This window comes from Streptomyces endophyticus, from assembly GCF_035798155.1.
Taxonomy (GTDB): domain Bacteria; phylum Actinomycetota; class Actinomycetes; order Streptomycetales; family Streptomycetaceae; genus Streptomyces; species Streptomyces endophyticus.
Window position 1 is genome coordinate 1 of record NZ_JAOZYC010000158.1, and the last position, 56,048, is coordinate 56,048.

Here is a 56,048-nt window from a genome sequence, read left to right on the forward strand (position 1 = left end):
CGAACGCGTTCTGATCGACGGCCTCTCCCGCGTCCAGAACCTTCAGCCCCTGCGGCTCGGCCAGCTTGCGCAGCGCGTACATCGTCTACCTGCGCACCCAGGAACGACGCCGCTTCGCCTACGTCATGGACCGCCGCCGCGCCGAGGTCGCCGCGCAGCGACTCCGGGAGCGCCAGCCGCGCAGGCGGCAGCAGGCCGCGGCACGCGCCGCGGCCGAGGACCAGGAGGAAGGACCATCGGTGGACGAGACGGCCACCGACCCCGGCCTCGAAGCCCTCGCCGCCGACCGACGCGCCCTCGTCGAGCAGACCGACCATCAGGAGTGGGTCGACCAGCAGCGCGAACGACAGCGCCACCCCGGCCCCGGCGACAGCTGGGACCCGGTCCCCGTGCCCCTGCCCACCTACGTCACCGCCCCCGTCGCCCCCCGCGCCACCGGCGGCATCGACTACAACGCACCCGAGACGTGGAGCTCCGCCCGCTCCTCCGCCGCCGAACAGGCCGCGCAGCGGGAGGAGTACACCCCGGAGTCCGCCGCGGAATCCGTGGAGTCCGCCGAGCCGGTGGCCGACGACGGCCGCAGTGACGCCCGCCGCGCCGCCTCCGCACGCCGCTCCCGCGAGCGCGGTCGTACGCCGCTCTTCGACCAGTTCGACGACGGCGCCGACGGCCGGCCCCGCGCCGCCAACGAGTGAGCCGGGCCACTTCGGAGTCCGCCCGGCTGACCAGCCAGGGAACGGATTTCCAAGCACCCGGATCGGAGTGCTAGAGTTTCACTCGTTGCAAGGGCGTGTGGCGCAGTCCGGTAGCGCACCTCGTTCGCATCGAGGGGGCCAGGGGTTCGAATCCCCTCACGTCCACTGCAATGAAAGCCCCCGACGGGAAACCGTCGGGGGCTTTCGCGTATCTCCGTCCCGTACTCACAGGGGCTTCGCGAAGCACCGGCTCAACTCGTCGAACCGGTAGTGGCCGAACCGGGCGCACGGCTCGTAACCGCTCGACGTGTACAGGGCTATCGCCTCCGGCTGCTTGAGGCCCGTCTCCAGAACCATGCGGGTGCGCCCCGCCGCCCGGGCGTCCTCCTCAAGAGCCGCGAGAATCTGCCTGGCCAGGCCGAGGCCGCGCGCCTCCGGAGTGACGTACATGCGCTTCAGCTCGGCGTCGCCGTCCGCGTACCCCTCCTCGTTCGCCTCCTGGCCGCGCCAGCCGCCGGTCGCGAGCGGCGTGCCCGAGGCGTCGTACGCGATCAGGTAGAGGCCGCGCGGCGGCTCGAACATCGTCGGGTCCAGCGGCGTGACATCGCCCTCGTCGCCGTAGCGCTCCGCGTACTCGAGCTGGACGCGGTCGTTCAGCGCGATCGCGTCGCGGTGGCCGAAGGAGGTGGGGCGCAGGGCCGGGGCCCCGACTCCGGGAAGCTGAATAGTCATACGACTCATCGTAACTCTATGCGGGTGCTTGCGGTCTTCCCGTCCAGTCTGCCGGTATCGTGCCGGGGTGCTGACTGTGACCTCTGTGAATGTGAACGGGCTCCGGGCCGCCGCCAAGAAGGGCTTCGTGGAGTGGCTCGCCGAGACCTCCGCCGACGCCGTCTGCCTCCAGGAAGTGCGCGCCGAGCCGCACCAGCTGCCCGAGCACGTGCGTGAGCCCGAGGGCTGGCACGTCGTGCACGCCCCGGCCGCCGCCAAGGGCCGGGCCGGTGTCTCCCTCTATACCCGGCGCGAGCCGGAGCGGGTGCGGATCGGCTTCGGCTCCGCCGAGTTCGCGGACAGCGGCCGCTACGTCGAGGTGGACCTGCCGGGCGTCACCGTCGCCAGCCTCTACCTGCCCTCCGGTGAGGTCGGCACGGAGCGCCAGGACGAGAAGATCCGGTTCATGGGGGAGTTCCTGCCCTACCTGAAGTCCCTGCGCGAGCGGGCCGCCGCCGACGGCCGCGAGGTCGTGGTCTGCGGCGACTGGAACATCGCCCACCAGGAGGCCGACCTCAAGAACTGGAAGGGCAACAAGAAGAACTCCGGCTTCCTGCCGGAGGAGCGCGAGTGGCTGTCGTCCGTCTTCGAGCCTTCGGACGGCGGGTACGTCGACGTGGTGCGGTCACTGCATCCGGACGTCGAGGGACCGTACTCGTGGTGGTCGTACCGGGGGCGGGCTTTCGACAATGACAGCGGATGGAGAATTGACCTGATCGTGTCAACTCCTGGATTGGCCGACCGCGCCCTGAAGGCATACGTCGAGCGCGCCGCCACGCACGACGAGCGGTGGTCGGATCACGCGCCCGTCACGGTGGTCTTCGACCGCTAGTGGGAAGGTGCGGGGCGCCCGGGAGTGCGCCCCGCGTGGATTCCGGCGTCACGCGGCGGTGTGCGGCGTCTCTCCCATCATGAACGTCGTCGCGACGTGTCCGGACCGACGAGCCGCTCGGCGCCGCCTCCACAGCGGCCCTTGGAGACGATGACGCGGGTGCCGGCGGCCAGTAGGTCCGTGCGGCTCACCGGCCCGCACACGCCTGTCGCCGCGCGATAGCGACTGAGTACGTAGTCCTCCAGCCAGTCCGACCGCATGGCGGCCGCTGCGGGGCACCTCAGCCCGCTCGCTGGGGCGGCGCAGACGTAGTCGCCGTACGGGTAGGGCTTGCGGACGCGGTAGTACATGCGGCCACCGCAGGCGGCGCAGTGTGCGATGCGGGTGAGGAGGGCGAACGTCGGGCGGCGCCGCCCCCTTGTTCCGTTGGACCGGGCCTCCAGGTGGTTCTGAAGGGCCTGGAACTCGATCGCCTTCGCTCAGTACGGGTTCACCGATGAGGACCGGGTGGCCGTCCTCGCTGAGAACCGTTTGGCCGCGGTGGATGCGGTGCCCCATCAAGGAGGGTGAACGCAGCACCTTCGACAGCGTTCCCGACGTCCAGCGGAATCTGTCGAACGAGTGCCCGTGCCGAACGCCGCCGGTGGCGCGCCCCTGAAGCTGTGCGTGTCGATCGCGGGGGACGAGCACGCTCTCGTCGTTGAGTCGTCGGGCGATCGCGGACAGGGACTGTCCGGCCCGGACCTGATCCACGATGGTGCGCACGAGTGCGGCGGCCTCCGAGTCGGGCATCAGGCACCAGCCCGTGCCGGAGGCGTGCGGCGCCTTGCGGTATCCGAAGGGGACGAGGCCGCCGCCGTACCGACCCGCTGCGCGCAGAGCGTCGTGGGCGCCGGTGAGACGGGAGGAGATCGTGCGGGACTCCTGTTCGGCGGCGTACGCCAGATCCATGGCCCGGCGGACCGTGTCGCCGTCCGCCTGTGGCGTGATGGTCAGCGGCAGTGACTCCTCGGGTACCCCGAAGACGAGGGTGATGGCGTGCTCGCATCCCCAGGCGATCAACTGGGACATGTGACCCACGGATCGGACGGCCCGGTCGACATGCGCCCAGATGACGGCGTCGAAGCTCTCGGGGTGTCGGAGCCACGGCCCGAGCACGGGGCGTTCAAAGGGGGAGGTGCCGCGCGCGGAGACGCCGAGGTCGGCGGCCTCGCCGACCAGGGTGAACCCCAGTTGATCGGCGTGGTGTTGGACGGTCGCGCGCTGCCTGGCGGGGGATGTGGTCACCTTGGTGACGTAACTGAGCCGTACAGCACCGAGTGCCCGTCCTGGCTCGACTGTCAGTGCGGGCAGGGGCGGTTGATGGCTAGGGTTGGACATGTTGGCACTCCCAGAAGTGTCGGCCACGCCCCGGGGCTGGTAGGACAGCCGCCGGGGTCTTTTCGGCTCAACTCTCGGGCGCCGAACGGGGATTCGCTCCGGATCGAAGGGAAGCCCCTCGAAGGTGTGAAGGTGAGCGAAAGGCGGGACGCGGTCGGAAGTGCTCGCATGACGGGGCCCCGTCCGGAGATCCGGACGGGGCCCCGTCACATGTGTTCAGGCGGCGTCACTGCTGAAAGCGGTCCTTGGCCTCCTGGGCGGCGTCCTGCGCCTTCTCCTTGGCCTGGTCCGTGCCTTCCTTCACGCGGTCCTGGCCTTCCTCGGCCTTGCCCTCGGAGCCGCCCATGGCTTCCTTGGCCTTGTCCTGCAGCTGCTCGGCCTTGTCCTTGAACTGGTCAGAGATACCCATTTGATGCACTCCATGAAGGATGGGGGGTGGGCCTCGATCAGACTGACACGGCAGCCGATATGCCGCATTTCGATCAATGACGGACCGTGTGCGGGCAGGAAAGTCGCAGCTCAGCGGCTCCGTGCGGCCTCGTCGGCGGCCCCGCCGGCTCCCACGAGGCCCTTGGAGACGGTGCCGAGGCGGCCCTCGAAGCGGCGGACCCGCTGCTGGCCCACGACGCCTATCGCCGAGGGCAGGTATCCGCGTATGCCCTGCATGCCGCGCAGCCACCACTGCGCGTACACGTGGGGCGAGCGCCGCTCGATGCCCGCCACGAGCCGGTCGACCGCCGGGCCCAGCGGGTACGTCTTGTTCGACGGCCACGGCAGCTGCTGGCGCAGCTCGCGCATCACGTCGTCCTGGTCGGCGCCGCGCACCATGTCGGTGTCCGTCCACGACAGGTAGCCGACGCCGACGCGTACGCCCTTGTGGCCGACCTCGGCGCGCAGGCTGTGCGCGTACGCCTCCACGCCCGACTTCGACGCGCAGTAGGCGGTCATCATCGGGGCGGGGGTGATCGCGGCGAGTGAGGCGATCTGCAGGAGGTAGCCGCGGGACTCCGTCAGGACGGGGAGGAAGGCGCGGGCCGTCACGGCGGAGCCGATGAGGTTGACCTCGATGACGCGTCGCCACGCCACCGGGTCGGATTCGGCGAAGGGGCCGCCGGTCGCGACGCCCGCGTTGGCGACGACGATGTCGACCTTCCCGAAGCGGTCCTTGACCTCCTGTGCGACCTGCGCCATCGCCACGTGGTCCGTGACGTCCGCGTGCCACCAGTCGGCGTCGGAGTGCAGCCGCGCGGCGACCTGCTTCAGTTCGTCCGGCTCCAGGCCGACCAGCGCGATCTTCGCGCCGCGTGCCGACAGCTTGCGTGCGAGCAGTTCGCCCACGCCGCGCGCGGCTCCTGTGACGACCGCGACCTGACCTTCGAGACTGACCCTGCTCATGCGGCATCCGCCCCCTTCTGCGAGTTCGACTTCGACTGCGGCTGTATGTGCGACCGGGACAGTTCACGGATCTTCGCCGTGATGGCCTCGGGGGCCTCGACGGGTGTCATGTGGCCGAGGCCCGCCAGTTCGGTCAGGCCCGCGGAGTTGGGCAGCGCGGCGGCGATCCGCCGGGCGTGCGCGACGGGGGTGAGTCGGTCGGCGGTTCCCGCGACGACGGCGACCGGCATCGTCAACTGGCCGACACCGGCGTCGAGTTGCAGCTGTTCGAGCACGTGCGACCAGCCGTACCGCACCTTGCGCGGGCAGGCGTGCACGATCCGCGCGCAGGCCTCGACCTTGTCGGGGGCCGAACCTGGCCCCATCGTCGCGTACTTGAGGACCCGCTTGCCGATCGGTGTGACGGGTCCGAGGGGTGCCTTCGAGCCGAGGATGGCGCGGGTGATCCGGGTCCGCAGGGTGCTCGCCCGCATCAGCGGCACCACGGTGGCCTCGGCGACGAGCGCCGAGCTGCCCGTGCTGCACAGGAGGACGGCGGCGGCGTGCTCCTGGAACTTCGGGCGTCCGGCGGCGGCCATCATCGTCATGCCGCCCATGGAGTGCCCGGCGAGCACCGCCTGCTCTCCCGGCTCCAGTGTCGCGCCGAGCACGGCCTCCAGGTCGTCGGCCAGCATGTCGGTGGTGTACGGGAGTTGGGCGGCGGCCGGGCTGCGGCCGTGGCCCCGCTGGTCGTACACGATCACCCGGTGGTCGGTGGCGAGGGCCCGCGTCTGCGCGGCCCAGAACGCCGTCGAGCAGGTCCAGCCGTGCGAGAGCACGACGGCCGGGGCGCCCGTGTCCTCGGAGGGGCCGTGCACCTCGACGTGCAGTCGTGCCCCGTCCGCGGAGGTGACGGTCAGTTCGCGGGCGGCGACGGGCGGCGCGTACGGTCCCGTCGTCACATGGCGCATCAGGCGGCTCATGCGGCGTTCACCTCGGCCTTCTTCTTGGTACGTGTGGTGGGCGCGGCCGGCTTCGCGGGCGCGCGCACCACCTCGTACTCGCCTACGTCGACATGCCGGGTGGCGTGCCGGAATTCGGTGGTCGTGCCCGGCCACACCGTCGTGTTGACCCCGTTGTCGTCGAGGTACCAGCTGTTGCAGCCGCCGGTGTTCCACACGGTGCGCTTCATGCGGTCCTGTACGCGGTTGTTCCAGCCGTTGACGGCGCTCTCGCGTGGGTTCAGGGCGACACGGCCGCCGAGGACGTGCAGTTGCCGCATGTAGTCGGCCAGGTAGTTCAGTTGGGCCTCGATCATCAGGATCATCGAGGAGTTCCCGAGGCCGGTGTTCGGCCCGATGACGGTCATGAAGTTCGGGAATCCGGCGGCCGTGGCGCCGCGCAGCGCCTTCATTCCGCCCTTCCACGACTGCATGAGCGTGTCGCCTTCGGCGCCGGTGACCCGGTCCGCGATCGGCATGTCGGTGACGTGGAAGCCGGTGCCGAAGATGATCGCGTCGACCTCGGTCTCGGTGCCGTCCGAGGCGACGAGGGTGTTTCCGCGGATCTCGCTCAGTCCTGAGGCGACGACGTCGACGTTGGGCTGTGCGAGCGCCGGATAGTACGTGTTGGAGAGCAGGATCCGCTTGCAGCCGATGCGGTAATCGGGCGTGAGCTTCGCGCGCAGTGCCGGGTCCTTGACGGCCCGGTGCATGTTCCGCTTGGCGAGCTGCTCGACCATGCCCAGTTCGTTCGGGTGCTTGGTGAATGCCTGGACCTGCAGCTCCCGGATGCCCCACAGGAGTCCGCGGCGCGCCTGGGTGGTGAAGGGCAGCTGTCGGTGCAGCCAGCGCTCGGCCTTCGTGATGGCCCGGTCGGCGCGCGGCATCACCCACGGGGGCGTGCGCTGGAAGAGGGTGAGGCGCCCGGCCTCCTTCTGGATGGCCGGCACGATCTGGATGGCCGACGCGCCCGTCCCGATCATGGCGACGCGCTTGCCCCGCAGGTCGTACTCGTGGTCCCAGCGCGCGGAGTGGAAGACCTTGCCGGGGAAGGTGTCGAGCCCGGCGATGTCGGGCGTCTTGGGGTCGGACAGCGGCCCGGTGGCGGAGACGACGACGTCGGCGGTGAGCTTTCCCTGCGCCGTGTCGATCTCCCACCACAGCTGCTCGCTGTCCCAACGGAGCTGCTGTACCTCGGAGTTGAAGCGGATGTGCGGCCGCAGTCGGAAGGTGTCGGCGACGTGCTCCAGGTACTCCCAGATGTGTTCCTGCCCGGAGAACGTCCGTGGCCAGTCCGGGTTGGGTGCGAACGAGAAGGAGTACAGGTGGGACGGTACGTCGCACGCGCATCCCGGGTAGCTGTTGTCGCGCCAGGTCCCGCCGACCGCGCCGGCCCGCTCCAGGATCACGAAGTCGGTGATCCCCTCGCGCCGCAGCCTGACGGCCGCGCCGAGGCCGCCGAAGCCGGATCCGATCACTGCCACTCGTACGTGCTCGTGCTCCTGTTCGGCCATCCCAGCGCCTCCCTTGCCGCAGCGACTCTGCCAGTGAACACTGGCGTAATTCGGAGAGTAGAGGCTGTACGTACTCATGGGTAGGGGTCGGACCAAAGAAAGTTACCGGCAGTACGGCATAAGGTTTCCGACGTGGAGAAGGCCCAGAAGGAAGCGACGGAACGCGGCGAAAGCAAGCGCGAGTACCGCATGGAGGAGCTGGCCAGAGCGGCCGGCATCACGGTCCGCACCGTGCGCTTCTACCGTGAACGCGGACTCATCAAGCCGCCCCGCCGCGAGGGCCGCATCGCCTGGTACGACGAGACGCACCTGGACCGCCTGCGTACGATCGCCTCGCTCCTGGACCGCGGCCACACCCTCAACGGGATCAGCGAGCTCTCCGAGGCCTTCGACCGCGGCCGCGACGTCGGTGAACTCCTCGGCGTGCAGCCGACGGAGGAGGTGCCGGTCCGTCTCTCCGCCGCCGAGCTCGCCGACTACTTCGCGGACGACGTCACGCCCGAGAACCTCCAGGCCGCCCTCGACCTCGGCTACTTGGGCATCGACGGCGAGCAGATCGTGCACGTCAGCCGCCGGCTGCTCGACATCTCGGCGGCCCTGGTCCGCGAGGGCATCCCGCTGGCCGACGTCCTGGCGGCGGCCAGGCGCGTCCGTGACCACGCCGACGCCCTGGCCGCCCTCTTCACCGACCTCGTCGCCACCCACGCCTCCGACAAGGACGTCGACCGCCTGCGTCCGCTCGCCAAGGGTGTGGTGGAGGCGGAGCTGTCCCTGGCGATCGACCGCAGGCTGGAGGCGTCCGACGGGTCACCTGGGTAGCCACCAACGGGCCTTGTAGATCCCGCCGTTGACGTACTTGAAGGACCCGGAAGGCCGGTGCAGGCTTACGGTGGTCGTCCACCAGGTCTCCCCGAGCCCGGCCTCCGGCACGGTGGTGACCACCCGCCCGCTGCGCGGATCGTCCCCCACGCACTTCACGGACTTGCGGACGATCTCCGAGGCCCCCGCGAAGTCCTGCACGAAGCTCCGGCTCGCGATGTCGTACTGGAACACCGACGCCGTCGTCGTCACCCACATCCGCCCCGGCACCCCCGCCACGGGAAACAGGTCGTGTCCACCGGCGGACTTCCCGGGAGTCGCGACGGGCAGGGCCACGCCGAACTGCCGCACCAGCGAAGGCCGTACGCGCGACCCCGCCACCCGGTAGACCACCAGCTCGTCGTCGCCCATGGCCCACAGCACCTCGCGCGCGGAGTCCCAGTGCAGCCCGTGCGCCCCCTTCAGCTCGGCCTCCGTGTACCGCGTGGAGTGCGGGCCGAGAGCGGCCGCGTACAGGCGCACCCGTGCCCCCGTGCTGCATGCGACGGCGACGTTCCCGTCGGGGAGGATCTCGGCGGTGTGCGGGTTGATCAGGTCGTCCCCGGGGCCGAGGGCGCCGGCCCAGTACCGCCGCCCGCTCGGCCACTCCACCACGCCCACGAACCCGAACGAGGCCGTGGTCAGCACGAACGTACGCCCGCGGTGGCGCCGCACCTTCGCCTCGCTCGGGTACACCCAGCTGATGTCGGGCTCGACATCCCGGTACCGGGCGTCGCCCAGCGGCGAGAACGCCCATCGCACGACATCAGGGTCCACGGCCGGGTCCCACACCTGCACCCGTGGATCCATCACCAGCAGCCGCTTGCCCGCCTGTTCGGTGATGAGGACGGGTGGCAGCCCGGGAGGCGCGGCCGCGGCTCTCCCGCCACCGCCGAGTGCCAGTCCCGCCCCGATTCCCGCGGCGCCGAGCAGTATCCCTCTTCGTGAGCCGTGCGGCATGAAAGCCCCCTGGACGACAGGTAGTTGAGCGCGACATCGCCATGTGCGCGCCCAGAATCTGTCATGCCAGGGGCGAGGGGGTAAGCCCTCCGCAGGACATTGGTCCGGCGGAGGAGCCGGTCAGCGCGGCGGCAGCTTCGGGCGCCGCAGGTCCGGGACGTCCGAGTAGTCCGGCGGGTTCGTCGCACCCTGTTCCGCCAGCAGGTTCAGCGCCAGCTCCACCGCGTCGTCGAGCTGGGCGTGGCGGCCCTCCGCCCAGTCCAGGGGGGTGCGCAGGGCCTCGATGTCCGGTTCCACGCCCCGGTTCTCGATGGACCAGCCGTACTGGGGGAACCAGGCCGCGTTCATCGGCACCGTGATCACCGTGCCGTCGCCGAGCTTGTGCCGTCCCGTCATGCCGACGACGCCGCCCCAGGTGCGCTGGCCGACGACCGGGCCGAGCGCCAGCAGCTTGAACGCGGCCGCGATCATGTCGCCGTCCGACGAGGTCGCCTCGTCGGCGAGGGCGACGACCGGGCCGCGCGGGGCGTTCGAGGCGTACGAGACGGCCTGGGCGTTGCGGGTCAGGTCCCAGCCGATGATCTTCCGGGTGAGCTTCTCGACGACGAGCTCGCTGATGTGGCCGCCCGCGTTGCCGCGTACGTCGACGATGAGCGCGGGCCGGGAGACCTCCATGCGCAGGTCGCGGTTGAACTGGGCCCAGCCGGAGCCGCCCATGTCGGGGATGTGCAGATAGCCACACTTGCCGCCGCTCAACTCGCGTACGACGGCCCGGCGTTTGGCCACCCAGTCCTGGTAGCGCAGGGGGCGTTCGTCGACCAGGGGGACCACCGCTACCCGGCGCGGGCGCCCGCCGCCCTCCGCGGGTGTGAAGGTCAGTTCGACGGTCGTGCCGCCCGCGCCCGCGAGCAGCGGGTACGGGCCCGTGACCGGGTCGACCGGGCGGCCGTCGATGTGGGTGAGGACGGCGCCGTCGCGGATGCCCGTGCCGGCGAGCGGGGAGCGGGCCTTGGAGTCGGAGGAGTCGCCGGGCAGGATCCGCTGGAGGGCCCAACATCCGTCACGGCAGACGAAGTTGGCGCCGAGCAGGCCCTGCGCGCGCTGGTAGTGCGGCGGGCCCTCGTTGCGGCGGGCGGCGGCCACGTAGGCGTGGGACGTGCCGAGTTCGCCGAGGACCTCGCGCAGGAGATCCGCGAACTCGTCGGGGGACGCGACGCGTTCGACCAGCGGCCGGTACTGGTCGAGCACCGCGTCCCAGTCGATGCCGCACATCTTCGGTTCCCAGAAGTACGCGCGGATGATCCGGCCCGCCTCGTCGTACGCCTGCCGCCACTCGGCCGCCGGGTCGGCCTCGTGCAGGATGCGGCGCAGGTCGATCCAGACCGTGGTGTCGTTGTCGCCGGCCTCGGTGGACGGCACGGCCTCCAGTTCGCCCTCGTCGGCGACGACGAGCCGGGAGCCGTCGCCGCTGACCTCGAACCAGTCCATGTGGGCGACGAGTTGGGACTTCTTCCCCTTGACCAGGTCGAAGTGTTCGAGGGTGGGCTGGGCCGAGGGGTCGGCCGGGTTGGCGAAGGTCTCGCCGAGCGCGCCGGAGATCGGCCAGCGCAGCCACACCAGGCCGCCGCCGGAGACCGGGTGCAGCGCCGAGTACTTGGACGCCGAGACGGGGAACGGCACGACGCGGTTGGCGAGTCCCTCGATCTCCACGGTCGGTGTGCCGTCGCCGCCCGCGTCCTCGACCGGGTCGAGGCCGCCCGCCGCCGTCCGCCCGTCGGGGGAGAGCGCGAACGGGGACGGCGTCGCGGACGACAGTGGTACGAGGTAGGGGCGGCAGCCCAGCGGGAACGACAGGTCGCCGGTGTGCACGTCGTAGACCGGGTCGAAGCCGCGCCAGGAGAGGAAGGCGAGATAGCGGCCGTCCCGCGTGAACACCGGGTTCTCGTCCTCGAAGCGGCCGTTGGTGACGTCGATGATCGTCGACGCCTCGCCCTTTCCGGGGGTGACCGCGCCGATCGCGGTGGATCCGCCGCCGCGGTTGATCCGGGCCATCTTGATCTGCCGCAGCGAGCGGCCGATGCCGGGGTGCGACCAGGTCAGCCAGGAGCCGTCGGGGGAGAAGGCGAGGTCGCGGACGGGGCCGTTCGTGGAGCGGATCAGTTCGGTGACGGCCGGTTGTTCGAGCGGTGCCTCGCCGCCCTCGTCGCCGACGTCGATGAGCAGCAGCCGCCCGTCGTTCGAGGCGATCGCGAGCCGCTCCCCGTCCGGGTCCGAGACCAGCTCCTGTACGCGGCCCAGCTGTCCTGAGGCGAACCGGCGCGGTGCCCGGTCGCCGCTGGCCCGCGGCAGGTAGGCGATCTCGACGGCGTCCTCGCCGTCGGCGTCGGTGACGTAGGCGACCTGTCCGCCGGAGCCCAGCATCTCGGGGAGGCGTACGCGTACGCCCGGGGTGTCGGCGATGGTGCGGGCGGGGCCGTCGCGGTGCGTGAGCCAGTACAGGCTGCCGCGGACGACGACGGCGCTGGCCCGGCCCGTCTCGTCGACGGAGAGCGAGTCGACGTGCAGGGCGGCGGGGACCTGGTAGCCGCGGCGCCCCGCGCGGGGGCCGCCGAGCCGGACCGGCAGCTTGCGCGGCACCGAGTCGGGGTCGAGGTCGTCGAGGATCCACACGTCGCCCGCGCACTGGTAGACGACGCGGCTGCCGTCGGTGCTGGCGTGCCGGGCGTAGAACGAGTCGTGGTCGGTGTGGCGGTGCAGGTCGGTGCCGTCGGGGCGGCAGGAGTAGACGTTGCCGATGCCCTCGTGGTCGGAGAGGAACGCGATGCGGCCGGCCACGAACATCGGGTCGTCCAGATGTCCGTCGAGGTCGGCGAGGATGCGCTGTCCGTGCACCCACAACCTGCCCTGCGCCCCGCCCCGGTAGCGCTTCCAGGCGGCCGGCTCGTGCGGCGGCGTACCGGTCAGGAGGAGGGTCTGCCGCTCCCCGTCGATGTCGGCGACCTGGATGTCGGAGACCGGGCCCCAGGGCAGCTTGCCGCCGGGGGAGCCGTCGGTCGGGACGCTGTAGGCGAAGGTGAAGTACGAGAAGGGCTCGCCGTGCGAGGCGACCGCGAGGATGTCGGCCTTCCCGTCCTTGTCGGGGGGTGACCAGCCGCGGACCTGGGTGTCCGCGCTGCCCCAGTACGTGAGCCGGCGCGCGGAGCCGCCGTCGACCGGTGCCACATGGATCTCCGGGTCGAGGCTGCGCCACGTCGTGTACGCGATGTGCCGGCCGTCGGGGGAGAAGCGCGGGTGGCTGACCTTGGTGCGGTCGACGGTGACCCGCCAGGCCCGCGCGGAGCCGTCGAGCGGCGCGACCCACAGGTCGTCCTCGGCGGCGAAACACAGCAGCTCGCCGCTGATGTGCGGGAAACGCAGGTACGCCCGGCCGTCTGCTTCCTCGGTTGCGTCAGTCACCTCCTCATGCTTTTCCGCGACGCGGGCTCCGGCAACCGGGACTCGCCGAGAAGGTGTGGCGCAGCGCACGTACGAAACCGTTTCGTTTCGCTAGTCGGCAGGGTACTTTTATCCCGTACGCATACGGAGAGGTCAGGTGGGTGACATGGTCGCGGAGGCAACGACGCGTCGCAGCCGGATCACACCCGAGCGCGAGGCCGAGCTGTACGGCGCCGTGCTCGAACTTCTCCGTGAGGTCGGCTACGACGCCCTGACCATGGACGCCGTGGCCACCCGCACGCGGTCCAGCAAGGCCACGCTCTACCGTCAGTGGGGCGGAAAGGCCGAGCTGGTGGTGAAGGCGCTGCGGAGCCAGAAGCCGCACTTCGACGAGGTCGACACCGGCTCGCTGCGCGGTGATCTGCATGCGATCGCGTTCCGTGAGGACGACTGTCACATGGAGCAGAACAGCGCGCTGATGCGCGGCCTGATGGTCGCCGTGCACGCCAATCCGGATCTGCTCGCTGCCTTCAAGGAGTGGATCGTCGAGCCCGAGATGACGGGTGTCGACCGGATGGTGCGCAGAGCGGTGGACAGGGGCGAGGTCCGGGCCGACAACCCGGCGCTCGGCTATCTGATCCACATGCTGATCGGCGCGTTCGCCACCCGCACGCTCATCGACGAAGAGCCACCGACGCAGGAATACCTCGTCTCGTACATCGACGCTGTGGTCCTCCCCGCCCTCAGCGCCTGACACTTCCCCACCGTTCCACCTGACGCGCACCCGCTCATGTCGTCGGGCCGATCACCTATGCCCTGCTGTCCTGTTGGACCCACGACCTGACCGGGAGTACGCCTCCGTGGCCACATTCCTTTACAAACTCGGCAAACTCGCGTTCCGCCGACGACACTTCGTCGCCCTGATCTGGGTGGCCCTGCTCACGCTCGCGGGCGTGGGCGCCGCCTCCGCGCCGACCGCGGCCTCCAGTTCCTTCTCCATACCGGGGACCGAGGCGCAGAAGGCCTTCGACCTGCTCGACCAGCGCTTCCCCGGATCCGCCGCCGACGGGGCCACCGCCCGCGTCGTCTTCGAGGCGCCGAAGGGGGAGAAGCTCACCGACGCCGGCAACAGGGCCGACATCCAGGACACCGTCGCCTCCCTCAAGTCCAGCTCGAAGCAGGTCGCCTCCGTCGCGGACCCGTTCGTCGCCAAGACGCTGAGCAAGGACGGCTCGATCGCCTACGCCTCGGCCTCGTACAAGGTCTCCTCGATGGAGCTGACCGACGCCGACCGGGACGCGCTCCAGGACGTCATCGACGAGGCGAAGACGACCGGTCTGACCGTCGAGGTCGGCGGTGACGCGCTGCAGGCCATGCCGGAGACCGGCGCCACCGAGATCATCGGTATCGCGGTCGCGGCCGTCGTCCTGGTGATCACGTTCGGTTCGCTGATCGCGGCCGGTCTGCCGCTGCTGACCGCGCTGATCGGTGTCGGCATCGGCGTCTCCGCCATCACGGCGCTGGCCAGCGTGCTCGACCTGGGCAGCACCACCTCCACCCTGGCGATGATGATCGGCCTCGCGGTCGGCATCGACTACGCGCTGTTCATCGTGTCCCGGTATCGGGGCGAACTCGCGGAGGGCCGGGACCGGGAGGAGGCCGCGGGGCGGGCCGTCGGCACCGCCGGTTCGGCCGTCGTCTTCGCGGGTCTGACGGTGGTCATCGCCCTCGTCGGACTCGCCGTCGTGAACATCCCGATGCTGACGAAGATGGGCATCGCGGCCGCCGGCACCGTCGCCATCGCGGTGCTCATCGCGCTCACCCTGATCCCGGCGCTGCTCGGCTACGTCGGCAAGCGGGTGCACGGCCGCAAGGCGCGCAAGGACCTGTCCACGGACAAGCAGCCCAAGGTCAACATGGGCACCCGCTGGGCCGGCTTCGTCCTGCGCCGCCCGGTCACCGTCCTGATCGCGGGCATCGTTGGCCTCGGCGCCATGGCCGTCCCGGTAGCCTCGCTCGAACTCGGCCTGCCCGACGACGGCGCGCAGCCCACGAGCACCACCCAGCGCAAGGCGTACGACCTGCTCTCCGAGGGCTTCGGGCCCGGCTTCAACGGCCCGCTCATGACGGTCGTCGACGCCAAGGGCGCGGACGACCCGAAGGCCGCCGTCTCCGAGGTCGTCCGGGAGATCAAGGGCACGGACGGGGTCGCGGCCGTCACCCCGGCGACGTTCAACAAGTCCGGGGACACGGCTGTCATCAGCGTCGTCTCCAAGTACAAGCCGTCGTCCGTCGACACCGAGAACGTCGTGCACGACATCCGTGACGCGGGCGTCGACATCAAGGCGGACACCGGCGCCGAGCTGAGCGTCACCGGCTCGACGGCCATGAACATCGACGTCTCGCAGAAGCTCAACGACGCGCTGATCCCCTACCTGGCGCTCGTCGTCGGCCTCGCGTTCCTGCTCCTGATGGTGGTCTTCCGGTCCGTCCTGGTGCCGCTGAAGGCCGCGCTCGGCTTCCTGCTCTCGGTCCTGGCCGCGCTCGGCGCCGTCGTCGCCGTCTTCCAGTGGGGCTGGCTCGGTTCGCTGTTCGGCGTCGAGCAGACCGGTCCCGTCATGTCGATGATGCCGATCTTCATGGTGGGTGTGGTCTTCGGCCTCGCGATGGACTACGAGGTGTTCCTCGTGACGCGGATGCGGGAGGCGTACGTGCACGGGGAGCGGCCCGCGCAGGCCGTCGTCACCGGGTTCAAGCACGGGGCGCGGGTGGTCACGGCCGCGGCGATCATCATGATCGCGGTGTTCGCGGGCTTCATCGGAAGCTCGGAGCAGATGGTGAAGATGATCGGCTTCGGCCTCGCCATCGCCGTCTTCTTCGACGCCTTCGTCGTCCGTATGACGATCGTGCCCGCCGTCCTCGCGCTGCTCGGCAAGAAGGCCTGGTGGCTGCCGAAGTGGCTGGCGCGGGTGCTGCCGAACGTGGACGTGGAGGGCGAGGGGCTGCGGACGGCCTCCGCCGACCGTCCGGACGAGGACCGTCCCGACGAGGACCGGAAGCTCGTCAGCGCGTGACGCGCTGAGGGGCCTTGGCCGGGGTGACGGTCGTGTAGGTGCGGCGCAGGAAGCGGACCAACGCTTTCGTGTCGAACTGCACGACCGTCACCCCGCTCGGCTTGTGCGGCGCGTGGAACTCGATGACCGTCTGCACGCGACCGCACGGCCAGATCCGGACGGCGCCGCCGGTGACGGGGGCGCGCAGGCCGCGTTCGAGGAGCTCGCGGGGGAAGGATCCCCACTCGCCGGAGCCGGGCAGTGCGACACGGACCGTGCCGCTCTCGTGACGCAGCACGACGGGGACCGCGTGGCCCGCCTCGGCGGAATCGGTGACGATCCGGGCCCGCGCGTACTGCTCTACGTACTGCTCGACAGCCGTCATGTACTTAAATGTCGCATATGTGCTGGTGTACAGACCAGGGGTGGCCGGGGGAGATCGGTGTCAATTGGTACTGGGAGGCTCTTGCAAGCTGTTCGCAACAAGCCTCTATCATCGAACGATGCATGTCCCTGACGGATTCATCAACGCCCCCGTGTCGGCCGTCACGGGCGTCGTCGCCGCGGGCGCCGTCGCCGTCAGCCTGCGCGGCGCCCGCCGTGAGCTCGGCTCCGAGCGGGCCGCGCCGCTCGCGGGCCTGGTCGCGGCGTTCATCTTCGCCGTGCAGATGCTCAACTTCCCCGTCGCGGCGGGCACCAGCGGACACCTCCTGGGCGGCGCGCTCGCGGCGATACTCGTGGGCCCCTATACCGGGGTCCTCTGCGTGTCCGTCGTGCTGCTCATGCAGGGCGTGCTGTTCGCCGACGGCGGCCTCACCGCGCTCGGCGTGAACATCACCGACATGGCGATCACCACGACCGTCGTCGCCTACCTCGTCTTCCGCGGTCTGGTGAAGCTGCTGCCGCGCACCCGCCGCTCGATCACCGTGGCGTCCTTCGTCGCCGCGCTGCTGTCCGTCCCGGCCGCCGCGGTCGTCTTCACCCTGATCTACGCCATCGGGGGGACGACCGACGTCTCCATCGGCAAGGTCGCCACCGCGATGGTCGGCGTGCACATCCTCATCGGCATCGGCGAGGCCGTGATCACCGCGCTCACCGTCGGCGCGGTCGTCGCCGTGCGCCCCGACCTCGTCTACGGGGCCCGGGGCCTGCACAAGACGCTGAAGCTGAAGGTGAACGGGGAGCTGGTCGACGCGCCCACGGCGGCTCCGGTGGCGGCTGCCCGCTCGCACCGCAAGGTCTGGCTCATCGGCCTGGCCGCCTCCGTCGTCCTCGCCGGCTTCGTCTCCTTCTACGCCTCGGCCAACCCCGACGGCCTGGAGAAGGTCGCCCACGACAAGGGCATCGACCAGAAGGCGAAGGAGCACGCCTCCTCCGACTCCCCGCTCGCCGACTACGGCGTGAAGGACATCTCCAACGGCCGCCTCTCCGGCGGCCTCGCCGGGATCATCGGTGTCGGCGTCACCGTCGTCGCGGGCACCGGGATCTTCTGGGCGCTGCGCAGGCGGCGTACGAGCGACGCGGCCTCCACCGAGGTCCCCGCCGCTTCGGAGCAGGTGTCCTGACATGGGCGCCGGTCACGCCCACCAGCTCTACCGCGCCGGGACCTCGCCCGTGCACGCGCTGCCGCCGCACACCAAACTGGCCGCGGTCTTCTGCTTCGTCCTGGTCGTCGTCTCCACCCCGCGCGAGGCGATGTGGGCGTTCGGCCTGTACGCGGTGCTGCTCGCGGCCGTCGCGTACGCGGCGCGGGTCCCGGCGGGCTTTCTGCTGAAGCGGCTGCTCATCGAGGTCCCGTTCGTCGCCTTCGCCGTCCTCATGCCGTTCGTGGCGGAGGGCGAGCGGGTGCAGGTGCTCGGGATGTCGCTGAGCGAGAGCGGCCTGTGGGGCGCGTGGAACGTGCTCGCCAAGGGCACGCTCGGCGTCGCCGCCGCGGTCCTGCTCGCCTCGACCACCGAACTGCGCGAACTGATCCTGGGCCTGCAACGCCTGAAGCTGCCCCCGCTGCTCGTCCAGATCGCCTCGTTCATGATCCGCTACGGCGATGTGATCACCGGCGAGATGCGCCGCATGAAGATCGCCCGGGAGTCGCGCGGCTTCGAGGCGAAGGGCGTACGGCACTGGGGCGTGCTCGCCAAGTCGGCGGGCGCCCTGTTCATCCGCTCCTACGAACGCGGGGAGCGGGTGCACCTCGCCATGGTCAGCCGTGGCTACGCGGGGGCGATGCCGGTGATCGACGACCTGGCGGCGACCCGGACCCAGTGGTCGTACGCGCTGGCCCTGCCGGGCGCGGCGCTCGTGGTGTGCTTGATGGGATGGGCGCTGTGACTTCTTCTGTTGCTTCTTCTGCGACTTCTTCTGTGGCTTCTCTCGACGTACGTGGGCTCGCCTTCGCCTACCCCGACGGGCACCAGGCCCTCTTCGGCGTGGACCTTACGATCGGCAAGGGCGAGCGGGTCGCGCTGCTCGGGCCGAACGGCGCGGGCAAGACGACCCTCGTCCTGCACCTCAACGGCATCCTGACGGGTGGCGCGGGCACCGTCACGGTGGCCGGCCTCCCGGTCTCCGCGCGCCATATGGCGGAGATCCGCCGCAAGGTCGGCATCGTCTTCCAGGACCCGGACGACCAGCTGTTCATGCCGACGGTCCGCGAGGACGTCGCGTTCGGCCCGGCGGCGGCGGGCATGAAGGGCCCGGAGCTGGAGGCGCGGGTCCGCAAGGCCCTCGCGCTGGTCGGCATGGAGGAGTTCGCGGACCGGCCCCCGCACCACCTCTCCTTCGGCCAGCGCCGCCGCGTGGCCGTGGCGACGGTCCTCGCCATGGAGCCGGAGATCCTCGTCCTGGACGAGCCGTCCTCCAACCTCGACCCGGCCTCGCGCCGCGAACTCGCCGACATCCTGCGCTCGTTGGACGTGACGGTCCTCATGGTCACGCACGACCTGCCGTACGCCATGGAGCTCTGCCCCCGCGCGGTGATCCTCAGCGACGGCGCGATCGCGGCGGACGGGGCGACCGGCGACCTCCTCATGGACGAGGACCTGATGGCGGCGCACCGCCTGGAACTCCCCTTCGGCTTCGACCCGAGGTCGGTGGCGGGGCGGACGGCGCAGTGAAGTCCGTGCGGGAGGCGCTGAACGCGGGTTAGCGTCCGCGTATGAAGCGCTTCGAGGATCACGTTGCCCTGATCACCGCGGCCGGACGCGGCATCGGCGCCGCCACCGCCCACCGGCTGGCCGAGGAGGGCGCGAGCGTCCTCGTCACCGACATCGACGAGGCGGCGGCCGGGAAGATCGCCGCCTCGATCCGTGAACAGGGCGGTACGGCACGGGAGTTCGGCTGCGACGTGGGCGACAGGGACTCCGTCGAGGCGGCCGTCGCGTACGCCGTCGAGACCTTCGATCGGCGCGGCGCCCTCGACGTCCTCGTCAACAACGCCTGCGCCTGCCACCCCGACGCGGCGCTCTTCGAGGAGGAGGACGACGAGGAGTGGGCCGTCGACCTCGACATCACGCTCACCGGCGCCTACCGGTGCGCCCGCGCCGCGCTGCCGTACCTCGTCGCCTCCGGCCGCGGCGCCATCGTCAACATCGGCTCCGTGAACGGGATCCAGGACTTCGGCAACCACGCGTACAGCGCCGCGAAGGCGGGACTCGCGTCTCTGACCCGTACGTTGGCCGGTCACGCGGGGCCGCGCGGCGTCCGCGTGAACCTGGTCGCGCCCGGCACGGTCCGCACCACGGCGTGGGCGGGGCGGGACGAACAGCTCGACGCGATGCGGGAGTTGTATCCGCTGGGCCGGGTCGGGGAGCCGGCCGACATCGCGGCGGCGGTCGCGTTCCTCGCGTCGAGCGACGCGGCGTGGATCACCGGGGCGGTGCTGCCGGTCGATGGTGGGACGACCGCGGTCAGCAGTGGGTTCATGGCCATCCGGGGCTGACGCCACGGGGCTCCGCCCCGGACCCCGCGGGCTCTCGTCCAAGAGCGGGGCTTGAGCTATCAAGCCCCTGCGGCGATTGAGCAGCGGGGGTCTGGGGGCAGGCCCCCAGCACCACGGACCACCGTCAACCGGCGTGCAGCATCAACCCGATGCCCGCCACCACCACACCCGCCGCCAAAAGCCTTGGCGCGCCGAAGCGTTCCTTGAAGAAGATCGCGCCGATCGCCGCCCCCACGATGATCGACGACTCCCGGAGCGCGGAGATCGGCGCGAGGTCCGCCCGCGTCTGGGCCCAGAGGACCAGGCCGTACGCGAGGACGGAGAGCGCCGCACCCAACAGCCCTCGCAGCGCGAACGGCCGCAACCGCTCCACCAGTTCACCGCGCCAGCGGTACGCCGCGTATACCGGCACCGCGATCCCCTCCAGCACCATCAGCCACGCGATGTAGCCGAGGGACGAGCCCGAGGCGCGCACACCCAATCCGTCCACCACCGTGTACGACGCGATCGCCACCCCCGTGGCCAGCGCGGCGCCGAGCGCACGCCAGTCCGGCCGCCGCCCCGACCCCCGCAACCCCCACAGCGCAAGGCCGGTCAACCCCGCGCTGGACACCGCGACGCCCGCCGCCTGCCAGCCGCCCGGCACCTCGCCCGCGAAGACCGCCGCGAGCACCGTCACCACGAGCGGCGCCGTGCCGCGCGCGATCGGATAGGCCTGTCCGAAGTCGCCCAGCTTGAACGACGTCATCAGCAGCCAGTAGTACGCGACGTGCAGGACCGCCGACGCCACCAGATACGGCCACGCCCCCGCCGCCGGGATCGGCGCGAACACCGCGAGCACGAGCCCGATCAGCGTCCCGCCGCCCGATATGAGCGTGAAGCCGACCAACTTGTCCGTGATGTGGTGGGCCAGGGCGTTCCACGAGGCGTGGGTCACCGCCGCGAGCAGTACCGCCGCGGCGACCACGGGAGTCATACGCGCACGTCCACGAGCGCGGCACCCGCGTGCGAGATCAACTCCTTGGGCCCCATGGGGAAGACGGCGTACGGGCTGCCGGCCGCCGCCCACACCGTGTCGTGCGTGAGCAGGGAGCGGTCGGCGAGGACGCGGGTCTGGTTCGCGTGGCCGAAGGGCGGGACGCCGCCGATCGCGTAGCCGGTGAACTCCCGCACGACGTCCGCCTTGGCGCGCGTGACCTTCTCGGCCCCCAGCTCGTCGCGTACGAGATCGAGGTCGACGCGCGAGGCGCCGTCCATCAGGACCAGCACCGGCACCCCGTCCGCCGCGAAGATCAACGACTTGCAGATCTGGCTCAGTTCGCAGCCGATCGCCTCCGCAGCCTCCTGCGCGGTGCGGGTCGCCTCGGGGAAGCGCCGCACCCGCGGCAGGAGGTCGGCGAGGCCCATCGCGGTGACGGCCTCGGCGAACCGGGGGTGTGCTGCCGTGCTGTTGCTGCCTTCTGCTGTCGTCATGCTCCGCACGCTAGCCGTACGTGTACGAGGCACGCGACCCTGTATCGGCGCCCGGTCAGCCGCCCGCCAGCAGCATCTTGCGGACGACGGGACCGGCCGAGTCGCCGCCGTGCCCGCCCTGCTGCACCACGGCCGCCGCCGCGAGGTCCCCACGCCAGGCCGTGAACCAGCCGTTGGGGTCCTTCTGCCCGTCGACCTCCGCGGAGCCGGTCTTCGCGCCCATGTCGGAGCCGAGCCCGGACATCGGCTTCACGGCCGTGCCGGCGATCGTCGTGTAGTGCATCAACTCCCGCATCTTCGAGGCCGTCGAGGCGGAGATGGGCTTCGCCGCCTTCGCCAGGGTGCGGTCGTCGAAGTCGGGCGAGACCAGGTACGGCTGGTGGAAGGCGCCCGCCTTCACGGTCGCCGCCACCGAGGCCATGTTCAGCGGGTTCATCCGGACGCCGCCCTGCCCGATCAGCGAGGCCGCCATCTGCGCGTCCGACATCACCGGCACCGCGCCGTCGAAGCTCGGCACCCCGATCGACCAGTTGTTCATGCCGAGGCCGAAGACCGTCTGCGCCTGCTTGGTCAGCGAGTCGTTGTCGAGCTTCGGGGCCTGGCTGATGAAGGCCGTGTTGCAGGACGCGGCGAAGCTCGACTTGAACGTGCCGTTCTTGATCTGGAACTTGTCGTCGTTCTGGAACTTCCAGTGCCCGTACGTGAAGTACTTCGGGCACGGGTGCTTCTTGTCGACGTCGGTGATGTTCTTGTCCAGAAGCATCGACGCCGTGATGACCTTCATCGTGGAGCCGGGCGCGAGCGAGCCCTGGAACGCCGTGTTGAACCCGGGGCTGGAGTTCGCCACCGCCAGGATCTCACCGGTCGACGGCTTCACGAGCACGACCGAGGCCTTCTTGCGCGACTTCACCTGGTCCTCGGCGGTGGCCTGGAGCGCCGGGTCGAGCGTGGTCTTCACGGTGCCCGGAGTGCCCTTGGAGAGAGCCAGCAGCGTCTTGTCGGGCAGCGCGTTCTTGTCGTCGGACTTCTTCTCCGACTGACCGCGCACGACGCGCAGTTCGACGCCGGCGGTGCCGCCCGCCTTCTTCCCGTACTTCTCGCGCAGTCCGTCGACGACGGTGCCGATCGAGGGGTACTTCTTCTTGTCCAGCTCGTTGCCCGCCCGGTCGACGGCCTTGACCGGCGGATCGCCCGCCTCGCCGGTCTCCAGGTGGTCGCCCTCCTTCAGGTCCGGGTGCACGACGGCGGGTTGCCAGTCGACGAGGACCTTGCCGTCGCTCTTGCGGCGCTCGGCGGTCAGCGAGGAGTCGTACGCGAAGGGCTTGCTCAACTTCTGGTACTCGACCGTGGACGTGACGTGGAAGGGGACTTCGGCGCCCTTGCGGGTGCCGGGCGCGAGCTTCACGCCGGTGAGGTGGGCTTCCTTGGCGACGTCGGCGAGTGCCTTTTTCGCGGCGGCGGGATCGCTGGTGTAGGTGGCCGCCTTCGCGGCGTCCCCGTGCTGCCAGGCGGTGAGGAAACCGTCGGCCGCCGCGCGAACCTCCTTGGCGGACGGCGGGCCCTTGGGGATCTCGGGCTTGTCGTCCGCGGCCGAAGCGGAGGTGCTGCCCGCCCGGTCACCGCTCCCGATCAGCGCGTACGCGCCGACGCCTGCCCCGATGACGGCGACGGCGGCGACGCCACCGATCACCAGGGCGTTCGTGTTGCGTCGCGTCTCACCGCGACGCTTGCCTCTGCTGCCCACCTGAGTCCTCCGGAGATCTACGGGTGGCCCAGGGTACGGGGTGGCCCTGAACGCACTTTCCATAGGACAGAACGACGTGGCAACGCCTGGCGATGCGTGGATTCACCGCCAGGCGCAGGGAGGCGTAGGGGAACTACGCTCCGGCCCGTAGAACGGCCGCGACGACGGGGCCCGCCGCGTCTCCGCCGTGCCCGCCGCGCGGCACCGTCGCGGCGGCCGCCACATCGCCGCTGTAGCCCGTGAACCAGGAGTTGGCGTCGCCCTGGCCGTCGACCTCTGCGGAGCCCGTCTTCGCGCCCTTGTCGCCGGGTACGCCCGCCATGGCCGCGGCGGCGGTGCCGTTGGTCGCGGTCAGCCGCATCATCTGGCGCAGCTGGTCGGAGGTTCCGGGCTTCAGTCCCCGCGCCGTGGCGAGCGGGTGGTCGTCGATCTTCCGGGAGACGAGGACCGGCTGGTGGAACGTGCCGGTGATGGCGGTCGCCGTGACCGACGCCATGTTCAACGGGTTCATCTTGACCCGGCCCTGGCCGATCATCGCGGCGGCGTCGTCCGAGTCGCCCGGCAGCTCCACGGAGCCGTCGCGGGAGACGATCCCCGTCTTCCAGTCCTTGCCGAGGCCGAACCGGTCCTCCGCCTCCGCGGCGAACTTCTTCGCGCCCAGGTCGTCGGAGAGCTTGATGAAGGCGGTGTTGCAGGACCGCGCGAAGCTGTCGGCGAGCGTCGCGTTCTGGTTCGGCCGCATGCCCTTGAGGTTGTGGAAGGTCTGGCTCATCGCGACCGCCGAACCGGGGCAGGGCGCCTGGCCGTTCGCCGAGGTCACACCGTTGTCGATCAGCGCCGCCGCGGTGAGGATCTTCATCACGGAGCCGGGCGCGGTGCCGCCCTGGAACGCCGCGTTGAACTCGCCCTTCGCCTCGTTGGCGACCGCGAGCACCTCACCGGTGGACGGCTTGACCGCCACCACCGAGGACTCCTGGTACTTCTTCACCGCCTGCTCGGCGGCGGCCTGCGCGGTCGCGCTGATCGTCGTACGCAGCGTGCCGGGCTTGCCCTTGGCGAGCGTGAGGAGGGTCTTCGCGGCGGACGTCTCCCCGCCCGCGTCGGTCCGCTCCACGTACGTCTCGATGCCCGGCGAACCCCCGGCGGCATCCCCGTACTTGGCGCGCAGCTGGTCCAGGACCGGGCCGAGTGACGGGTACGTGTCCTTGGTCAGCACGGTGCCGTTGCGGTCCACGGCCTCGATCGGGGGCGCGGGGGCCTCTCCGGTGACGAGCGTGTCGCCCTTCTTCATCGCCGGGTGCACCACGGCCGGCGACCAGTCGACCAGCGCCCGCCCGGTGGTCTGCCCGCGCACGACCGTGAGCGAGGAGTCGTACGACAACGTCCTGGTCTTCTTGCCGTACGTGACGGTGGCCTTGACGTGGAAGGCGACCTTCGCGCCGTCCGCCTTCGTCGCCGTCAGCTCGGTGTGCGTGACGTGCGCCTTGTCGTGCCAGTCACCGAGGACGCTCATCGCGTTGTCGGCGTAGTCCGTGAGCCGCGCCGCGGCCCCCGGGTCGTTCTTCGCCCACGCCGCGAGGAACCGCTCCGACGTCTCCTTCACCTCGTCGCCGGACGGCGGCCCCGACTTGTACTCCGACCCCTGCGACGACACGGTGTTCCCGCCCGTGACCGCCGTGACGAGGTTGTACGCCCCGTACCCCGCGCCGCCCACCATGACGGTGCACACCCCGCCGACGATGGCGATCTTGGCCCCCTTGCGCATGACGCGCTCCCCTCCCCAGGTTTACGAGAGGGACTGTAAGCACGAGGAGTGCCCCAAGGGGCACGGGTTCATCGGATGATGTCCGAAGGTGTCCGGATTGAGATCACCAAGCTGACCGAAACCGGCTCACACCCACGTGTCCAACCACATCCGCGACCGCCACGAGTCGACCGGGATCGCGTCGCCCGTGTAGATCGGCCAGAAGTAGATGAAGTTCCACGCGATCAGCAGCACCAGGGCGCCCGCGCCCGCCGCGCCGATCACCCGCCGTCGCTCCGGTGAGCCCGGTTTGCCGATGATCGCGCCGAGCATCATCGCCAGGGCCAGGCAGAGGAACGGGGCGAAGACGACCGCGTAGAAGTAGAAGATCGTCCGCTCTTGGTAGTTGAACCAGGGGAGGTAGCCGGCCGCGATGCCGCACAGGATCGCGCCCGCCCGCCAGTCGCGGCGGAAGAACCAGCGCCACAGCACGTACAGGAGCGCGAAGCAGGCCGCCCACCACAGCAGCGGCGTGCCGAGCGCCAGGACCTCGCGGGCGCACTTCTCGGTGGCGTCGGCGGGGCAGCCGTCGGCGCCGGGCTTCGGCGACTCGTAGAAGTACGAGACCGGGCGGCCGTCGACCAGCCAGCTCCACGGGTTGGACTGGTAGGTGTGCGGCGAGCTGAGCGTGGTGTTGAAGTTCCACACCTCGTGCTCGTAGTGCCACAGGCTGCGCACCCAGTCCGGCAGCCAGGCCCAGGTGCCGCCCTTGCCGTCGGTCGCCGCCCAGTCGCGGAAGTAGCCGCCGGAGCCGTCGGCGGGGGAGAGGATCCAGCCGAGCCAGGACAGGACGTAGGTGGCGATGGCCACGGGGACGGTCGAGACGAACGCCGGGACGACGTCCCGCTTCAGCACCGCGCGGTAGGGGCGCTCGGCGCCCGCCACCCGCCGCGAACCCACGTCCCACAGCACCGACATCAGCGCGAAGGCGGCGAGGAAGATGAAGCCGTTCCACTTCGTGGCGGCGCCGAGGCCGAGGCACAGTCCTGCGAGCAGCCGCCACGGGCGCCAGCCGAGGCGCAGGGTCCGGGCCACCTCGTCATCGGGGTGGGGCAGCCCGTGCTCGTCCACCGGCAGCGCGGCGGCCAACTGCCCGCGCGTGCGCTCCCGGTCGAGCACCAGACAGCAGAACGCCGCCAGCACGAAGAAGACCAGGATCGAGTCGAGCAGCGCGGTGCGGCTCATCACGTACGAGAGCCCGTCGACGGCGAGCAGCGCGCCCGCCAGGCAGCCGAGGAACGTGGAGCGGAAGATGCGCCGCCCGATCCGGCAGACCATGAGCACGCACAGCGTGCCGAGGACCGCCGTCATGAACCGCCAGCCGAACGGGTCGAACCCGAACATCCACTCGCCGATGCCGATGACGTACTTGCCCACCGGCGGATGCACGACGTACGAGGCGTCGTGCGGGATCGGTACGTTTCCGCCCGTGGCCAGGATCTTGTCGTTGGCGTCCTTGGGCCAGTTCACCTCGAAGCCGCGGTGGATGAGTGCCCACGCGTCCTTCGCGTAGTACGTCTCGTCGAATATCACGGCCTTCGGGTTGCCCAGATTCCAGAACCTGGCGAGGCCCGCGACGAGCGTGACGAGCAGCGGCCCGACCCAGCCGACGATCCGCTCCGCCTGCGCGGCGGAGAACCGGCTCAGCCCGAAGGACGCCCACAGACGGCCCCCGAGCGGCGGGAACGGCGGCACCAGGCGCGTGCCCACGGCACCGCTTCTGGCCCCGTTCTCCCCAGCCCGGTACCCGAACCTGCGCAGCCCGCGCAGCCACGACGACTGCGGTGGCTCCAGGCCGGCGGCCTGCTCGGTCGGTGCGCTGGTCGGAGTCGCCCCGGACGACGACGCGGTACTGGTCACGCGCGCCATCGTAGGGAACACGACTGTGCGAGTCCCGTGCGCCGTCCCTGCGAGACTGGAACAGTGACAGGAACCGCAGAATCCCCCGAGTCCACCGGAACCCTCGTGCTCGCGGGCACCCCGATCGGCGACGTGTCGGACGCGCCGCCGCGGCTTGCCAAGGAGCTGGCCACCGCCGATGTCGTCGCCGCCGAGGACACCCGGCGCATGAAGCGGCTGACGCAGGCGCTCGGGGTGCAGGTCGGCGGGCGTGTCGTGTCGTACTTCGAGGGCAACGAGTCGGCGCGCACGCCGGAGCTGGTCGAGGCGCTCGCCGGCGGGGCGCGGGTGCTGCTGGTGACGGACGCGGGGATGCCGTCCGTGTCCGACCCCGGTTACCGCCTGGTCGCGGCCGCCGTCGAGCGGGACATCCGCGTCACGGCCGTGCCGGGTCCCTCCGCCGTGCTCACCGCCCTCGCGCTCTCCGGGCTCCCCGTCGACCGCTTCTGCTTCGAGGGCTTCCTGCCGCGCAAGGCGGGCGAGCGGCTCTCCCGGCTCAAGGAGTCCGCGCAGGAGCGCCGCACCCTCGTCTACTTCGAGGCCCCGCACCGCCTCGACGACACCCTCGCCGCGATGGCCGAGGCCTTCGGGGACGACCGCCGCGCGGCCGTGTGCCGCGAGCTCACCAAGACGTACGAGGAGGTCAAGCGCGGCCCCCTGAAGGAGCTCGCCGAGTGGGCCGCCGAGGGCGTGCGCGGCGAGATCACGGTCGTCGTCGAGGGCGCTCCGGAGAAGTCCACCGACGACCTCACCCCCGCTGAGCTGGTGCGCAGGGTGCGCGTGCGCGAAGAGGCCGGGGAACGGCGCAAGGAGGCGATCGCGGCCGTGGCGGTCGACGTGGGGCTGCCCAAGCGCGAGGTCTTCGATGCTGTCGTGGCGGCAAAGAATGCGGATCGAACCGCCCCATAGGCGTGTAAAGGACTAACCTGAAAAGCAAAGCGAAGACCGCGCGCCAGGCCTGTTTCGGCAGGGAAAGGCCAAATCGGATCCAATAGTCGACAGGGCTTTTGCGCTCGGCCCAGCGGAGGCGTCCACTGGTTGAAGGGGACGCACCCGTCCCCACGCTGCCGCAGGGCAGCGTTTGTCCAGCGGGCAAGAGGAGCTGGCATGAGCGAGTTCGCAGTCTCCAAGACAGCCATTGGTGCGCAGACGCCCCCGGTCCCGAATCGCAGCGCGGCGATTTCGATCGTCCACGAGTCGTATTCGTTCGCCTGCATGCGGTGCGGGCACGGCTGGGAGCAGTCCTACGAGATCGAGCACCACGTCGACGGGGAGGGTGCGGAGTTCGTGATGTACGTGGTCAAGGGCGAGCGGGTGCCGTCGCCGCTGACCCGGCCCACCTGTGTGAACTGCGAGGGCCACGTCGTGCGCATCATGCGCGCGGGGCGGGTCTCCTCGGCCCATGAAGCGCTGCAGCACCACCGCACCCCGCGGTCGGGTTCCGTGGAGGTGCCGGAGCCGGAGTCGGCGGAGCGCGAGGGGCACCACCACTGGCATCTGTCGGACCTGCTGCACCCCTTCAGCCACCACAAGCGGGACGAGTGACACCGGGTTCGTAGGATCGGGGGCATGAGCCCCAGCACCAAGGACGTCACCCCGCCGCCGCTGCCCGCGCCCCTGGAGGTCGAGGTCGCCGACTCCCACACCCACCTGGACATGCAGGAGGGAACCGTGGAGGAGGGCCTCGCCAAGGCGGCGTCGGTGGGTGTGACCACGGTCGTCCAGGTGGGCTGCGACGTCGCGGGCTCGCGGTGGGCGGCCTCCGTCGCCCAGGAGCACGCGCGCGTGCACGCGACCGTCGCCCTGCACCCCAACGAGGCGCCGCGCATCGTGCACGGCGACCCCGACGGATGGTCCCGGCAGGGCGCGCGCGAAGCCCTCGGTGACGCCGGGCTCGACGAGGCCCTCGCCGAGATCGACCGGCTCGCCGCCCTCCCGCACGTGAAGGGCGTCGGCGAGACCGGCCTCGACCACTTCCGTACAGGCCCCGAAGGCAAGGCCGCCCAGGAGCGCTCCTTCCGCGCCCACATCGAGATCGCCAAGCGGCACGGCAAGGCGCTCGTCATCCACGACCGTGAGGCGCACGACGATGTGCTACGCGTCCTGAAGGAGGAGGGCGCGCCCGAGCGCACCGTCTTCCACTGCTACTCCGGTGACGCGGACATGGCCCAAATCTGCGCGGAGAACGGCTACTTCATGTCGTTCGCGGGAAACGTGACGTTCAAGAACGCGCAGCCGCTGCGCGACGCGCTCGCGGTGGCCCCGCTCGACCTGGTCCTGGTCGAGACCGACGCGCCCTTCCTCACGCCCGCCCCGTACCGCGGTCGGCCTAACGCCCCGTATCTCATTCCGGTCACGCTGCGCGCCATGGCCGAGGTCAAGGGCGTCACGGAGGAAGCCCTCGCGACGTCGGTCTCCGCCAACACCGCGCGTGCCTTCGATTACTGAGCGATAACGGTCACGGGCGCTCTCGTCCGCTCACCTTCGGGCAAAGTCGCCACACAGAGTGACCGTGGTGCTTTGGAGAGTGACGAACGCTCCGCTAGGTTCTGCTCGCCTGATCCGCCCCTCCCCGGGGGCCGGACACCTGTGAGTGCCTGGAGCGTCGTCGTGAGCATTACGCCGCAGGAGACGTACGAGCGGTATGAGCTGTACGAGGCGGAGACCCGGGTCCCCGCCCCGGCGCCGCCCGGCGGCCGGGCCGAGGCCCGGCGCGCCGCACGCCGCAAGAAGACGGCGCAGCGCCCCGAAGCGCTGCGCAGGCTGCTGCCGCAGGCGCTGGTCGTCGCGTTCCTCGCGGGCGGCACGTCCGCCTTCGTCGCCGACGACAAGGCCATCCACCTCAGCGTCGACGGCAAGGAGCGCACCCTGCACACCTTCGCCGACGACGTCACCGAACTCCTCGACGACGAGGGCGTGGACGTCGGCGACCACGACGTCGTGGCGCCCGGCGAGGGGGCCGCGCTGGCCAGCGGGGACGAGGTCGCGGTCCGGTACGGGCGCCCCGTCCGGCTCACCCTCGACGGGCAGCGCCGCGAGGTGTGGACGACGGCGCAGACCGTGCACGGGGCGCTCAGCCAGCTCGGGGTGCGGGCGGAGGGCGCGTACGTCTCGGCCTCGCGCTCCCAGCGCATCGCCCGCCACGGACTCGAACTCGACGTACGCACCGAGCGCAGCGTCACGATCATGGCCGACGGCAACCGCCGCACCATCCGCACGAACGCGGCGACCGTGGGCGAGGCCGTCGAGGACGCGGGCGTCACGCTGCACGGGCAGGACACCACGTCGGTGCCGCAGAGCGGCTTCCCGCGCGACGGGCAGGTCATCACGGTGATGCGGGTGACGGGGGAGAAGGAGGTCCGCGAGGAGTCGATCCCCTACGCGACCGAGCGCACCGAGGACGCCTCGCAGTTTCAGGGCACGGAGATCGTCACGCGCGCCGGTGAGCCCGGCATGAAGCGGGTCACGTACTCGGTGCGCACCGTCAACGGGGTCAGGATGAAGCCGCGCCGCGTACGGCAGGAGGTCGTACGGGAGCCGCGCACGCAGCAGGTCAGGGTCGGCACGAAGCCGATGCCGACGTCCGTGGCCGGGGCGGACTCCCTCAACTGGTCCGGCCTCGCCGCCTGCGAATCGGGCGGGCGGCCGGGGGCCACGGACGCGACCGGTACCTACGGGGGGCTCTACCAGTTCGACACCCAGACGTGGCAGAGCCTCGGCGGCTCGGGGCGCCCCCAGGACGCGCCTGCCACGGAGCAGACCTACCGGGCGAAGAAGCTGTACGTCAGCCGTGGGGCGACGCCGTGGCCGCATTGCGGGGGCCGGTTGTAGGTGGGGCGGCACCGGGGTTGCGCTCTCGGGGCTCTGCCCCGGACCCCGCGCCTCAATCGCCGGCGGGGCTTGATCTGTGGCACGGCTACCCTTGAACGGTGAGCAACAGTGACCCCCAGGGCCCCCTCCTCGGCGCCGCGGACATCCGCGAACTCGCCGCGGCGCTGAATGTCCGGCCGACCAAGCAGCGCGGCCAGAACTTTGTTATCGACGCCAACACCGTCCGCCGCATCGTCCGCACCGCGGAAGTGACCGAGGACGACGCCGTCGTAGAGGTGGGACCCGGCCTCGGCTCGCTCACCCTCGCCCTCCTCGAAGCGGCCCGGCACGTCACGGCCGTGGAGATCGACGACGTACTGGCCTCGGCCCTGCCCGCCACCATCGCGGCCCGCATCCCGGCCAAGAAGGACGCGTTCGACCTCGTCAACATCGACGCGATGCAGGTCACCGAGCTTCCCGGCCCGGCCCCCACCGCCCTCGTCGCGAACCTTCCGTACAACGTCGCGGTCCCCGTCCTGCTCCACATGCTGGAGAACTTCCCGACCATCGAGCGCACCCTCGTGATGGTGCAGGCCGAGGTCGCCGACCGGCTCGCCGCCGGGCCCGGCTCCCGCGTCTACGGCGTCCCGTCCGTGAAGGCCAACTGGTACGCGGAGGTCAAGCTCGCCGGCCGGATCGGCCGCAACGTCTTCTGGCCCGCGCCGAACGTCGACTCCGGCCTCGTCTCCCTGGTCCGCCGCACCGAGCCGATCCCCACCACCGCGTCCAGGCAAGAGGTCTTCGCGGTCGTCGACGCCGCCTTCGCCCAGCGCCGCAAGACGCTGCGCGCGGCGCTCGCCGGGTGGGCGGGTTCGGCGCAGGCCGCGGAGGAGGCCCTCGTCGCGGCGGGCGTCTCCCCGCAGGCGCGCGGCGAGGCGCTCACCGTCCACGAGTTCGCCCGCATCGCGGAGGCAAAGCAGCAGTGAGTGCGACCGTACGCGTCCCCGCCAAGGTCAACGTCCAGCTCGCGGTCGGCGGCGCCCGCCCCGACGGCTTCCACGACCTGGCGAACGTATTCCTGGCCGTGGGCCTCTACGACGAGGTGACGGTGTCGGAGGCGGACTCCTTCACGCTCACCTGCACGGGCCCGGGCTCCGTCCCCGTACCCGAGGTCCCCCTGGACCGTACGAACCTGGCGGCGCGCGCGGCCATCGAGCTGGGGCGCAGGTACGACATCGCCCCCGACGTACGTATCCACATCGCCAAGGACATCCCGGTCGCCGGCGGCATGGCGGGCGGCTCCGCGGACGCGGCGGGCGCGCTGCTCGCCTGCGACGCGCTCTGGGGCACGAACGCCTCGCGCGAGGAGCTGCTCGACATCTGCGCCGAGTTGGGCAGTGACGTGCCGTTCAGCCTGGTCGGCGGTGCGGCGCTCGGTACCGGGCGGGGCGAGAAGCTCGAACCCCTCGACGTGGGAGGGGAGTTCTGGTGGGTGTTCGCGGCCGCGGACGGCGGTCTGTCCACGCCGGCGGTCTACCGCGAGTTCGACCGCCTCAGCCCCGAGGCCCCCGACCCCGTCGCCGCGCCCGCCCTCCTGGAGGCGCTGCGCACCGGCGACGTCGAGGCGCTCGCGGCCACGGTCACGAACGACCTGCAGCCCGCCGCGCTCTCCCTCTTCCCGTCCCTGAAGGACACCCTCGACGCCGGTACGTCGGCGGGGGCGCTGGCCGCGCTCGTCTCTGGCTCGGGCCCGACGACCGCGTTCCTCGTGGCGGACGAGTCCTCGGCGCGGAAGGTTGCGGCAGCGCTCACCGGTATCGCCGGATGCCGATCGGCCCGCGTGGCCTCGTCCCCCGCCCGGGGAGCCACGATTCTCTGAGCCGCGCGGCCCTGTTACGCGGCACCGTGGCGCCGCCTTGCCCACCCTGCCGCCCAAGGCGGCAGATTGCCCAAGGCGGCGACGACCGGCAAATCAAGCCCCGCTCTGGGACGAGAGCCAGCGGGGTCCGGGGCGGAGCCCCGTGGCGGGGGAACGGGTGACCAGCACCATCGGCGAGCCGACTACGCTGGAAGACTGGCCCACCCCCGTGGCCCACCCCCCGGAGCGGAGCGTAATGGCAGTCAATCTGGTCAACGTCGAGAACGTCTCGAAGGTCTACGGCACCCGTGCCCTCCTCGACGGCGTCTCCCTCGGCGTACAGGAAGGCGACCGGATCGGCGTCGTGGGACGCAACGGAGACGGCAAGACCACCCTCATCCGGATGCTCGCCAAGCTGGAGGACGCCGACACGGGCCGCGTCACCCACAACGGCGGCCTGGAGCTCGGCGTGCTCACCCAGCACGACTCGCTCGACCCGGAGGCCACCGTCCGGCACGAGGTCATCGGTGACATGGCCGACCACGAGTGGGCCGGCAGCGCCAAGATCCGCGACGTGCTCACGGGCCTCTTCGGCGGGCTCGACCTGCCCGGCTTCCCGCAGGGCCTGGACACCGTGATCGGCCCGCTCTCCGGCGGCGAGCGGCGCCGTATCGCGCTCGCCAAGCTGCTCATCGCCGAGCAGGACCTGATCGTCCTCGACGAGCCGACGAACCACCTCGACGTCGAGGGCATCGCCTGGCTCGCCCAGCACCTGCGGGCCCGCCGCTCCGCCCTCGTCTGCGTCACGCACGACCGCTGGTTCCTCGACCAGGTCTGCACCCGCATGTGGGACGTGCAGAAGGGCGACGTCTTCGAGTACGAGGGCGGCTACTCGGACTACGTGTTCGCGCGCGCCGAGCGCGAGCGGATCGCCGCGACCGAGGAGAGCAAGCGGCAGAACCTGATGCGCAAGGAGCTGGCCTGGCTGCGCCGCGGCGCCCCCGCCCGCACCTCCAAGCCGCGCTACCGCATCGAGGCCGCCAACGAACTGATCGCCGACGTCCCGGAGCCGCGCGACAAGAGCGAGCTGATGAAGTTCGCGAACGCCCGGCTCGGCAAGACCGTCTTCGACCTGGAGGACGTGACCGTCACCGCCGGACCGAAGATGCTGCTCAAGCACCTCACCTGGCAGCTCGGCCCCGGCGACCGCGTCGGCCTGGTCGGTGTGAACGGCGCGGGCAAGACGTCGCTGCTGCGCGCCCTCGACGAGGCCGCCCGCAGCCAGGGCGATGTGCAGCCCGCCGCGGGGAAGATCATCGTGGGCAAGACCGTCCGGCTCGCGTACCTCTCCCAGGACGTGACCGAACTCCCGGCCTCCCTGCGCGTATTGGAGGCCGTCCAGCAGATCCGCGACCGTGTCGACCTCGGCAAGGGCCGCGAGATGACCGCGGGCCAGCTGTGCGAGCAGTTCGGCTTCGCGAAGGACAAGCAGTGGACGCCGGTCGGCGACCTGTCGGGTGGCGAGCGGCGCCGCCTCCAGATCCTCCGTCTCCTCATGGACGAGCCGAACGTCCTCTTCCTCGACGAGCCGACGAACGACCTGGACATCGAGACCCTGACGCAGCTGGAGGACCTGCTCGACGGGTGGCCCGGCTCGATGGTCGTGATCTCCCACGACCGGTTCTTCCTCGAGCGCACCACCGACAACACCTTCGCCCTGCTCGGCGACGCCACCCTGCGGATGCTGCCGCGCGGCGTCGAGGAGTACCTGGAGCGCAGGCGGCGCATGATCGAGTCCGCGTCCCCCGCCCCCGCGGCCGCCCCTGCCGCGGTCGCGGCTGAGAAGGCGGGGCCCTCCGCGGCCACTGGGTCTTCTAAAGATGTACGCGCCGCGAAGAAGGAGCTCCAGAAGGTCGAGCGGCAGATGGACAAGATCTCCGAGAAGGAGAGCAAGCTGCACACGCAGATCGCCGACAACGCCACCGACTTCGGGAAGGTCGCGAAGCTCGACGCGGAGCTGCGTGATCTGGTCGCGCAGCGCGAGGAGTTGGAGCTGCGCTGGATGGAGCTCGCCGAGGACGCGTGAGCCACGCGCGCCGCGGGCCGGTCCTCCCCTGGGTACGGGGACGGATCGGCCCGCTGCCTGTCGGCCGCGAGTGATAGAAAAGGGCCGCCGGGACGAGAAGGTGCGACCCGGCCAACGGCGACTGGCCTTGCCGCAACTCAACGTCCCCGAGGTACCCAGGTCATGACCCAGCCACCCCCACCCCGACCGCCGAACGAACCCCCGTCCCCGCAGGGCCGATTCGGCGCCCCACCGCCCATGCCGCCGTACACCGCCCCCGGCTACGGCACCCTGCGCACCCCGCTCCCGCCCGAAGCCCGGGACCGCCTGGGGCAACAGCCGTACGAGCAGTCCCAGTACGAGCAGCCCCGGTACGGCCCTCCGCAGCCGCCCACCCGTAAGAAGGTGCCGCCGATCGCGCTCGTCATCGGAGCCGCGGTCGTGGCCCTCGCGCTGATCGTCGGCGGCGGATTCCTCTATGCCACGAGGTCCGGTGACGACCCCGGCGTGGGCGCCGCGGGCTCCGGCGGCGACAAGAGCGGCGACGGCTTCGGCGGTGCTGCGGCGGAGCAGGCCCCGGCCGACCCGTCGGCGGGGGTGACGCTGCGGCTGCCCGCGCCGAAGGTGGCGAAGCGGCAGGTGGACAGCGTCCAGGGCTCCTGGCTCACCGACAGGACGTACGCCAAGGCGGGCGTGAACCAGCTCGTCGGGTACGACGCCGCGAGCGGCAGGAAGACCTGGACCCTCCCGCTGTCGGGCCAGACGTGCGCGGGAACGGACACCGTCACCGGTGACGCGCTCGCGGCCGTGGTCAGCGAGGCGGGCAAGCGGCCGGCGAACGGCGACCACAAGCCGTGCAGCCAGATCACGGTCTTCGACGTCAACACGGGGCACAAGCTCTGGACGCAGAGCCTGGGCCAGGGCTCGAACAGGCGGATCTTCGAGGAGCTCTCCCTCTCGGGCAACACGCTCGCGGCGGGCGGCGGTCTCGACGGCGGCGCCGCCTTCGACGTCAAGTCGGGCGACATCCTGTGGCAGCCCGACACCGGGGAGTGCCAGGACCTCGGCTACCACGGCGGCGCCCAGCTCGTGACGGTCCGCAAATGCGGCACCTACGGTGAGCACGCGACGTACGACGTCCAGCTCCTGGACCCGGTCACGGGCCAGCCCAAGTGGTCCTACAAACTCGCCCGGGGCTTCGCCGGCGTAAAGGTCCTGTCCACCAAGCCGGTCGTCTTCGGGGTGGGAAAGGGCACCAACGCGGCGGGCACCATCACCGACATCTTCGCCCTGGACAGCCGCGGAGGACTCGCGAGCAGGATCTCCATCGACCCCAAGAAGTACGACTTCGCCTGCGAGGTCGGAAAGACCGAGGACTGCGCGAAGATCACCGTCGGCAATGGGCGGATCTATTTCGCGACCCGGCCGCACGGGTCCGACGACGGCACGGGCCCGGCCGACGAGATCGTGTCGTACTCCCTGGAGACGGGAAAACGCACGGGCGACCGCGTCACGGGCGGCGACCACCACGACATCTTCCCGGTGCGCATGGACGGCGGAAACATCCTGGCGTTCAAGACGGGGGCGGCCGACAAGGGCAGCCAGATCGTCACGATCGACCCCCACACCTTGAAGCAGTCGACCCTGGTGGAAACGCCGGCCACGCCTGCCGTCCGGAACATGATCAGCGCCATGGCGCCGGGCCGCTCGAATTCCGAACTCCGCTATTCCAAAGGAAGATTGTTCCTCGGTCAGCCCTTGATCGGTGAGCCCTACGCGGACGGCGGCAAGCGGTACACGGCGATCGGTTTCGGCACCGGCTGAAAGCGGTCGCGAAGTCGCCCCGAACGAAAGCTTCTTGGCGCTGGCTTTGCTTTCCTGTACCCCCAAACATCCCTCAATGCACTGGATTTCAGCATTGAGGGCCGCTTCTGGCCGGTAGGGGGCGCGCAACCTCGAACAAGCGTGTAGCTTCCGGGGGATGAAGGAGGACGGGGAGTCGGGGGGCTCGCCTGTCCGTGGGGGCCCGGGGGGTCGCGGGGACACCCGGGGTGGATTGGGGGGTTGGCCCGATGGGAGTGCGGCTGATGGTGGTCGACGACCACCGACTGCTGGCCGAGGCGTTGGCCTCGGCCCTGAAGCTGCGCGGGCACCGGGTGCTCGCGGCGGCCGCACCGGCGGCCGGAGCGGCGGACCTGGTCATCTCGCGGGCGCCCGAGGTCTGCCTGCTGGGCACGGCGACCCCCGCGGAGCCCGGCACCTTCGACCCGGTGGTCCGCATCAAACGCGAGCGTCCGCAGGTGGCGGTGGTGGTCCTTGGCCCCGTCCCCTCACCCAGAGGCATCGCGTCGGCCTTCGCGGCCGGCGCCTCCGGCTACGTACGGCACGACGAGCGCATAGAGGGCGTCGAGCGCGCCCTCATGAAGGCGCGGGCGGGGGAGGCGGCGGTGGCTCCCGCCCTGCTCCAGGGCGCGTTCGGGGAGTTGCTCAACCCGGTGGCCCAACCGGACGACGAGGGGCAGCGGTTGCTCCAGATGCTCACCCCGCGCGAGGTCGAGGTCCTGGTGCGGGTCGCGGACGGCGAGGACACCCGGCTGATCGCGGCGGGCATGGGCATCGCCCCGTCCACGGCCCGTACGCATGTGCAACGCGTCCTGATGAAGCTGGGCGTCGGCTCGCGCCTGGAAGCGGCTGCGCTCGCGGCGCGCACGGGGTTGTTGGACCGGGCGGGCCCGGTGGGCTCGCCGGAGCCGGAGTCCTGAGCTATAGTTGATCTTGCGTTGGTCGCCGCAACTCGCGGTGAACGACCGTGCGTTGGTGGTCCAAGGAAAGACGTCCCGCTTCCTGCGGGGAGATGCAGGTGCAAGGCCTGCCCAGCGCTCCGGCAAGGCCCATTCCGCTCCGGCGGAATGGGCCTTTTGCGTTGCGGGAGCGAGGGGGACTGTGACGTCCGACTACGGAAATCTCGTAGTTAGACGTCACAGTCCCGTCAGGGGAGTTACTCGGACGCTCCGTTCGCCTCAGCCAGTTCTTCCGGTGTCGGCGGTTCCGTGGGGCGGAGCTTCATCCAGGCCAGGAAGAACACGCCGAGGAGCAGCATGCCGATGCCGGTCCACAGGTTGATGTTGATGTCCTGGGCCTTCTTGAGGTCGGCGTCGGACGCCGTGAGGCCGGCGATCGTGACGATCACGCCGTACACCACGAAGAGGCCGCCGATGATGCGTCGCACGTCGAAGAGGCGGGCCGCCGTCGCCGACTTGGCCTCCAGTTCCTTCACTTCCTCGACGTGCTGGTTCATTTCGTCGCTCATGTCGTGTTACCTCGGACCTCAGAAGGAGAACGGGATGTAGCAGATGACGGCGAGGACGATCGCTCCCCAGCCCAGCAGGGCCGGCTTGCGGTACCAGGCGTCGTCACCCTCGGCCGGCGGCTCCTCCATGCCCGGCGACTTCGTGCCGTACACGAGACCGGCCAGTTCCTCGGCGGGCTTGGACTTGGTGCAGAGCGTGACCACGAACATCACCACCGCGCCGACCACGAAGGCGACGATCGAGGAGACGAAGTTGGCGCCCTGGTCCGAGGGGATCTCGACGACGCCCTGCTTGTAGAGCCAGAAGTAGTTCACCATCGCCGCGACGGTGCCGGACAGGAGGCCCCAGAAGCCGGCCGCCGGTGTGGTCCGCTTCCAGAACATGCCGATGATGAAGACCACGAACAGCGGGACGTTGAAGAACGAGAACAGCGTCTGCAGGTAGTTCATGATGTTGCTGAAGCTGCCCGCGATGAACGCGGTGCCCATGCCGATCACGACGCCGACGGCGGTGACGATGCGGCCGGTCCCCAGGTAGTACCGGTCGCTCCGGCCCTTCTTGATGTACGCGCCCCAGATGTCGTTGGTGAACACCGTGTTGAAGGACGAGACGTTGGCCGCCATGCCCGCCATGAAGGCGGCGAGCAGGCCCGTCACCGCGATGCCGAGGACACCGTTGGGGAGCAGGTCGCGCATGAGGACCGGGATGGCGTCGTTGTACTGCAGGCCGTCGGCGGACTTGCCGATGGACGGCTCCATGACCAGGGCGATCAGGCCGGGGATCACGACGACCATCGGGATGAGGATCTTCGGGAACGCGGCGATCAGCGGGGTGCGCTTGGCGGCGGAGAGGTTCTTCGCGGACAGCGCGCGCTGCACCTCGGCGAAGTTCGTCGTCCAGTAGCCGAAGCTCATCACGAAGCCGAGGCCGAGCACGATGGTCAGCCAGTTGGCGCCGAGCGGGTTGGCGTCACCGATGCCCGTGCCCTGCCAGGCCGTCATGAACGAATCGCCGTGCGAGCTGGAGAGGGAGTCCGATATGCCGTCCCAGCCGCCGACGCGCTTGAGGCCGACGATGGTCAGCGGGATGAGCGCGGCGAGGATGACGAAGAACTGCAGGACCTCGTTGTAGATCGCCGAGGAGAGCCCGCCGATCGTGATGTACGCGAGGACGAAGAGGCCCGCGATGACGATCGCGATCCACTGCGGCCAGCCGAGCAGTGCCTGGAGCACCAGGGCCATCGCGTACAGGTTGACGCCCGCGATCAGCACCGAGGAGACGGCGAAGATGATCGAGGAGAGCAGGTGGGACGAGGGGCCGAAGCGGTGCAGCAAGAACTCGGGGACCGAGCGCACCTTCGACGAGTAGTAGAAGGGCATCATCACCAGGCCGAGGAAGACCATGGCGGGGATGGCGCCGATCCAGTACCAGTGCACCGTGTAGAGGCCGTACTGCGCCCCGTTGGCCGCCATGCCGAGGAGCTCGGTGGCACCCAGGTTCGCGGCGACGAACGCGAGACCGGTGACCCAGGCGGGCAGGGAGCGCCCGGACAGGAAGAAGTCCAGGCTGGTCTTCACGGAGCGGCGGGCGGCGAAGCCGATGCCCAGCACCACGACGAAGTAGATCGCCATGATCGCGTAGTCGAGGCCATTGGTGGGCAGCCGGAGCCCCTCGGCCAGGGTTGTTGTGGGGGACAGCATGTAGATCTCGCTTCGTTGCGCGAACTGAAACAGTCCGGAACCTACGCCTCCGGCTTCAATAAGTGAACAGTTCACATGACGTTCTTTGTTGGATTGTGATCGAGACCCCGACTCCCGACCCTTTCCCTTGACGTTGCTGTTGGCTTATGCTTTGTTGTGTTTGGTTCTGTTTGATTGGCGTGATGAGGAGCATCGGACGTGAAGAAGACGTCGACCCGGCTTGCCGACGGTCGTGAGCTCATCTATTACGACTCGCGCGACGACGTCGTCCGGGACGCGGCCGACCGCCGCCCGCTCGACCCCACCGTCACCACGTCGGAGGTTCGCCGCGACCCGCTGCTCGGCGACTCCGTGGCGATCGCCTCGCACCGCCAGGGCCGCACGTACCACCCGCCGGCCGACGAGTGCCCGCTGTGCCCCTCGGAGGGCGAGCGGCTGAGCGAGATCCCCGACTCCTCGTACGACGTGGTGGTCTTCGAGAACCGCTTCCCCTCGCTCGCCGGGGACGCGGGGCGGTGTGAAGTGGTGTGCTTCACGTCCGATCACGACAAGTCCTTCGCCGATCTGACCGAGGAGCAGGCGGGACTCGTCCTCGACGCCTGGACGGACCGCACCGCCGAGCTCTCCCACCTCGACTCCGTCGAGCAGGTCTTCTGCTTCGAGAACCGCGGCGCCGAGATCGGCGTCACCCTCGGCCACCCGCACGGCCAGATCTACGCCTACCCCTTCACCACCCCGCGCACGGCCCTGATGCTGCGCTCCGCCGCCGAGCACAAGGAGCAGACCGGCGGCCGCAACCTCTTCGCCGACGTGGTGGAGAAGGAGGTCGAGGACGGCTCGCGGATCGTCCTCGACGGCGAGCACTGGGTCGCCTTCGTGCCCTACGCCGCCCACTGGCCGTACGAGGTGCACCTCTACCCCAAGCGGCAGGTCCCGGACCTGCTCGCACTCGACGACGACGCACGCACAGAGTTCCCCAAGATTTATCTGGAACTCTTGAGGCGCTTCGACCGGATCTTCGGCGCGGACCAGCCGGTGACGCCGTACATCGCGGCCTGGCACCAGGCCCCGTTCGGCTCGCTGGACGAGTTCGAGGGCGTCAACCGCGATGATTTCGCGCTGCACCTCGAGCTTTTCACCGTCCGACGCACTTCCGGCAAGCTGAAGTTTCTGGCGGGTTCCGAGTCCGGCATGAGCGTGTTCATCAACGACGTGCCGCCGGAGACCGCGGCCGAGCGACTGCGAGAGGTAGCGAGCAAGTAATGGTTAAGGCCGTTTCCAAGAAGTACCTGGTCACGGGCGGTGCCGGCTACGTCGGCAGCGTCGTCGCGCAGCACCTGATCGAGGCGGGCCACGAGGTCACCGTCCTCGACAACCTCTCCACCGGCTTCCGCGAGGGCGTGCCCGCGGGCGCCGCCTTCGTCGAGGGCGACATCCGCGACGCGGGCAAGTGGCTCGACTCCTCCTACGACGCCGTGCTGCACTTCGCCGCGTTCTCGCAGGTCGGCGAGTCCGTCGTGAAGCCCGAGAAGTACTGGGCCAACAACGTCGGCGGCACCATGGAGCTGCTCGCCGCGATGCGCGCCGCGGACGTCCGCAAGCTGGTCTTCTCCTCGACCGCGGCCACGTACGGGGAACCGGTCAACACCCCGATCACCGAGTCCGACCCGACCGCGCCCACGTCCCCGTACGGCGCCTCGAAGCTCGCGGTCGACCACATGATCACGGGAGAGGCGGCCGCGCACGGACTGGCTGCCGTATCCCTTCGGTACTTCAACGTGGCGGGCGCGTACGGCAGCTGCGGCGAGCGGCACGACCCCGAGTCGCACCTCATCCCGCTCGTCCTCCAGGTCGCCCAGGGCGGGCGCGAGTCGATCAACGTCTTCGGCGACGACTACCCGACGCCCGACGGCACCTGCGTCCGCGACTACATCCACGTCGCCGACCTCGCCGAGGCCCACCTCCTCGCCGTCGAGGCCGCGCGGCCCGCCGAGCACCTCATCTGTAACCTCGGCAACGGCAACGGCTTCTCGGTCCGCGAGGTCATCGAGACCGTCCGCCAGGTCACCGGGCACCCGATCCCCGAGGTCGTCGCCCCGCGCCGCGGCGGCGACCCGGCCGTCCTGGTCGCCTCCGCCGACGCCGCGCGCGAGCGCCTCGGCTGGAACCCGTCCCGCGCGGACCTCGCGGGCATCGTCGCCGACGCCTGGGAGTTCGCCCAGGCACGTGAGCAGCAGTAGGAGTCATTGATGTCCGTCGACGCCCAGTTCAAGGACCTGTACGGGTACGAGCCCGCCGGAGTGTGGGCGGCCCCCGGCCGCGTCAACCTCATCGGCGAGTACACCGACTTCAACGAGGGCTTCGTCATGCCGCTCGCGCTGCCGCACACCGCGGTCGCCGCGGTGGCCCGGCGCGAGGACGGCGTGCTTCGCCTGCACTCGGCCGACATCGACGCCCCGGTCGTGGAACTGCGCGTCGACGACCTGGCCCCGCTCAGCAAGTACGGCCAGGGCGGCTGGGCCGCGTACCCGGCGGGCGTCGTCTGGGCGCTGCGCGACGCGGGTCACGCGGTCGCAGGCGCCGACATCCACCTCTCCTCCACGGTCCCGACCGGCGCCGGCCTCTCGTCGTCGGCCGCCCTTGAGGTCGTCACGGCGTACGCGATGAACGACCTGTACGAACTCGGGCTCACCGGCGCCGAGTTGGCGGTGCTCGCGCAGCGCGCCGAGAACGCCTTCGTCGGTGTGCCGTGCGGCGTCATGGACCAGATGGCCTCGTCCTGCGCCACCGAGGGGCACGCCCTGCACCTCGACTGCCGCGACCTGTCGATCCGCCAGGTCCCCTTCGACCTGGCGGCCCACGGCCTCGAACTCCTCGTCGTCGACACCCGCGTCAAGCACGAGCTGGGCGACGGTGCGTACGCGGAGCGGCGCGCGGGCTGCGAGGAGGGCGCGCGCGTCCTCGGCGTGACCCACCTGCGCGATGTCTCCTACGCCGAACTGGGCAGCTCCATCGCGGAGTTGGAGCTGGCCGGGGTCGACGAGAAGGTCGTCCGCTACGTCCGCCACATCGTCACCGACGACCACCGCGTCGAGCGCGTCATCGAGCTGCTCGACTCCGGTGACGTACGCGCCATCGGCCCGGTCCTCGTCCAGGGGCACGTCTCGCTCCGCGACGATCTGCGCATCTCCTGCCCGGAACTCGACCTGGTGGTCGGCACGGCGATGACCTCGGGCGCGCTCGGGGCCCGGATGACGGGCGGCGGCTTCGGCGGCTCGGCGGTCGTCCTGGTGGAGTCGGACGACGCCGACACCGTCACGAAGGCGATCACCACCGCCTTCGGCGAGGCCGGCTTCACGGCGCCGCGGGTGTTCCCGGCCGTGCCTTCGGCGGGGGCACGCCGCCAGGCGTGAAGGCTCATCCCAGCCGCTTCGTCAGCGTGAACTCCTTGATCCCGGGCGGGTAGTCCGGGATCACGGACACCACGTCGTACCCGTGCAGCCGATAGAAGCCCGGGGCCTGGAAGTCCCACGTCTCCACGCGGGAGGCGCGGCACTCGCGCTCCTCGTGCGCGAGGCGCTCCGCCTCCGCGAGGAGCCGGGAGCCGAGGCCCGCGCCGCGGTGCGGCTCGGCGACCCAGAGCATGTCCACGTGCAGCCAGAACGCCCACGTGTACGCGTCGAGCCCCGCCACCAGCGCGCCGTCCTCGTCCAACACCCATACGTGGAGCGGGACATGCTGGTCGGCAGGGGTGCCGCGCAGCTCGCCAAGGACCGGTGACGCCGCCGCGTTGGCCTCCCTCAGCAGCGACCGGAGCAGAAGGGAGCGTTCCTTGTCGACTTCTGTCTCGATGCGAAACATGCGCATCACCATAAACGCGCAGGACGGTCGCTGCTCCGCCAACCGCCAACCAGTTCTGCCAATTGACTTCCCCTCGGGGCCTCCGCCTCTAGTCTGAGGACAGCACCGGTGGGGGCCGGTGCCGATCAGGGGGCGAGACAGCCGGGTACGACGCCCGGAGCGGGGGTAGCGGTTCGGCACACGGCGGCGGCCGTGGGGCCGCGGCGCCCCGCACTCCGGGCGCCGTACCTGCGTTGATCCGTTCCCCGACGATGGGGTATCCCCTGCTCCTTCCGGGAGCTCGGGGAAGGGGGTAATCACGTGGTACGCATCCGGGTCCTTGTGGTCGACGACCACCGCATCTTCGCCGAGTCGCTCGCCGCGGCACTCGCCGCCGAGCCCGATGTCGACGTGTCGGCCGCGGGGAGCGGCCCCGCCGCTCTGCGCTGCCTGGACCGGGCGGTCGCGGAGGGGCGCCGATTCGATGTGCTGCTGATCGACGCGGACCTGGGCGCGGCATCGCTCCAGGGCATGCGCGCGCCGACGGTGGTGCCCGACAGCGCCGCTCAGGACGGCCTCGTCGACGGCATCTCCCTGGTGGCGGGCGTCCGTTCGGGCCAGCCCGCCGTCCGCACGGTGGTGCTCGCCGAGCGGGACGATCCGCGCCGTGCGGCGCTCGCGCTGCAGGCGGGGGCGTCCGGCTGGGTCGCCAAGGACTGTTCCCTGTCACGCCTGTTGACCGTCATACGGGGCGTGCTGCGGGAGGAGACGCATCTGCCGCCGGCGCTGCTCACGGGCGTCCTGCGGGAGTTGACCGCGGCCCGCAAGCACCGCACCGAGTCCGAGCGGCTCGTCGAGTCCCTGACGCCCCGGGAGCGCGAGGTGCTGCGCTGCATGGTGGCGGGGCTCGGCCGCAAGGCGGTGGCGGAGCGGCTGTTCCTGTCGCCGCACACCGTGCGGACCCATATGCAGAACGTGCTGGGCAAGCTCGGCGTGCACTCGACGCTCGCGGCGGTCGCCCTCGCACGCAGGGCAGGCGTGGGCCCGGTCGACCTGGAGGCAGCCAGCTGAGCCATTCAAGCCCCGCCGGCGATTGAGGCGCGGGGTCCGGGGCGGAGCCCCGTGACGTCAACCAGCGTCAACCAGGAATGTTGTCGAACGGCGCGGTCAACTGCCGCAGCAGCGACGCCAATTCCACCCGGTCCCCTCGGGAGAGCTCCGCCAGGATCGCCCGCTCCTGATCGAGCAGCCCGGAGAGCGCCTGGTCGGCGCGGTTCTGGCCCTCGCCCGTGAGGCGCACCAGGACACCGCGGCGGTCGCTGGGGTCCGGCAGGCGCTCGACGAGGCCCTTCTTGGCGAGCCGGTCGATGCGGTTGGTCATCGTGCCGGACGTCACCAGGGTCTGCGTGAGCAGCTGACCGGGGGAGAGCTGGTACGGGGTGCCCGCGCGGCGCAGCGCCGTCAGGACGTCGAACTCCCACGGCTCCAGGTTGTGCTCGGAGAAGGCCAGGCGGCGGGCCCGGTCGAGATGGCGCGCGAGCCTGCTGACCCGACTGAGCACCTCAAGGGGCTCCACGTCGAGGTCGGGGCGCTCTCGGCGCCACGCTGAGACCAGACGGTCGACCTCGTCCTCCATGACGATCAGTGTAGGGGGTGTGTCGACATGAAGTCTCTTGAGGTCGACTATCTTGACATCGAGATACTTGCGGCCGACGCTTGACGGTATGACATCCGCACCCACCTGGGACCCCCAGCAGTACCTCCGGCACGCAGGTCATCGCGGCCGCCCCTTCGTCGACCTGCTCGCCCGCGTCCCCGCCCTGCCGGGGGAACCCGCCCGCATCGCCGACCTCGGCTGCGGCCCAGGCAACGTCACGACGCTGCTCGCCGAACGCTGGCCCACGGCCCGCGTCACCGGCTACGACAACTCGCCGGAGATGCTGGAGAAGGCGGCCGCCCACGCGAGCGACCGCCTCGACTTCGCGTACGCGGACGCGGCCGACTGGTCGCCCACGGAGACGTACGACCTGCTCGTGTCGAACGCGACGCTGCAATGGGTCCCGGACCACGCCGACGCCTTCCCCCGGTGGATCGACGCGGTGGCCCCCGGCGGCACGTTCGCCTTCCAGGTGCCCGGCAACTTCGACGCCCCCAGCCACGTCCTGATGCGGGAGCTGGCGGAATCGGCCCCCTGGAAGGACCGGCTGGCCGGAGTGCTGCGCCACGGAGACGCGGTGCTCACGCCCGCGGCCTACCTGGAGCGGCTCGCCGGCCTCGGCTGCGAGGTGGACGCCTGGGAGACGACGTACCTGCACCTCCTCGCGGGCCCCGACCCGGTCCTCGACTGGGTCAAGGGCACCGGCCTGCGCCCCGTCCTGACCGCGCTCGCGGACGACCCGGAGGCGCGGGACGCGTTCGTCACCGAGTACCGCGATCTGCTCCGCGAGGCGTACCCGGCGACGGAGCACGGCACGGTGCTGCCGTTCCGGCGGATCTTCGTGGTGGCGACCCGCTCATGACACTGGTCGGCGTGGACCACGTGCAGCTCGCGGCGCCACCGGGCAGCGAGGAGGTCCTGCGGTCGTTCTACGTCGACGACCTCGGCATGACCGAAACCCCCAAGCCACCGGCGCTCGCGGCGCGGGGCGGGTGCTGGTTCGAGGCGGGGGCGGTGCGGCTGCACCTGGGCATCGACCGCGACTTCCGCCCCGCGAAGAAGGCGCACCCGGGGCTCCTGGCACGCGACATCGAGGCGTACGCGCGACGGCTGACCGGGCGGGGGGTCGAGGTCGAATGGGACGACCTGCTGCCGGGCCGCCGCCGCTTCTATTGCGCGGATCCGGTGGGCAACCGCCTCGAGTTCCTCGAGGCACCGGGGCTCCGCCCCGGACCCCGCTGGCTCCCGTCCGACGGCGGGGCTTGATTGGCTCAACTCTTCCGGTGACCTATCAGCCGCGGCTTCGGCTCCAGCCCATCGAGACCGTGCCACGCCAGATTCACCAGATGCGCCGCGACCTCCGCCTTCCCCGGCTTACGGGCATCCAGCCACCACTGCCCCGTCAGCGCGACCATCCCGACCAGCGCCTGCGCGTACAGCGGCGCCAGCTTCGGGTCGAAGCCGCGGGTCTTGAACTCGCGGCCCAGGATGTCCTCGACCTGCGTCGCGATGTCGGAGATGAGCGAGGCGAAGGAGCCCGTGGACTGCGGGATGGGGGAGTCGCGGACCAGGATGCGGAAACCGTCCGTGTACTCCTCGATGTAGTCGAGGAGCGCGAACGCCGCCTGCTCGCACAGCTCGCGCGGATGCCCGGCCGTCAGCGAACTCGTGACCATGTCCAGGAGCTGGCGCATCTCGCGGTCCACGACCACCGCGTACAGGCCCTCCTTGCCGCCGAAGTGCTCGTACACCACCGGCTTGGAGACCCCGGCCTTCGCCGCGATCTCCTCCACCGACGTGCCCTCGAAGCCCTTCGCGGCGAAGAGGACGCGACCGATCTCCAGGAGCTGCTGACGCCGCTCCGCCCCCGTCATCCGCGTTCTGCGCGTGCGCCGAGCCTTCTCGGGCCGGTCCGGCCTGTCGCTGCTCGAATTGCTCGGGGTGCTTGAGTCGGTCGCCACGTCTTCCATCATGCCGTGTGGTGGTCAGGCCGCGTCGGCGACCTGCTCCTTGCGCCGGGAGGCGATGCGGTCCGCGGACGGCCAGCGCACGTCGTGCGCCCAGCCCAGCAGCTCGAACCAGCGGATGAAGCGGGCCGAGGAGTCGATCTGGCCGCGCTCCACCCCGTGCCGCGCCGACGTCGGGTCCGCGTGGTGCAGGTTGTGCCAGGACTCGCCGCAGGACAGGACGGCCAGCCACCACACATTGCCCGAGCGGTCGCGGGACTTGAAGGGGCGCTTGCCGACGGCGTGGCAGATCGAGTTGATCGACCACGTCACGTGGTGCAGCAGCGCCACCCGCACGAGAGAACCCCAGAAGAACGCCGTGAACGCGCCCCACCACGACATCGTCACCAGGCCGCCGATCAGCCCCGGCAGGAACAGCGACAGCGCCGCCCACGCGATGAACTGCCGGGAGACCGCGCGGATCGCCGGGTCCTTGACCAGGTCAGGGGCGTACTTCTCCTGCGAGGTCTGCTCCTCGTTGAACATCCAGCCCATGTGCGCCCACCACAGGCCCTTCAGCAGGGCGGGAACCGTCTCCCCGTACCGCCACGGCGAGTGCGGGTCGCCGTCGGCGTCGGAGAACTTGTGGTGCTTGCGGTGGTCGGCGACCCAGCGCACGACCGGGCCCTCCACCGCCAGCGAGCCCATGACCGCCAGCGCGATCCGCAGCGGGCGCTTCGCCTTGAAGGAACCGTGCGTGAAGTACCGGTGGAAACCGATCGTGATGCCGTGGCAGCCGACGAAGTAGAAGACGACGAGCAGCCCGAGGTCGAGCCAACTCACTCCCCAGCCCCAGGCCAGCGGCAACGCCGCGAGCACCGCAAGGAACGGGACGGCGATGAACAGGAGCAGTGTGATCTGCTCCACTGAACGCTTCTGTTCGCCGCCGAGTGTCGCAGAATGCGAGGTGACGGGCGGTCCTGACGCCGGTCCGGGGGCGTCTTCGAGCACATCGGTACTGGTGGCCATGGGGGTCCCCTGTAAGTCGAGGGTTGAGACGGGCTGAGACGGGTCAGGAGATCCACGGGGATCCGCGGACAGCTTGCTTACGGTTCCGCAACCTACGGCACCGTAAGTATGTAAGCGTGCAGCCGGGCGGCACGAGGCTCCCACCTCGCCGTCGGCGGTGGCACATATCCTTGGAATCGGTCGGACAGCGCGGTCCGCTCTGAATCTCCTCCCTGGGTTACGTACCCGGATCCGGGGATCCTCCCTCCCGACGTGCCACGTGCTTCACCATTGCAAGGAGCCGCACCTGTGAGCAGTGCCGACGAACAGACCGCTGCGACGAGCACCACCCCCGAGCTGCGCGCCGACATCCGTCGGCTCGGTGACCTGCTGGGCGAGACCCTCGTCCGCCAGGAGGGCCCGGAGCTGCTCGAGCTGGTAGAAAAGGTCCGCCGCCTGACCCGCGAGGACGGCGAGGCCGCCGCCGAGCTGTTGCGCGGCACCGAGCTGGACACCGCGGCCAAGCTGGTCCGCGCCTTTTCCACGTACTTCCACCTGGCCAATGTGACGGAGCAGGTGCACCGTGGCCGCGAGCTGCGCGCCATGCGGGCCGCCGAGGGCGGACTGCTCGCCCGCACCGCGGACCGGCTCAAGGACGCCGACCCGGACCACCTGCGCGACACGGTCAAGCACCTGAACGTACGACCCGTCTTCACGGCGCACCCCACCGAGGCGGCCCGCCGCTCGGTCCTGAACAAGCTGCGCCGCATCGCCGAGCTCCTGGAGACCCCGGTCCTGGAGACCGACCGGCGCCGCTACGACACCCGCCTCGCCGAGAACATCGACCTGGTGTGGCAGACCGACGAGCTGCGTGTCGTGCGCCCCGAGGTCACGGACGAGTCCCGCAACGCGATCTACTACCTGGACGAGCTGCACGCCGGCGCCGTCGGCGACGTCCTTGAGGACCTCACCGCCGAGCTGGAGCGCGTCGGCTTCAAGCTCCCCGAGGACAGCCGGCCGCTCACCTTCGGCACCTGGATCGGCGGCGACCGCGACGGCAACCCGAACGTGACGCCGCAGGTCACCTGGGACGTCCTGATCCTCCAGCACGAGCACGGCATCAACGACGCGCTCGACATGATCGACGAGCTGCGCGGCTTCCTGTCGAACTCGATCCGCTACACGGGCGCCACCGAGGAGCTGCTCACCTCGCTCCAGTGCGACCTGGAGCGCCTCCCGGAGATCAGCCCCCGCTACAAGCGGCTCAACGCGGAGGAGCCCTACCGGCTCAAGGCCACCGCGATCCGGCAGAAGCTGGAGAACACCAAGACGCGGCTCGCCAAGAACACTCCGCACCACGAAGGCCGCGACTACCTCGGCACCGCCGAGCTGCTGCACGACCTGACGCTCATCCAGACCTCGCTGCGCGAGCACCGCGGCGGACTGTTCGCCGAAGGCCGCATGAACCGTACGATCCGTACGCTCTCCGCCTTCGGTCTGCAGCTCGCCACGATGGACGTGCGCGAGCACGCCGACGCCCACCACCACACGCTCGGCCAGCTCTTCGACCGGCTCGGCGAGGAGTCCTGGCGGTACGCGGACATGCCGCGCGAGTACCGCGGCAAGCTGCTCGCCAAGGAGCTCCGCTCCCGCCGTCCGCTGGCCCCGACCCCGGCGCCGCTCGACGCCGCGGGCGAGAAGACGCTCGGCGTCTTCCACACGATCCAGCGCGCCCTCGAAGTGTTCGGGCCCGAGGTCATCGAGTCGTACATCATCTCGATGTGCCAGGGCGCCGACGACGTGTTCGCCGCGACCGTCCTCGCGCGCGAGGCGGGCCTCATCGACCTGCACGCGGGCTGGGCCAAGATCGGCATCGTGCCGCTCCTGGAGACGACCGACGAGCTGAAGGCCGCCGACACGATCCTGGAGGACATGCTCTCCGACCCGTCCTACCGGCGCCTCGTCGCGCTCAACGGGGACGTGCAGGAGGTCATGCTCGGCTACTCCGACTCCTCCAAGTTCGGCGGCATCACCACGTCGCAGTGGGAGATCCACCGCGCCCAGCGTCGACTGCGCGACGTCGCCCACCGCTACGGCGTGCGCCTGCGCCTCTTCCACGGCCGCGGCGGCACCGTCGGCCGCGGCGGCGGCCCCTCGCACGACGCGATCCTCGCCCAGCCCTGGGGAACCCTGGAGGGCGAGATCAAGGTGACCGAGCAGGGCGAGGTCATCTCCGACAAGTACCTGGTGCCGTCCCTGGCCCGCGAGAACCTGGAACTGACCGTCGCGGCCACGCTGCAGGCCTCCGCCCTGCACACGGCGCCGCGCCAGTCCGACGAGGCCCTCGCCCGCTGGGACGCCGCGATGGACGTGGTGAGCGACGCGGCCCACACCGCCTACCGGGGGCTCGTCGAGGACCCGGACCTGCCGAACTACTTCCTCGCCTCCACGCCCGTCGACCAGCTCGCCGACCTGCACCTGGGCTCGCGGCCCTCGCGCCGCCCCGGCTCGGGCATCTCGCTCGACGGCCTGCGGGCCATCCCGTGGGTGTTCGGCTGGACCCAGTCCCGGCAGATCGTCCCCGGCTGGTTCGGCGTCGGCTCCGGCCTCAAGGCGCTGCGCGAGGCGGGCCTGGACACCATGCTCGACGAGATGCACGAGCAGTGGCACTTCTTCCGCAACTTCATCTCCAACGTCGAGATGACGCTCGCCAAGACGGACCTGCGGATCGCCCGCCACTACGTCGACACGCTCGTGCCCGACAACCTCAAGCACGTCTTCGACGCCATCGTGACCGAGCACGAGCTGACCGTCGCCGAGGTGCTGCGCATCACCGGAGGCAGCGAACTCCTCGACGCACAGCCCGTGTTGAAGCAGACGTTCGCGATCCGCGACGCCTACCTCGACCCGATCTCGTACCTCCAGGTCGCCCTGCTCAAGCGGCAGCGCGACGCGGCGGCCGCGGACGAGACCCCGGACCCGACGCTCGGCCGGGCCCTGCTGCTCACCGTGAACGGCGTGGCCGCGGGCCTGCGCAACACCGGCTGATCCAGGCCCTGTCCTAGAAGCTCAGGGCGGCGAAGGCCGCCGTCAGCAGCGCGATTCCGGCGCCTCCCGTGATCCACGTGAGGCGCCGGTCGCGTATCCCGCCCGCGAGCACCACCGACGCGAGCAACAGCGCGCCGCCCAGCGGCACCCAGGCGTGCAGAAAGCCGGCGGTGCCCGCACGCACCGCCGACGTCGAACTCGGCTTGAGGACCACGGGGAAGCGCGCGCCCTTCTTCTCCCCGATCGAGCGGTCGATCGTCACGCTCGGATGCCGCACGGCGGTGGGGGAGGCGGGCGAGAACGGGCCGGCGCAGGTCGCGTCCGCGCACCGGCTCACCGTCATCGTGCCGCGCTCACGGCCCGTCGGGAACATCACGTGCTGCGCCGCGCCCCACGAGGCCCACACGCCGGCGATCAGCAGCAACGCGGCGACCGTGGCCGCCGCGACTTGACGGGCAACAGGCAACATGGCCGGGATCCTTGGCCATGACCCCGCGTACGGTCAACTCCCGGCCGGATCCCGCCCCCGACAAGTCGGTACAGGTCAGGAGTTGTACGTCGACTGGGCCCGCTCCAGGCCCTCGATCACCAGCGCCTCCGCGGCGTCGGCCGCGCGGTCCACGAAGTAGTCGAGTTCCTTGCGCTCCGTCGACGAGAAGTCCTTGAGCACGTAGTCCGCCACCTGCATCCGGCCCGGCGGACGACCGATCCCGAACCGCACCCGGTGGTAGTCGGAGCCCAGCGACTTCGTGATCGACTTCAGGCCGTTGTGCCCGTTGTCGCCACCGCCCAGCTTCAGACGCAGCACGCCGTAGTCGATGTCCAGCTCGTCGTGGATCGCCACGATGTGCTCCGTCGGCACCTTGTAGAAGTCGCACAGCGCCGTCACGGGACCACCCGAGACGTTCATGAACGACATCGGCTTCGCCAGGATCACCCGACGGTTCAGCGGGCCCGGCGGGCCGATCCGCCCCTCGACGACCTGCGCCTGCCCCTTGGTCGCCCGCTTGAACTTGGCGCCCATCCGCCGCGCCAGCAGATCGGCCACCATGAAGCCGACGTTGTGCCGGTTCATCGCGTACTCGGGGCCAGGGTTGCCCAGCCCGGCGATCAGCCAGGGAGCGTTCTCGTCGGACATGCACATTCCTTAGGTGTACGTCGGGTGCGTAGATACAGCGATACGGGGTGGTGGGCCGTGCCCACCACCCCGTACGGGTCGAACCCTGAAGGCTCAGGCCTCCGCGGCGGCCTCGTCGCCCGCGGCGTCGGCCGGGGCCTCCTCGGCCTGCGCGGCCAGGACCTGGAGCACGACGGCGTCCTCGTCGGTGGCCAGCGTGGTGCCCTTGGGCAGCGTGATGTCCTTGGCGTGGACCGAGGCACCGGCCTCGAGGCCCTCGACGGAGACGGTGACCGACTCGGGGATGTGCGTGGCCTCGGTCTCGACCGACAGCGTGTTCAGCACGTGCTCGAGCAGGTTGCCACCCGGGGCCAGCTCGCCCTCGGTGTGGATCGGGAGCTCGACGGTGACCTTCTCGCCGCGCTTCACCTGGAGCAGGTCGACGTGGACCAGGAAGCTCGTGATCGCGTCACGCTGCACGGACTTCGGGATGACCAGCTCGTTGCTCTTGCCGTCGATGTCCAGGTTGATCAGGACGTTCGGCGTACGCAGGGCCAGCATCAGGGCGTGCGAGTCGAGCGTGATGTGCTGCGGCTCGTTGCCGTGGCCGTAGACGACACCGGGAACCTTCTCGACCTGGCGCAGACGGCGGGAGGCACCCTTGCCGAACTCGGTGCGGGTCTGGACGGAAAGCTTGACCTCGGACATGCTCTTCAACTCCTCGTAGAACTAGGGAAATCCCAAAAAAGGGACTGGTCACCCGGCCACGAACGGCCTGCTACGAAGAGCGCGTCGATAACGGACAGCCGTACCAAAAAGTACGGCCTCCCTCGCCGAGCAACTTCAGCAGTCTACTCGGCGGGGGAGGCCGCACCCAAATGGATCTTCTAGCGTGAGATCCCTACGACGATCAGGCTTCGCCCTCGAAGAGGCTGGTCACCGAGCCGTCCTCGAAGACCTCGCGCACCGCGGAGGCGATCGTCGGGGCGATCGACAGGACCGTGATCTTGTCGAGCTCCAGCTCGCCCGGGGTCGGCAGCGTGTCCGTGAAGACGAACTCGCTGACCTTCGAGTTCTTCAGACGGTCCGCGGCGGGACCGGAGAGCACACCGTGCGTCGCCGTCACGATGACGTCCTCGGCGCCGTGCGCGAACAGCGCGTCCGCGGCGGCGCAGATCGTGCCACCGGTGTCGATCATGTCGTCGACGAGCACACAGACGCGGCCCTTCACGTCACCGACGACCTCGTGGACGGTCACCTGGTTGGCGACGTCCTTGTCGCGGCGCTTGTGCACGATCGCCAGCGGCGCGCCGAGCCGGTCGCACCAGCGGTCGGCCACGCGCACGCGGCCGGCGTCGGGGGAGACCACGGTCAGCTTGGACCGGTCCACCTTCGCGCCCACGTAGTCCGCCAGGATCGGCAGCGCGAACAGGTGGTCCACCGGGCCGTCGAAGAAGCCCTGGATCTGGTCCGTGTGCAGGTCGACCGTGAGGATGCGGTGCGCACCCGCGGTCTTCATCAGATCCGCGATCAGACGCGCCGAGATCGGTTCACGTCCGCGGTGCTTCTTGTCCTGCCGCGCGTAACCGTAGAACGGCACGATGACGGTGATGGAGCGGGCCGACGCGCGCTTCAGCGCGTCGATCATGATCAACTGCTCCATGATCCACTTATTGATCGGAGCCGTGTGGCTCTGGATCAGAAAGCAGTCGGCGCCGCGAGCGGACTCTTGGTAGCGGACGTAGATCTCGCCGTTGGCGAAATCGAAAGCCTTGGTCGGGACGATCCCGGCACCGAGCTGGTGCGCGATCTCCTCGGCAAGTTCGGGGTGGGCGCGGCCGGAGAAGAACATCATCTTCTTCTCGCCCTGCGTCTTAAGCCCGGTCACAGCACTAGTCTCCTCAGACGAGTTCGTCCGCCGCAGCTGCCCGCGCGTCCCATTAGCAGCGAGCCAGGCGAATCGTGAGCACCTATCACGGTACGCCGTGTCGGGCGCACCTGTTTCCGGTCAGACCACGTCAGTCCGCGGTTTCCGGATTCCGGGAGGCCGCCTCGGCAGCCCTCGCGGCCGCGCTTCCCGGATGCTTTCGAGCCACCCAACCCTCGATATTCCTTTGCTGGCCCCGCGCCACGGCCAGCGAACCGGGCGGCACATCCTTCGTGATCACGGACCCGGCGGCGGTGTACGCGCCGTCCCCGATGGTGACAGGCGCCACAAACATGGTGTCCGATCCCGTCTTGCAGTGGGACCCCACGGTGGAGTGGTGCTTGTTCTCCCCGTCGTAGTTCACGAAGACGCTGGCGGCACCGATGTTGGTGAAATCACCGATCGTCGCGTCCCCCACGTACGACAGGTGCGGCACCTTCGTGCCCTCACCGATCGACGAGTTCTTCGCCTCGACAAACGTCCCGATCTTCGACTTCAGACCGAGCCGGGCACCCGGACGCAGATACGCGAACGGGCCGACGGACGCCTCCGCGCCCACCTCCGCGCTGTACGCGACCGTGTTGTCGACCCGGGCCCCCGCACCCACGCGGGTGTCCGTGAGACGGGAGTTGGGGCCGACCACGGAGCCCTCGGCGAGGTGCGTGGCACCGTGCAGCTGCGTGCCCGGCAGGACCGTCGCGTCGCGCTCGAACGTCACCGTGACATCGACGAGCGTGCTGACCGGGTCGACGATCGTGACACCGGCGAGCATCGCCCGCTCAAGGAGGCGGTCATTGAGGGTGCGGCGGGCCTCGGCCAGCTGCACACGGTTGTTGATACCGGCGATCTCACGGTGGTCGAGCGCGACGGAGGCGCCGACCCGATGGCCCGCCTCACGCAGGATCCCGAGCACGTCGGTGAGGTACTCCTCGCCCTGGGAGTTGTCCGTCCGCACCTTCCTCAGCGCCTCGACGAGCAGCCGCCCGTCGAACGCGAACACACCCGAGTTGATCTCGCCGATCGCACGCTGCGCCTCGGTCGCGTCCTTGTGCTCGACGATCGCGGTGACGGCGCCCGAGACGTTGTCCCGGACGATCCGGCCGTAGCCGGTGGCGTCGGGGACCTCGGCGGTCAGCACGGTCACGGCGTTGCCGTCGGCGGCGTGCGTGGCGGCCAGCGCCTTGAGCGTCTCGCCGGTGAGCAGCGGGGTGTCGCCGCAGACCACGACGACGGTGCCCTCCAGGCCGTTGTCGGGGTTGAGGCCTTCGAGCCCCATCCGTACGGCGTGCCCCGTGCCGTTCTGCTCCGCCTGCACGGCGGTGCGGGCCTCGGCGTCGACCGCGTTCACATGCGCGGCGACCTTCTCCCGCTCGTGGCCGACGACCACGACGAGCTGCGCGGGCTCCAACTCGCGGGAGGCGGCGAGCACATGACCGACGAGCGAACGGCCACAGAGTTCGTGGAGGACTTTCGGGGTGGCCGACTTCATACGGGTGCCCTCACCCGCTGCGAGTACGACGACGGCTGCCGGGGTGTTGGCGCTGCTCACGGGTGGGCCCTTCGGCGTCGGATGCGTTGTGGGGTGGACATCCGCAGGATACCGGGGCGTTTTGGGCCGGGCAGGGGGGCGGGGCCCGACCGTTTCCGGTGGGCCCCGCCACTGTGCTCCCGGGGAAGGAATCGAACCCTCATTCAATGGACCAAAACCATTTGTCCTGCCATTAGACGACCCGGGATAGCTCGTCCCGCTATGTCCGATTCTCTCGGCTGTGCGCGGAGGCGGCTCCTACTATGCCGTACCAAGAGCCTTCAATGCGACGGTACAAGTCAGCGCTCCGCAAGACTTTGATCACGAGGCATCCACGGTAGGTGTCGCCGACGTTTTTCCGTACGGTCTTGGGGTTGTGCTTCTTGATCGTCGTCTTGTAGAAGGCGTTGGGGTCGGCGCCTGCGAGCTCGCTCCAGTAGCGCTCGGCGCCGGTCACGTCGGCGGTCTCGTGAATCATCACGCAGAAGCGCAATCGTTCGCGG

At 70.3% G+C, this 56,048-nt stretch carries 50 protein-coding genes, 2 tRNA genes and 1 pseudogene (1 of these 53 running past the window's edge); 26 read left to right on the forward strand and 27 right to left on the reverse strand.

Going from position 1 to position 56,048, the window contains the following annotated elements; translation table 11 throughout:
• Positions 1-41 precede the first annotated feature (41 nt).
• A pseudogene (locus OKJ99_RS31955) lies at positions 42-695 on the forward strand (hypothetical protein); the annotation flags it as partial.
• 91 nt (positions 696-786) lie between these two features.
• Positions 787-860, forward strand: a tRNA-Ala gene (locus OKJ99_RS31960).
• Positions 861-920: 60 nt separating this feature from the next.
• Here the strand turns inward: OKJ99_RS31960 and OKJ99_RS31965 are convergent.
• Entirely contained in the window at positions 921-1,427 is a 507-nt protein-coding gene (locus OKJ99_RS31965; RefSeq protein WP_326021459.1) for a GNAT family N-acetyltransferase, read from the reverse strand.
• A 67-nt stretch (positions 1,428-1,494) separates the two neighbouring features.
• On the opposite strand from OKJ99_RS31965, the gene OKJ99_RS31970 reads away from it, so the two are divergent.
• Complete coding sequence (locus tag OKJ99_RS31970; protein WP_326021461.1) at positions 1,495-2,298, forward strand: exodeoxyribonuclease III; 804 nt, start codon at positions 1,495-1,497, stop codon at positions 2,296-2,298.
• Between the two features lie 48 nt (positions 2,299-2,346).
• Here OKJ99_RS31970 and OKJ99_RS43850 read toward each other — a convergent pair whose 3' ends face one another.
• The 5 genes from OKJ99_RS43850 to OKJ99_RS32000 form a co-directional block, all read right to left on the reverse strand.
• Positions 2,347-3,585: a recombinase family protein gene (locus OKJ99_RS43850; RefSeq protein ID WP_456115204.1), complete on the reverse strand. Its 1,239-nt coding sequence runs from the start codon at positions 3,583-3,585 to the stop codon at positions 2,347-2,349.
• Between the two features lie 319 nt (positions 3,586-3,904).
• Positions 3,905-4,087: a hypothetical protein gene (locus tag OKJ99_RS31985; RefSeq protein WP_326021463.1), complete on the reverse strand. Its 183-nt coding sequence runs from the start codon at positions 4,085-4,087 to the stop codon at positions 3,905-3,907.
• A 110-nt stretch (positions 4,088-4,197) separates the two neighbouring features.
• Complete coding sequence (locus tag OKJ99_RS31990; protein WP_326021465.1) at positions 4,198-5,073, reverse strand: SDR family oxidoreductase; 876 nt, start codon at positions 5,071-5,073, stop codon at positions 4,198-4,200.
• Positions 5,070-6,035, reverse strand: coding sequence for an alpha/beta fold hydrolase (locus tag OKJ99_RS31995; RefSeq protein WP_326021466.1), 966 nt, complete (start codon positions 6,033-6,035; stop codon positions 5,070-5,072). The genes OKJ99_RS31990 and OKJ99_RS31995 overlap by 4 nt, the downstream gene beginning before the upstream one ends.
• Positions 6,032-7,567 (reverse strand): flavin-containing monooxygenase, encoded by a 1,536-nt coding sequence (locus OKJ99_RS32000; protein WP_326021468.1) that lies wholly within the window; start codon positions 7,565-7,567, stop codon positions 6,032-6,034. The genes OKJ99_RS31995 and OKJ99_RS32000 overlap by 4 nt, the downstream gene beginning before the upstream one ends.
• A 189-nt stretch (positions 7,568-7,756) precedes the next feature.
• Here OKJ99_RS32000 and OKJ99_RS32005 point away from each other — a divergent pair, with 189 nt between their 5' ends.
• Complete coding sequence (locus tag OKJ99_RS32005) at positions 7,757-8,386, forward strand: MerR family transcriptional regulator (protein WP_326021538.1); 630 nt, start codon at positions 7,757-7,759, stop codon at positions 8,384-8,386.
• On the opposite strand, the gene OKJ99_RS32010 is transcribed toward OKJ99_RS32005, so the two are convergent.
• Both OKJ99_RS32010 and OKJ99_RS32015 read right to left on the reverse strand, forming a co-directional pair.
• Positions 8,375-9,385 (reverse strand): DUF6528 family protein, encoded by a 1,011-nt coding sequence (locus tag OKJ99_RS32010; protein ID WP_326021470.1) that lies wholly within the window; start codon positions 9,383-9,385, stop codon positions 8,375-8,377. The genes OKJ99_RS32005 and OKJ99_RS32010 overlap by 12 nt on opposite strands.
• 120 nt (positions 9,386-9,505) lie before the next feature.
• Complete coding sequence (locus tag OKJ99_RS32015) at positions 9,506-12,841, reverse strand: S41 family peptidase (RefSeq protein ID WP_326021471.1); 3,336 nt, start codon at positions 12,839-12,841, stop codon at positions 9,506-9,508.
• A 145-nt stretch (positions 12,842-12,986) separates the two neighbouring features.
• Here OKJ99_RS32015 and OKJ99_RS32020 point away from each other — a divergent pair, with 145 nt between their 5' ends.
• Positions 12,987-13,574, forward strand: a complete 588-nt coding sequence (locus tag OKJ99_RS32020; RefSeq protein WP_326021473.1) for a TetR/AcrR family transcriptional regulator — start codon at positions 12,987-12,989, stop codon at positions 13,572-13,574.
• 106 nt (positions 13,575-13,680) lie between these two features.
• The gene (locus OKJ99_RS32025) at positions 13,681-15,894 is read left to right on the forward strand and encodes an MMPL family transporter (RefSeq protein ID WP_326021475.1); all 2,214 of its coding nucleotides are present in this window, start codon (positions 13,681-13,683) and stop codon (positions 15,892-15,894) included.
• Here the strand turns inward: OKJ99_RS32025 and OKJ99_RS32030 are convergent.
• Positions 15,884-16,258, reverse strand: coding sequence for an SsgA family sporulation/cell division regulator (locus tag OKJ99_RS32030; protein WP_326021477.1), 375 nt, complete (start codon positions 16,256-16,258; stop codon positions 15,884-15,886). The two genes, OKJ99_RS32025 and OKJ99_RS32030, sit on opposite strands and share 11 nt — an antisense overlap.
• A gap of 118 nt (positions 16,259-16,376) precedes the next feature.
• On the opposite strand from OKJ99_RS32030, the gene OKJ99_RS32035 reads away from it, so the two are divergent.
• Genes OKJ99_RS32035 through OKJ99_RS32050 form a run of 4 tightly spaced genes read left to right on the forward strand, consistent with a single transcriptional unit; the run spans position 16,377 to position 19,810 of the window.
• The gene (locus OKJ99_RS32035) at positions 16,377-17,438 is read left to right on the forward strand and encodes an energy-coupling factor ABC transporter permease (RefSeq protein ID WP_326021478.1); all 1,062 of its coding nucleotides are present in this window, start codon (positions 16,377-16,379) and stop codon (positions 17,436-17,438) included.
• A 1-nt stretch (position 17,439) separates the two neighbouring features.
• Positions 17,440-18,201, forward strand: coding sequence for a cobalt ECF transporter T component CbiQ (gene cbiQ / locus OKJ99_RS32040; protein WP_326021479.1), 762 nt, complete (start codon positions 17,440-17,442; stop codon positions 18,199-18,201).
• Positions 18,189-18,986 carry an energy-coupling factor ABC transporter ATP-binding protein gene (locus OKJ99_RS32045; RefSeq protein ID WP_326021480.1) on the forward strand — a complete coding sequence of 266 codons (798 nt, stop codon included), beginning with the start codon at positions 18,189-18,191 and terminating at the stop codon, positions 18,984-18,986. The genes cbiQ and OKJ99_RS32045 overlap by 13 nt, the downstream gene beginning before the upstream one ends.
• A gap of 41 nt (positions 18,987-19,027) precedes the next feature.
• Positions 19,028-19,810 carry an SDR family NAD(P)-dependent oxidoreductase gene (locus OKJ99_RS32050; protein WP_326021482.1) on the forward strand — a complete coding sequence of 261 codons (783 nt, stop codon included), beginning with the start codon at positions 19,028-19,030 and terminating at the stop codon, positions 19,808-19,810.
• Between the two features lie 124 nt (positions 19,811-19,934).
• Here the strand turns inward: OKJ99_RS32050 and OKJ99_RS32055 are convergent, their stop codons facing one another.
• The 5 genes from OKJ99_RS32055 to OKJ99_RS32075 all read right to left on the reverse strand — a co-directional run bounded on the left by OKJ99_RS32055 (position 19,935) and on the right by OKJ99_RS32075 (position 26,691).
• Positions 19,935-20,786 (reverse strand): DMT family transporter, encoded by an 852-nt coding sequence (locus tag OKJ99_RS32055; protein WP_326021483.1) that lies wholly within the window; start codon positions 20,784-20,786, stop codon positions 19,935-19,937.
• Positions 20,783-21,283, reverse strand: coding sequence for a YbaK/EbsC family protein (locus OKJ99_RS32060; protein ID WP_326021485.1), 501 nt, complete (start codon positions 21,281-21,283; stop codon positions 20,783-20,785). Before OKJ99_RS32060 ends, OKJ99_RS32055 begins: the two co-directional genes overlap by 4 nt.
• Before the next feature lie 55 nt (positions 21,284-21,338).
• On the reverse strand, positions 21,339-23,027 hold the full coding sequence (locus tag OKJ99_RS32065) for a penicillin-binding transpeptidase domain-containing protein (RefSeq protein WP_326021486.1): 1,689 nt from the start codon (positions 23,025-23,027) through the stop codon (positions 21,339-21,341).
• A gap of 133 nt (positions 23,028-23,160) precedes the next feature.
• Positions 23,161-24,792 carry a penicillin-binding transpeptidase domain-containing protein gene (locus OKJ99_RS32070; protein WP_326021488.1) on the reverse strand — a complete coding sequence of 544 codons (1,632 nt, stop codon included), beginning with the start codon at positions 24,790-24,792 and terminating at the stop codon, positions 23,161-23,163.
• Positions 24,793-24,918: 126 nt separating this feature from the next.
• Positions 24,919-26,691 (reverse strand): dolichyl-phosphate-mannose--protein mannosyltransferase, encoded by a 1,773-nt coding sequence (locus OKJ99_RS32075; RefSeq protein ID WP_326021490.1) that lies wholly within the window; start codon positions 26,689-26,691, stop codon positions 24,919-24,921.
• A 63-nt stretch (positions 26,692-26,754) separates the two neighbouring features.
• Between OKJ99_RS32075 and rsmI the strand changes: the two genes are divergently transcribed.
• The 9 genes from rsmI (at position 26,755) to OKJ99_RS32120 (ending at position 37,225) form a co-directional block, all read left to right on the forward strand.
• Positions 26,755-27,639 carry a 16S rRNA (cytidine(1402)-2'-O)-methyltransferase gene (rsmI, locus tag OKJ99_RS32080; RefSeq protein ID WP_326021491.1) on the forward strand — a complete coding sequence of 295 codons (885 nt, stop codon included), beginning with the start codon at positions 26,755-26,757 and terminating at the stop codon, positions 27,637-27,639.
• 198 nt (positions 27,640-27,837) lie between these two features.
• Positions 27,838-28,275 carry a hypothetical protein gene (locus OKJ99_RS32085; RefSeq protein ID WP_326021493.1) on the forward strand — a complete coding sequence of 146 codons (438 nt, stop codon included), beginning with the start codon at positions 27,838-27,840 and terminating at the stop codon, positions 28,273-28,275.
• 24 nt (positions 28,276-28,299) lie between these two features.
• Positions 28,300-29,178 carry a TatD family hydrolase gene (locus OKJ99_RS32090; protein WP_326021495.1) on the forward strand — a complete coding sequence of 293 codons (879 nt, stop codon included), beginning with the start codon at positions 28,300-28,302 and terminating at the stop codon, positions 29,176-29,178.
• A gap of 141 nt (positions 29,179-29,319) precedes the next feature.
• Positions 29,320-30,561, forward strand: coding sequence for a ubiquitin-like domain-containing protein (locus OKJ99_RS32095; protein WP_407700810.1), 1,242 nt, complete (start codon positions 29,320-29,322; stop codon positions 30,559-30,561).
• A 98-nt stretch (positions 30,562-30,659) separates the two neighbouring features.
• Positions 30,660-31,526: a 16S rRNA (adenine(1518)-N(6)/adenine(1519)-N(6))-dimethyltransferase RsmA gene (rsmA, locus tag OKJ99_RS32100; RefSeq protein WP_326021497.1), complete on the forward strand. Its 867-nt coding sequence runs from the start codon at positions 30,660-30,662 to the stop codon at positions 31,524-31,526.
• Positions 31,523-32,419, forward strand: a complete 897-nt coding sequence (locus OKJ99_RS32105) for a 4-(cytidine 5'-diphospho)-2-C-methyl-D-erythritol kinase (RefSeq protein ID WP_326021498.1) — start codon at positions 31,523-31,525, stop codon at positions 32,417-32,419. Before rsmA ends, OKJ99_RS32105 begins: the two co-directional genes overlap by 4 nt.
• Before the next feature lie 235 nt (positions 32,420-32,654).
• The gene (locus tag OKJ99_RS32110) at positions 32,655-34,484 is read left to right on the forward strand and encodes an ABC-F family ATP-binding cassette domain-containing protein (protein ID WP_326021499.1); all 1,830 of its coding nucleotides are present in this window, start codon (positions 32,655-32,657) and stop codon (positions 34,482-34,484) included.
• Positions 34,485-34,646: 162 nt separating this feature from the next.
• A complete protein-coding gene (locus tag OKJ99_RS32115) occupies positions 34,647-36,287 on the forward strand; it encodes an outer membrane protein assembly factor BamB family protein (protein ID WP_326021501.1) in 1,641 nt (546 codons plus the stop codon).
• Positions 36,288-36,535: 248 nt separating this feature from the next.
• Entirely contained in the window at positions 36,536-37,225 is a 690-nt protein-coding gene (locus OKJ99_RS32120; RefSeq protein WP_326021502.1) for a helix-turn-helix transcriptional regulator, read from the forward strand.
• Between the two features lie 236 nt (positions 37,226-37,461).
• Here OKJ99_RS32120 and OKJ99_RS32125 read toward each other — a convergent pair whose 3' ends face one another.
• Both OKJ99_RS32125 and OKJ99_RS32130 read right to left on the reverse strand, forming a co-directional pair.
• Positions 37,462-37,773: a hypothetical protein gene (locus OKJ99_RS32125; RefSeq protein WP_326021504.1), complete on the reverse strand. Its 312-nt coding sequence runs from the start codon at positions 37,771-37,773 to the stop codon at positions 37,462-37,464.
• Between the two features lie 18 nt (positions 37,774-37,791).
• On the reverse strand, positions 37,792-39,474 hold the full coding sequence (locus OKJ99_RS32130) for a sodium:solute symporter family protein (RefSeq protein ID WP_326021505.1): 1,683 nt from the start codon (positions 39,472-39,474) through the stop codon (positions 37,792-37,794).
• A gap of 198 nt (positions 39,475-39,672) precedes the next feature.
• On the opposite strand from OKJ99_RS32130, the gene galT reads away from it, so the two are divergent.
• From galT to galK, 3 genes are read left to right on the forward strand one after another with little or no spacing between them, the layout of a single operon-like run.
• The gene (gene galT, locus OKJ99_RS32135; protein WP_326021507.1) at positions 39,673-40,737 is read left to right on the forward strand and encodes a galactose-1-phosphate uridylyltransferase; all 1,065 of its coding nucleotides are present in this window, start codon (positions 39,673-39,675) and stop codon (positions 40,735-40,737) included.
• Entirely contained in the window at positions 40,737-41,714 is a 978-nt protein-coding gene (gene galE / locus OKJ99_RS32140; protein WP_326021508.1) for a UDP-glucose 4-epimerase GalE, read from the forward strand. Before galT ends, galE begins: the two co-directional genes overlap by 1 nt.
• A 9-nt stretch (positions 41,715-41,723) precedes the next feature.
• The gene (galK, locus tag OKJ99_RS32145; protein ID WP_326021510.1) at positions 41,724-42,887 is read left to right on the forward strand and encodes a galactokinase; all 1,164 of its coding nucleotides are present in this window, start codon (positions 41,724-41,726) and stop codon (positions 42,885-42,887) included.
• Between the two features lie 4 nt (positions 42,888-42,891).
• On the opposite strand, the gene OKJ99_RS32150 is transcribed toward galK, so the two are convergent.
• Positions 42,892-43,347, reverse strand: coding sequence for a GNAT family N-acetyltransferase (locus OKJ99_RS32150; protein WP_326021511.1), 456 nt, complete (start codon positions 43,345-43,347; stop codon positions 42,892-42,894).
• 288 nt (positions 43,348-43,635) lie between these two features.
• Between OKJ99_RS32150 and OKJ99_RS32155 the strand changes: the two genes are divergently transcribed.
• Positions 43,636-44,385 (forward strand): response regulator transcription factor, encoded by a 750-nt coding sequence (locus OKJ99_RS32155; protein WP_326021513.1) that lies wholly within the window; start codon positions 43,636-43,638, stop codon positions 44,383-44,385.
• Positions 44,386-44,452: 67 nt separating this feature from the next.
• Here OKJ99_RS32155 and OKJ99_RS32160 read toward each other — a convergent pair whose 3' ends face one another.
• A complete protein-coding gene (locus tag OKJ99_RS32160) occupies positions 44,453-44,950 on the reverse strand; it encodes a MarR family winged helix-turn-helix transcriptional regulator (protein WP_326021515.1) in 498 nt (165 codons plus the stop codon).
• Positions 44,951-45,038: 88 nt separating this feature from the next.
• On the opposite strand from OKJ99_RS32160, the gene OKJ99_RS32165 reads away from it, so the two are divergent.
• Positions 45,039-45,833: a trans-aconitate 2-methyltransferase gene (locus OKJ99_RS32165; RefSeq protein ID WP_326021516.1), complete on the forward strand. Its 795-nt coding sequence runs from the start codon at positions 45,039-45,041 to the stop codon at positions 45,831-45,833.
• A complete protein-coding gene (locus OKJ99_RS32170) occupies positions 45,830-46,237 on the forward strand; it encodes a VOC family protein (RefSeq protein ID WP_326021518.1) in 408 nt (135 codons plus the stop codon). Before OKJ99_RS32165 ends, OKJ99_RS32170 begins: the two co-directional genes overlap by 4 nt.
• A 5-nt stretch (positions 46,238-46,242) precedes the next feature.
• Here OKJ99_RS32170 and OKJ99_RS32175 read toward each other — a convergent pair whose 3' ends face one another.
• Both OKJ99_RS32175 and OKJ99_RS32180 read right to left on the reverse strand, forming a co-directional pair.
• Positions 46,243-46,944: a TetR/AcrR family transcriptional regulator gene (locus OKJ99_RS32175; protein ID WP_326021519.1), complete on the reverse strand. Its 702-nt coding sequence runs from the start codon at positions 46,942-46,944 to the stop codon at positions 46,243-46,245.
• Between the two features lie 12 nt (positions 46,945-46,956).
• Positions 46,957-47,946, reverse strand: a complete 990-nt coding sequence (locus OKJ99_RS32180) for an acyl-CoA desaturase (RefSeq protein WP_326021521.1) — start codon at positions 47,944-47,946, stop codon at positions 46,957-46,959.
• Positions 47,947-48,234: 288 nt separating this feature from the next.
• On the opposite strand from OKJ99_RS32180, the gene ppc reads away from it, so the two are divergent.
• Positions 48,235-50,973, forward strand: a complete 2,739-nt coding sequence (gene ppc / locus OKJ99_RS32185; protein ID WP_326021522.1) for a phosphoenolpyruvate carboxylase — start codon at positions 48,235-48,237, stop codon at positions 50,971-50,973.
• Positions 50,974-50,986: 13 nt separating this feature from the next.
• On the opposite strand, the gene OKJ99_RS32190 is transcribed toward ppc, so the two are convergent.
• The 7 genes from OKJ99_RS32190 to OKJ99_RS32220 all read right to left on the reverse strand — a co-directional run.
• Entirely contained in the window at positions 50,987-51,442 is a 456-nt protein-coding gene (locus OKJ99_RS32190; RefSeq protein ID WP_326021523.1) for a hypothetical protein, read from the reverse strand.
• Between the two features lie 75 nt (positions 51,443-51,517).
• The gene (gene pth / locus OKJ99_RS32195) at positions 51,518-52,117 is read right to left on the reverse strand and encodes an aminoacyl-tRNA hydrolase (protein WP_326021524.1); all 600 of its coding nucleotides are present in this window, start codon (positions 52,115-52,117) and stop codon (positions 51,518-51,520) included.
• A gap of 87 nt (positions 52,118-52,204) precedes the next feature.
• Complete coding sequence (locus OKJ99_RS32200; RefSeq protein ID WP_326021525.1) at positions 52,205-52,798, reverse strand: 50S ribosomal protein L25/general stress protein Ctc; 594 nt, start codon at positions 52,796-52,798, stop codon at positions 52,205-52,207.
• A gap of 202 nt (positions 52,799-53,000) precedes the next feature.
• The gene (locus OKJ99_RS32205; RefSeq protein WP_326021526.1) at positions 53,001-53,978 is read right to left on the reverse strand and encodes a ribose-phosphate diphosphokinase; all 978 of its coding nucleotides are present in this window, start codon (positions 53,976-53,978) and stop codon (positions 53,001-53,003) included.
• A gap of 130 nt (positions 53,979-54,108) precedes the next feature.
• A complete protein-coding gene (gene glmU / locus OKJ99_RS32210; RefSeq protein WP_326021528.1) occupies positions 54,109-55,566 on the reverse strand; it encodes a bifunctional UDP-N-acetylglucosamine diphosphorylase/glucosamine-1-phosphate N-acetyltransferase GlmU in 1,458 nt (485 codons plus the stop codon).
• A gap of 116 nt (positions 55,567-55,682) precedes the next feature.
• Positions 55,683-55,753 (reverse strand) — tRNA-Gln (locus OKJ99_RS32215).
• 12 nt (positions 55,754-55,765) lie between these two features.
• Positions 55,766-56,048, reverse strand: partial view of a hypothetical protein gene (locus OKJ99_RS32220; RefSeq protein ID WP_326021529.1) — the 3' portion only. 590 nt of this gene lie beyond the right edge of the window; the window shows 283 of its 873 coding nt (coding positions 591-873); its start codon lies beyond the right edge, outside the window; its stop codon occupies positions 55,766-55,768.

What these genes read in the sequence shown, in the direction of transcription:
- OKJ99_RS31965 (WP_326021459.1), bottom strand. Translation starts at nt 1,427, where the DNA reads ATGACTATTCAGCTTCCCGGAGTCGGGGCCCCGGCCCTGCGCCCCACC.
- OKJ99_RS31985 (WP_326021463.1), bottom strand. Translation starts at nt 4,087, where the DNA reads ATGGGTATCTCTGACCAGTTCAAGGACAAGGCCGAGCAGCTGCAGGAC.
- OKJ99_RS31990 (WP_326021465.1), bottom strand. Translation starts at nt 5,073, where the DNA reads ATGAGCAGGGTCAGTCTCGAAGGTCAGGTCGCGGTCGTCACAGGAGCC.
- OKJ99_RS31995 (WP_326021466.1), bottom strand. Translation starts at nt 6,035, where the DNA reads ATGAGCCGCCTGATGCGCCATGTGACGACGGGACCGTACGCGCCGCCC.
- OKJ99_RS32000 (WP_326021468.1), bottom strand. Translation starts at nt 7,567, where the DNA reads ATGGCCGAACAGGAGCACGAGCACGTACGAGTGGCAGTGATCGGATCC.
- OKJ99_RS32005 (WP_326021538.1), top strand. Translation starts at nt 7,757, where the DNA reads ATGGAGGAGCTGGCCAGAGCGGCCGGCATCACGGTCCGCACCGTGCGC.
- OKJ99_RS32010 (WP_326021470.1), bottom strand. Translation starts at nt 9,385, where the DNA reads ATGCCGCACGGCTCACGAAGAGGGATACTGCTCGGCGCCGCGGGAATC.
- OKJ99_RS32020 (WP_326021473.1), top strand. Translation starts at nt 12,987, where the DNA reads ATGGTCGCGGAGGCAACGACGCGTCGCAGCCGGATCACACCCGAGCGC.
- OKJ99_RS32030 (WP_326021477.1), bottom strand. Translation starts at nt 16,258, where the DNA reads ATGACGGCTGTCGAGCAGTACGTAGAGCAGTACGCGCGGGCCCGGATC.
- OKJ99_RS32035 (WP_326021478.1), top strand. Translation starts at nt 16,377, where the DNA reads ATGCATGTCCCTGACGGATTCATCAACGCCCCCGTGTCGGCCGTCACG.
- cbiQ (WP_326021479.1), top strand. Translation starts at nt 17,440, where the DNA reads ATGGGCGCCGGTCACGCCCACCAGCTCTACCGCGCCGGGACCTCGCCC.
- OKJ99_RS32045 (WP_326021480.1), top strand. Translation starts at nt 18,189, where the DNA reads ATGGGCGCTGTGACTTCTTCTGTTGCTTCTTCTGCGACTTCTTCTGTG.
- OKJ99_RS32050 (WP_326021482.1), top strand. Translation starts at nt 19,028, where the DNA reads ATGAAGCGCTTCGAGGATCACGTTGCCCTGATCACCGCGGCCGGACGC.
- OKJ99_RS32055 (WP_326021483.1), bottom strand. Translation starts at nt 20,786, where the DNA reads ATGACTCCCGTGGTCGCCGCGGCGGTACTGCTCGCGGCGGTGACCCAC.
- OKJ99_RS32060 (WP_326021485.1), bottom strand. Translation starts at nt 21,283, where the DNA reads ATGACGACAGCAGAAGGCAGCAACAGCACGGCAGCACACCCCCGGTTC.
- OKJ99_RS32070 (WP_326021488.1), bottom strand. Translation starts at nt 24,792, where the DNA reads ATGCGCAAGGGGGCCAAGATCGCCATCGTCGGCGGGGTGTGCACCGTC.
- OKJ99_RS32085 (WP_326021493.1), top strand. Translation starts at nt 27,838, where the DNA reads ATGAGCGAGTTCGCAGTCTCCAAGACAGCCATTGGTGCGCAGACGCCC.
- OKJ99_RS32090 (WP_326021495.1), top strand. Translation starts at nt 28,300, where the DNA reads ATGAGCCCCAGCACCAAGGACGTCACCCCGCCGCCGCTGCCCGCGCCC.
- OKJ99_RS32110 (WP_326021499.1), top strand. Translation starts at nt 32,655, where the DNA reads ATGGCAGTCAATCTGGTCAACGTCGAGAACGTCTCGAAGGTCTACGGC.
- OKJ99_RS32115 (WP_326021501.1), top strand. Translation starts at nt 34,647, where the DNA reads ATGACCCAGCCACCCCCACCCCGACCGCCGAACGAACCCCCGTCCCCG.
- OKJ99_RS32120 (WP_326021502.1), top strand. Translation starts at nt 36,536, where the DNA reads ATGGGAGTGCGGCTGATGGTGGTCGACGACCACCGACTGCTGGCCGAG.
- OKJ99_RS32125 (WP_326021504.1), bottom strand. Translation starts at nt 37,773, where the DNA reads ATGAGCGACGAAATGAACCAGCACGTCGAGGAAGTGAAGGAACTGGAG.
- OKJ99_RS32130 (WP_326021505.1), bottom strand. Translation starts at nt 39,474, where the DNA reads ATGCTGTCCCCCACAACAACCCTGGCCGAGGGGCTCCGGCTGCCCACC.
- galE (WP_326021508.1), top strand. Translation starts at nt 40,737, where the DNA reads ATGGTTAAGGCCGTTTCCAAGAAGTACCTGGTCACGGGCGGTGCCGGC.
- galK (WP_326021510.1), top strand. Translation starts at nt 41,724, where the DNA reads ATGTCCGTCGACGCCCAGTTCAAGGACCTGTACGGGTACGAGCCCGCC.
- OKJ99_RS32150 (WP_326021511.1), bottom strand. Translation starts at nt 43,347, where the DNA reads ATGGTGATGCGCATGTTTCGCATCGAGACAGAAGTCGACAAGGAACGC.
- OKJ99_RS32160 (WP_326021515.1), bottom strand. Translation starts at nt 44,950, where the DNA reads ATGGAGGACGAGGTCGACCGTCTGGTCTCAGCGTGGCGCCGAGAGCGC.
- OKJ99_RS32165 (WP_326021516.1), top strand. Translation starts at nt 45,039, where the DNA reads ATGACATCCGCACCCACCTGGGACCCCCAGCAGTACCTCCGGCACGCA.
- OKJ99_RS32170 (WP_326021518.1), top strand. Translation starts at nt 45,830, where the DNA reads ATGACACTGGTCGGCGTGGACCACGTGCAGCTCGCGGCGCCACCGGGC.
- OKJ99_RS32175 (WP_326021519.1), bottom strand. Translation starts at nt 46,944, where the DNA reads ATGATGGAAGACGTGGCGACCGACTCAAGCACCCCGAGCAATTCGAGC.
- OKJ99_RS32180 (WP_326021521.1), bottom strand. Translation starts at nt 47,946, where the DNA reads ATGGCCACCAGTACCGATGTGCTCGAAGACGCCCCCGGACCGGCGTCA.
- OKJ99_RS32190 (WP_326021523.1), bottom strand. Translation starts at nt 51,442, where the DNA reads ATGTTGCCTGTTGCCCGTCAAGTCGCGGCGGCCACGGTCGCCGCGTTG.
- pth (WP_326021524.1), bottom strand. Translation starts at nt 52,117, where the DNA reads ATGTGCATGTCCGACGAGAACGCTCCCTGGCTGATCGCCGGGCTGGGC.
- OKJ99_RS32200 (WP_326021525.1), bottom strand. Translation starts at nt 52,798, where the DNA reads ATGTCCGAGGTCAAGCTTTCCGTCCAGACCCGCACCGAGTTCGGCAAG.